The sequence below is a fragment of the Olsenella sp. KH3B4 genome (assembly GCA_900111695.1).
Lineage (GTDB): Bacteria > Actinomycetota > Coriobacteriia > Coriobacteriales > Atopobiaceae > Tractidigestivibacter.
Map to the genome: position 1 here is coordinate 57,672 of FOHD01000003.1, position 57,146 is coordinate 114,817.

Genomic DNA, 57,146 nt, shown 5'->3' on the forward strand with positions numbered 1-57,146 from the left:
TCAACAGCGTTGTCTCTCCCCTGATGAGTGAGCTGCCTGCAATCCTCGCCACTTGGATTGAGCATGACATTGCGGTGATCTGCGATGGGACGGGCGAGCCCACCAACGTTGAGGAACTGCCCGACGGCTTGGCCGAGCTTCTCGAGCAGTATCCGCTGGTTCCCAAGATTGCCCTGAGCAATCGCGACAACCCCGTGGTCAAGAAGTATCTTGATGCCAAGGTTGCCGAGATTGCGGAAAGCATTGAGAGCCGCATGGTCAAGAAGGACGGTAAGGATTCCGACGGTTTCTCTTCCCGTCTCCTTGCTACCATGTCTGCGGATGCCTTCATTGACATCCTCGCCAGCGACGATGATCACAAGGCCATCTCGCGCCACCTGACCGAGATGTCTGCCTTCGTGCGTGGTGGCCTGGAGGCCGCGCTCAAGAAGTAAGTCGAGAATTCACGGAGAGCGAGAGGAGATAACACTATGGTAAGCCAGCTCCTCTCGCTCTCTGTGACCATGCTGGTGGCGGCGCTTGCCCCCTTTGTGGCAAGCCTTGTCCCCGGCAGAGCCATCCCGGAGGTTGTCTTTCTCGTCTTTGCTGGTGCGCTTCTCGGCCCCTATGGGATTGATGTTATCAGGACAAGCGGAGGCGCCCTCTCGCTTGTCTCGGAGCTGGGCATGGCCTTCCTCTTTCTGCTTGCCGGCTACGAGATACAACCCTCCGAGCTGGTTGGCCCCATGGGGCGTCATGCCTCCATCTGCTGGGGTGCCTCGCTGGCAGCCGCAATCGCGCTCGTGAGCCTCACGGGCTTCAGTCGCTTCACTGGCATGGCAGGCATTGCCTTCGCCATCATGCTCACCACCACGGCGTACGGCACCCTTGCGCCCATCATGCGCAGCCGCGGCCTTACCAACACGAGCGTGGGACGCGCGGTCACGGCCTATGGCGCCACGGGCGAGGTGCTGCCCGTCATCGCGGTGGCACTCATGCTCTCTACGAGGTCGCTTCTCGTCACGGTTGTTGTGCTTGTGGTCTTCCTTCTGGTCTGTGTGCGCATCGCGCGTCTCTCCACGTCTACGGCCCGCATTGGCGCACGTTTCCGCGACTTTGTGAAGTCGAGCGCCGGTGCCTCTACGCAAACGCCGCTTCGCCTGGTGGTGCTCCTTCTTGTGTTTCTGCTCTTTCTCGCCGAGATGGCGGGCTTCGACTCGGTGCTTGGCGCCTTTGCCGCCGGCTTCGTGCTGCGGGTTTTCTTCCCCGAAGGCAGCACGGATCTGGAGGCACGCCTGGAGGCCATTGGCAACGGCTTTCTCATCCCTGCGTTCTTTGTGATATCGGGGGCGGGCATCGATCTTTCGGCTGCCGTTGCCGACCCTGGCCTGCTCTTCCTCTTCATTGGGCTCCTGGTGGCCGTGCGCGGGGTCTCCGTGGCCATCTCGCTGCGCGTGAACCCCGAGACCCGCACGATGCAGCCGCAGGAGCGCTTTGTGACGACGGCCTACTGCGTGATGGCGCTACCGCTGGTGGTTGCCATTACGCAGATTGTGGTGGACGCGGGTGCCATGACCAGCCAGGACGCGTCGGTCCTCGTGACGGCGGGTGCCATCACGGTGCTTGTGGTGCCCGTCCTCACCTCGCTTGTGCGCGTGACTGCGCCCGCGCACCCCGTTCACGCCCTGAGCAGCATCGTCTCGGGCGAGGAGAGCGCAAACGAGGCCCTCGAGCGGCAGCGGCGTGCCATGCAGAACTCGCGCAGGCGCTTCGAGGCGGCTCGCGCCCGTCGCAGGCGCGAGCAGGGAAGGGGCCTCTCATCTGCCGAGTACATCGCCCGCCATGGCGGAGACGAGCCCAGCGACGACCCGTCCGGCCGCCCTGACGTCTGATGGTGCCGGTTGACCCGTGCCAATTACATATGATTGATACGGGCTTCGCAGCTCGTGGGTGATTGCGCTGCCTGCAATCGTATGATGGGCGCAGTATACGTGGCTCTGGGGAGGAAGCTCATATGTCTGATGCAGCGGCGAGTACGGCACGTGACCTCATCTTTCTTACACCCATCTTCCATGGGAAGATCTGGGGCGGCCGTGAGCTGGAGAAGCGCTTTGGTTACAACATTCCGGACGGCCCCATCGGCGAGTGCTGGGGTATCTCGGCTCACCCCAACGGCGACTGTGTAGTGGACGGCGGCGAGTTTGACGGCTTGCACCTCTCGGAGCTCTGGGACGCACGCCACGAGCTCTTTGCTGGTGCCAAGGGCGACCGCTTCCCGCTGCTCATCAAGATCCTTGACGCGCGCGAGAACCTCTCGGTGCAGGTGCACCCGGATGACGCGTATGCCGCCGAGCACGAGAACGGCTCGCTGGGCAAGCGCGAGTGCTGGTACGTGATCGACTGCGAGCCAGGCACGCGCATCATCGTGGGGCAGCGCGCCAAGAGCCGAGAAGAGCTTGCGGCCATGATCTCCGAGGGTCGTTGGAGCGACATGCTTAACTACGTGCCCATCCATCCCGGCGACTTCTTCCGCATCGAGCCGGGGACCATGCACGCCATCATGGGCGGCACGCTCATCCTCGAGACCCAGCAGTCGTCCGACGTCACCTATCGCGTGTACGACTACGACCGCGTTCAGTCTGACGGTACCAAGCGCCCGCTTCATGTGAAGCAGTCGCTCGACGTGGTGGACTATGAGCAGGTTCCGCCCACAAGTGGCAAGGTCACCGCACCCGAGGAAGACGGTGTGACCGAGCTTATGGCCTGCCCCAACTTTGATGTTGAGCGCGTGCGCGTCTCTGGCGAGAAGACGCTTGCGCAGCCGTGGCCGTTCATGTGCCTCTCGGTGATCGAGGGCTCGGGCAGCGTTCGCGATGGCGCCGGCGTCGAGCACGCCGTGAGCGCGGGAAGTCACTTCCTAGCGCCCTCCGGCTCTGGCGACATCCGCCTGACGGGCGAGATGACGCTCATTACCTCGCATCTTCCCGAGCGCGCATAGGGTCTGGGCCGCTGGTCCGTGGTGCCGCCCCTGGTGGTGTCGCCCCTGGTGGTGTCGCCCCTGGTGCAGCTGCCGCTGGTCCGTGGTGCCGCCCCTGGTGGAGCTGCCCCCCGGTGGTGCTGCTGAGAATGAATTCGACATAATCTCGCGTCAAAACACTGCTATGTGTCCAATTCCTTCTCGTTTGCCCTCTGAGGGAGAATGACACCACCTCGGAGTAACAGAAGAGCGCCCGGAGGCCAAAGTCTCCGGGCGCCGTTGCCATTCCACCGCCTAGCTGGGCGTGGTTCTCACTATGATGCAGGCCTCGGCTGCTATGCCGCGGGCTTCGCCCCGCCAGGGATCTCGCCGCCGCAGTGCGGGCAGCGGGTGGCACCGGCCTTGACCTCCTCGAGGCAGTGCGGGCAGATGGGCGCCGCGGCCTCCTCTTCCTTCTCCTGCTTCCCGGCGAGCTTCTTCGCCTCCTCGGAGAGCTTGTTCATGCTCTTGACCAGGCAGAAGATGATAAACGCAATGATGATGAAGTTGATGACGGCCGAGATGAACGCGCCAAAGTCGAGCTGGGCGGCGCCAACGTTGATCACGAGGCCAATCTGCTCGCCGCCGCCCGTGAGGCCCGAGATGAGCGGCTGGATGATGTCACCAACCAGGGAGTTGACGATGGCCGTGAACGCGCCGCCGATAATCACGCCGACTGCCATGTCCATCACGTTACCGCGCAAGATGAACGCCCGGAACTCGCTGAAGAAAGCCTTCATGGTGATCCCCTCTCCTGTATTGATGAGCCTGGGGCCGCTGTCTGGCCCTTGTGCGAACTGGCACTGTCGTCAGCGACCTTGAAAGACTTTACCACGCAAGGAAGCGTCGAACCAACGTCTGACCGCGATCAATCGGACCAAAAGGCTGGCGCTACAGCCCAAGTTCCTCCGAGTCGAGCATTACGGTGAACGGCCCGTCGTTTATGAGGCCCACGCGCATGTGGGCGCCAAATTCGCCGCGGCCCACACGCCCTGGCCCCAGGTCCTTCTCGGCAAGCTCGCAGAAGAGTTCGTAGAGACGGTTGGCAAGCTCTGCCGGGGCGGCATTCGTAAACGACGGCCGGTTGCCGTGACGCGCGTCGGCGTAGAGCGTGAACTGGCTCACCACAAGAAGCGATCCGCCCACGTCCACAAGCGAGAGGTTGGTGCGACCGTTCTCGTCGGCGCAGATGCGAAGCTTGCGTACCTTCTCCCACATGCGCCTGGTGACGTTCTCGTCATCATTGGGGCCAACGCCGAGAAGCACGAGGTAACCTTCACCGCATGAGCCAACCTCGCTCCCGTCCACCTCGACCGACGCTCGCTCGACTCGCTGAATCAGTGCGCGCATGCTACCTGTCCAGCCCGTAGATTGCAGAGAACTTCTCGACAAGGTAGTCGGTGTAGTAGCGTGGCTCGAAGTTCTCTCCGCACGCCATGCGGATGAGTTGCGCGGAGTCCTTGGCACGGCCCCAGTGCCAGATGTTGGCGCGCAGCCACTCGCGGATGGGCGCAAGGTCTCCGGAGGCGCAGCAGCCGTCAAAGTCCACGCCCTGGCGCACCATCGCCGCCTTGAACTGCGCTCCAAAGGCACTGCCCAGCGCGTAGGTGGGGAAGTAGGCAAAGTCGCCGTCGGACCAGTGGGTGTCCTGGAGGGTTCCCTCGGTGTCGCTGGGCACCTCCACGCCCAGGTAGGAACGGTAGCGGTCTGCCCAGAGGCCGGGTACGTCCGCAGCCTTCGCCTCGCCCGAGAAGAGCAGCTGCTCAATCTCGTAGCGCACCAGGATGTGCAGGGGGTAGGTGAGCTCGTCGGCGTCGCAGCGGATGAGGCCCGGCTCCGCGCAGTTCTCGGCCATGTAGAGCTGGTGAGGCGTCATGCGGCCGAGCTGTCCGGGGAAGTGCTTGGCGAGAAGGCGCGCGAGTTGCTCGGAGAACGCCTCGCTCCTGCCCACGTAGTTCTCGAAGAAGCGCGACTGCGACTCGTGCATGCCGGAGCTGGTGCCGCCCTTGAGCGAGGTGAAGCGGTAGGCGGGGTCGACGTTCTGCTCGTACATGGCATGCCCGCCCTCGTGGAGCATGCTGAAGACGTTGGAGAGCACGTTGTCCGGGTACACGTGGCTCGCGATGGCCACGAAGCCCGTCGACGGGCCGCCCGTGTAGGGGTGCTCAGTCGAGCCGAGCCACAGGGCGTCGGTGTCCACGCCCTCGAGGCGCACCAGGTCGCGGGCAAGATCCCACTGGCGGCGCTCGTCGAAGGTGCCGTCAACCACGCGGTGGCTGGGCTTTCTCGGCGCGGCCATGCACTTGGCCAGAAGCGGGACCACGCAGGTCTTTACCTGCTTGAAGAAGGGGTCGTAGAAGACGCGGCTCGTGCCGTGCTCGTACTGGTCGAGCCAGACGTCGTAGGGGTCTGCGTCCGGGTTCATGGCATGCGCCATGCTCACGCGGGTGGCCACGAGGCGATCGAGGTAGGGCTCGAAGCTGGCCCAGTCGTTCGCGGCCTTGGCGCGACGCCAGACGTCGTTGGCCTCGACGGCAAGACGGCAGAAGGCCGCGCGCTCGTCTGCAGGCACGCCTACCAGAGAGTTGCGGTCGCGCTTCAAGATCTTGACCTGTGCCGCGCGTGTCTCGCCGATGATGCCGGCGTTAGACTCCAGCCGGTCGAGCAGAGGGCCAACCTCCGGCGCGCAGAGCAGGCGCGTTGCCTCCTCGTCGAGGACGGCGGATGCCTCCGCGCGCTCCTCCGTGGCCTTGGGAGGGTCGATGGAGGGGCCGAGGGTCGCTATCTCGTCCAATGCGTAGCGAAGGGCGAAGCGACGGCTCTCCAGCCGGTCGAGTTCTGCCATGTCCTGCTTGGGATTGGGGAGCGCCGCGTTGATCGCGGAGGGCGCGTTGTTTGCCATGATGCCTCCAGACCGCCCCAGTGGGGCGCAAAGAGCCGACTGCACGAACTTCGAGTGTATCCCATGGCTGTGGCCACCCCGTGCGCGTGCCGGTAGCCGTTGCGTGTGCGCCGCCGATTGCGGCAGGCACCGCTCCTTCTGCGTCATGAGTCGTGCACGGTCCAAACCGTCGTGGGATGATGTGCACAGTCGCTCCCCGGTGCCGTACGCCTCGGGGGCGCATCCGACAGAGAGCCAACCGAGAGGGGAAGACATGCAAGCCGTCCTTGGCATTGACATCGGAGGAACCAGCATCAAGGCGGGGCTCTTCTCGCCCGAGGGCGACCTGCTCGAGGAGCGCAAGATCCCCACGCCCGCCCTTGTGGATGCGGAGGCGTTCGCCACGGTGACCGACGGCCTGACGCACCTCCTTGCCGCCCATGACAATACTCCCGAGGACGTCATTGCGTGTGGCTTGGACATTCCCGGCCCCGTGGCAGACGACGGCAAGGTTGGCTTCCTGCCCAACATCCAGCTCGATCCCGACGGCCTTGTTGCCGCGATCAATGCCGCGTTCCCCAATGCCGCCATCGCCTTCGTGAACGACGCGAATGCGGCCGCGCTGGGCGAGCTCTGGGCCGGCGTGGCCCATGGCGTCTCGAGCTTTGTGCTTATCGCACTTGGCACGGGCGTGGGTGCCGGCGTCGTGGTAAACGGCCGCCTGGTGGCCGGTGCGTTTGGCGCTGGTGGCGAGATTGGCCACATCACCGTTAACCCCAACGAGACCGAGACCTGTGGGTGCGGTCGCCACGGCTGCCTCGAGCAGTACGCCTCGGCTAAGGGCATCGTGAGGCTCTACCTCAATGAGTGCGAGCGCCGCGGTGTGACGCCCGTGCACGTCGAGCACGCCACCGACACGCTCTCGGTCTTCCGTGCCCTCGCCAAGGGCGACGAGTGCGCAAAGATTGCCGTGGACCAGATGTGCGAGTACCTGGCTCAGGCCATGTCGCAGGTCTCCTGTGTGGTGGACCCCGCTATGTACCTCATTGGCGGTGGCGTTGCGGGCTCGTTTGCGACCTTCGCGCCAGAGCTGCGTCGTCGCTTCCAGGCCCATGCGCTTCCTACCTGCAAGGATGTTGCCATCGAGGCAGCGTCGCTGGGCAACCAGGCAGCCATGTACGGCTGCGCGTATGAGGCGCTTGAGCTCCGCAAGCGCTCCCAGGCCGGCAAGTAGAGCAACAATCCCAGGTGCTCTCCCATACGCGCCCGTGCAGTGGGTTTCCCACCGTGCGGGCGCGTTTTTCTCTCGTCAATACCGTTGCCCCTCCCCAAGCTACCGCTAAGCAGGATTTCGAAGAGCTATTTTCGTTTTTCTTCGTTTTGTCTCGCATTTTTACGATTACGTGGTAAAGTTGTGCACAGTCTTGGGAGGAGATGTGGAGAACGGCAATCTCTTCCGCGGGAGTGGCCCTACGGGACCACAGGGATATGGCGCCGTGTGCGCCACAGGAGAGGGGAGTGAAGGTATGGCCGAAGACACGACGTACGACCTCATTGCCGCTACCGGTTGTCCAACGGGCATCGCCCACACCTACATGGCTAAGGAGGCCCTCGAGAAGGCCGCCGCAGCCAAGGGCCTCACCATCAAGGTCGAGACCCACGGGCAGGTCGGCATCGAGAACGAGGTGACCCCTGCGCAGATCAAGGCTGCAAAGGCCGTCATCGTCGCTGCCGACAAGGACGTCCAGGCCGAGCGCTTCGCGGGCAAGCCCATGGTGAGCGTCGGCGTGACCGCAGCGATCAAGGACGCCGAGGGCCTCATCGACAAGGCTCTGGCGGCCAAGGCCCAGGGCGAGCTCAGCGAGGAGGTCGCAAACGCCTCGAGCGACAACAGCTCCTCCGACGAGAAGGAGTCCGTGGGCCACATCATCTACAAGCACCTGATGAACGGCGTCAGCCACATGCTCGTCTTCGTGGTTGCCGGTGGCGTCCTCACGGCCGTCTCGTTCCTCTGGGGCATCACGTCGTTCGATTCCACCGCGGCGGACTACAACTCGTTCGCGGCAATGCTCAAGATCATCGGCGGCATCGCCATGAACCTCATGGTCCCGGTGCTCGCTGCCTACATCGCCGAGTCCATCGGCAAGCGCCCGGCACTGGTCCCCGGCTTCGTTGCCGGTATGATCGCCATCACCGGCCTGCCCGTCTCCCCTGAGACCGGCCTCATCGACGCCGGTGGCGCTGGCGTGGGCTTTGGCTTCCTCGGCGGCATCGTCGGCGGCTTTGTTGCCGGCTACGTGATCGTCGGCCTGGAGAAGCTGCTCTCTGGCATGCCCAAGAACCTGGACGGTCTTAAGGCCATCTTCCTGTACCCGCTGCTCTCCACCTTCATCACGGGCCTCATCATGCTCGGCATCTCTGGCCCCATGGCCGCAATCAACACCGGCATGATGAGCTTCCTCGAGGGCCTCGAGGCCTCTGGCCCCATCGTCCTCGGCCTGGCCATCGGCTGCATGTGCGCGTTCGACATGGGCGGCCCAGTCAACAAGGCTGCCTACGTTACCGGCACCGCGCTTCTCACCGAGGCGCTTCAGGCTGGCATCGGCACCCCAACCTACAACTTTGGCACCAACTTCATGGCTGCCGTCTCCGCCGCGTGCATCGTCCCGCCGCTGATCACCGCCTTCGCCGTCATCGTGGGCAAGAAGTACTTCTCCAAGGAGGATCACGACGCCGGTATCGTCAACATTGTCCTGGGCTGCACCCACATCACCGAGGGCGCCATCCCGTTCATGACCAAGAACATCTGGCCTGTCATGCCCATCATGATGTGCGGCTCCTCGATCGCGGCAATCCTCACCATCCTCTTTGGCGTCCACGACCCCGCGCCTCACGGCGGCTTCCTGGTCCTGCCCGTCGTTGATGGTTGGTATCTGTGGCTCATTGCAATCTTTGCTGGCGTCCTTGTTGGCGGTATTCTTTACGTCATCTTCAAGCGCAACGAATACCATAAGAACGGTGACAAGGTCGTGGAGTAAGGAGAGCGCATGAGCGAGTTCGTTCCAGCATCCCATGTCTACGTGGACAACCCCGCAAGCACCGTGGACGAGGTTCTGAGGTTCCTCTCCCAGACGGCCGTCTCCTACGGGGTGGCCAGCAACGCCGACAAGGTCTTCGAGGCCTTCAAGGCCCGCGAGGCCGAGGGAACAACTGGGATGATGGGTGGATTCGCCATCCCGCACGCCAAGACCGCAGAGGTCGACACGCCTACCGTCATCGTGGTGAAGTTCGCAGGGGAGGTCGAGTGGGCGACCATGGACTCCAAGCCCGTGCGCTGCGCCATCGCCCTTCTCATCCCCGATGACGGGACCCAGACGGAGCAGCTACGCCTGCTCTCGAAGGTGGCGGTCCTGCTCATGGACGCAGACTTCCGCGAGAAGGTGCTTGCCTCCGCAGACCCGCAGGAAATTGCCGGTCTCATCAACAACGGCCTCGAGAGCTAGACGGCCGGGCATCCGGTCTGAGGTTCGTGCTGGGGACCCGTCGCCTGCGCGTCGGGTCCCCTTTCTAGTACGGCGTTATCAATCGCGTGACACGCGTCGAGAACGATCAAGGGAAGCTCAATGATTTACACACTTACCACCAACCCCGCCATCGACATGAACATCACCTCGGACACGATCTCGACCGAGCATGTCAACAGGACGCGCGACGCGGTCTACACGCCAAACGGCAAGGGCCTGAACGTCTCGTTCACGCTCAAGCACTACGGCATCGACTCCAAGATCCTGGGCTTCTTCGGTGGCTTCTCGGGCGACTACATCGTCCGCGAGGCCGACAAGATCTGCCCCGTGAAGCCGGTCCAGATCGATGGCATCACGCGCGTGAACGTCTTCCTCACCACGCCAGAGGGGGAGTACAAGTTCCCCAACGCCGGTGCCGAGGTCAACCGCGCAAAGCAGGAGGAGATGCTCTCCCTCATCCGTGGCCTGGACGACCTCGAGTGCCTCGTGGTCTCCGGCAGCCTGCCCACGGGCATCGACGCCTCGTACTACGACGAGCTCATCGAGGTGGTGCGCGAGAAGGGCGCGGAGTTCGTCCTGGACATCTCGCACAAGCACCTGCGCGAGCTCGTTGAGAAGGAGCCCCTGCTCATCAAGCCAAACGACGAGGAGGTTGCCGCCATCTTCGGCGTGGACGTGAAGAGCGAGAGGGACATCGTCTCCGCGCTCCATGCCATCCACGACGCCGGTGCCAAGAACATCCTCCTCACGCTGGGCGGCGAGGGCGCGTACTTCTTCAACGGCGAGCACGTCTGGCATGCGAACGCCGCCAAGGTCGACGTCCTCTCGACGGCATGCGCCGGGGACGCCACGCTCGCGAGCTTCCTCTCGGTGTGGCTGCCCAACCGCGACCAGGTAGAGCCGGCGCTCACACGAGCCATGGCAACGGGCGCCAACGTCGCCATGAGCGCGGGTCTCGGCGACTTTGCCCTTGTCGACCAGCTAGCCAGGTCTATCAGCGTTGATTTGGTGGAGTAGAGGCCATGAATTCGACCAAGAGCCCGCGGATGCTCGCCGCAGAGCGGCAGAGGTACATCCTCGATACGATTCACGAAAGCGGAACCGTCTCCGTTGTCCAGATCTGCGAGCACTGCGGGGTCTCCTCCGTTACCGCGCGCACCAATCTTGACACCATGGAGCGTGAGGGGCAGCTCAAACGTACGCACGGCGGGGCAGTGCCCGTGACGCAGCTCGTGATTCCGGCGGTCCCGCAGCGCGTGCACAAGAACGCCCAGGCAAAGCAGGCAATTGGTCGCAGGGCGGCGGAGCTCGTGGGCGACGGGGAGACTATCCTCGTTGGCTCCGGCAGCACGACGCTTGCGTTTCTCCACTGCCTTACCGAGAAGCGCGGCATCACGATCATCACCAACGACATCAATGGCCTCATCTACATCGAGCAGTTCCTCCCGCAGGCAACGCCTGCGTGTACGGGCGGCATCTTGGGCCGAGAGTATCGCCACTTTGCCGGCCCCATGGTCGCCTCGTCTCTCTCTGACATCTACCTTGACAAGGTCTTTCTTGGTGCGGATGGCTTCGAGCCAGACTTTGGGTTCCTCGCCGAGTTCGAGCGTACGGCTACCACCAAGGTCGAGTTCATGCGCCATGCGAGAAAGGCCATCATCCTCATGGACGCCTCCAAGGTGGGGGCCGCACGCTCCTTTGTGCGCTTTGCCGGCCCAACCGACGTGGATGCGGTCATCATGGACAAGGACCCCGGCGGCATTGTAGCCAGCGCGTCGGCAGGCCGGGACGGAAAGAGCCGCGTGGTGATCGCGTAGCGCGGGGCGCTGGTTCCCGGGGCGCTTGACGTCCCCAAGAAAGGGTAGGAACGAGAATGGCCCATTCGAGGAGAGACGTTCGGCGCGATGTCGGGAGGAGGTCGGCGACGCCAGGAGCGCACCTGACGCGCAAGAAGGTCTTCTTTGCGCTTGCCGTTGCGTTCATGGTTGCCGTGATGGTCGTGGGGTTCATTCTCGAGAACAGCGTAAGCCCCGTTGTCACGAGGCTCTTTGGCACGCTTGTGGACAAGCCATCGGAAGAGACCGTTGCCACGACCAATGATGCGGCGCGCCAACTGGCGAACGAGGTCGAGGCCCAGGGTGCCGTCCTTCTCGCCAACGACGGGACGTTGCCGTTCTCGGATGACGTCACCAAGGTCAATGTCTTTGGCTGGGCGTCCGTCGACTGGCTGGGCGGGGGCTCGGGCTCTGGCTGCGTGACCTCGGTGGAGACGGACCTTATCTCGGCGCTCAATGATGCTGGCATTGAGACAAACACCGAGCTCACAGCCATGTACCAGGACTTTCATGCAGCCGGGAAGCGCCCCAAGACCCTCTCGAGCAAGCCTGACGAGTCAAGTGTGCTCTACGAGCCCTCGATAACGGACCGCACGTGCTATACGGACGAGCTTCTGAGGGACGCGCAGGCGTTCTCGGACACCGCCATCGTGGTTCTGCAGCGCTACGCAGGCGAGAGCAACGACATGCCGCTCGCGCAGTACAAGGTGGCCGAGAAGAACGGCCCCGTGGAAACGGACGCGAGCAGGACCTCGCTTGACCTCTCGACCGAGGAGGAGGCACTTCTCGCCTATGTGGGCGCCACGTACCAGAACGTCGTCGTGGTGGTGAACTCGACGAATGCTATGGCCCTGGGTGCCCTCGATTCCACGCCTGGCATCGATGCCGTGCTGCTCGTGGGCTATACGGGCCAGTACGGCGCCGAGGTTCTGCCGCAGATCCTCAGGGGGGAGATAAATCCCTCCGGGCGCACGGCGGACACCTACGCGTACGACTTCTCGACGGCACCCGCCTACGCCAGCGCCAGCGAGCACGTGGGTGCGTATTCCTCGGCAGATGGCCTCTATCCTGCCGACGGCACTCAGAACGGCAACTTCTCCCTGCCCGAGGGCTATGACCAGGTTTCCTACGTTGACTACTCCGAGGGCATCTACGTGGGCTACAAGTGGTACGAGACGGCGGATGCGGAGGGCTTCTGGTCCGAAGTTGTCAATGAACACGGCGCGGGTTACCAGGGCGTGGTTCAGTATCCGTTTGGCTTTGGGCTCTCCTATACCACGTTTGACTGGGAGGTGGTTGACGCGCCGGCGCAGGGCTCCGAGCTGGGCGATGGCGCCTCGATCACGGTTCACGTTACCAATACGGGCGGCATTGCCGGGCGCGACGTAGTCGAGCTCTACTACAGCGCTCCCTACACGGCAGGCGGCATCGAGAAGAGCTCCGTGGTGCTGGGAGACTATGCCAAGACCAGCCTGCTTGCGCCGGGGGAGTCCGAGGACGTCACGCTTAGCGTGGATGCCCGTGCCATGGCAAGCTATGACTGCTACGACGCAAATGGCAACGGCTTTGAGGGGTGGGAGCTCGACCCTGGAACCTACACGCTCACGCTACGGCACGATGCCCACACCGTGGACGACGCCGAGGGAGCGACGATTTCCCTTGAGCTCTCTGGGGGTCGGGAGTATCCCACGGACGAGAAGACCGGGGCAGAGGTTACCAATCGCTTCACCGGCGCGGATGCCGTTGATGGCGTGAGCGCCGACGGGCAGGGTACTGGGCAGAACATCACGTACCTCTCGCGCGCGGACTTTGCGGGAACCTTCCCTGCCGTTGCATCGACGCGAGCCATGCCCGCGGGTGTCGCCGCGCTCAACCTGTACACGGACGAGGAGCGCGAGGCCGATGACGCCAGGGAGGCCGCCATGCCTGCCACGGGGGCGAGAAACGGCCTTGCTATCGAGACAAACGGTGTCATCACGGGTCTGGGGCGCAAGCTGGGGACCGACTACAACGACCTGCAATGGGATAGCCTCCTCGACCAGCTTACGGTTGCCGAGATGGAGCAGCTGGTCACCAACGCCTATTCCGGCGCCTCGGCGCTCGCCTCCGTGGGGAGGGGCTCCGAGACCCGTGAGCTGGACGGGCCGGCGCAGATCGAGAGCTTCGTGCCCACCAATCCCGGCACGGGCTTTCCCTGTGCTGTTGTCCTCGCGCAGACGTGGAACCGCGACCTGGCGCGGCAGGTGGGGCTCACCTGCGGCGAGCAAGCAGCACAGCGGGGGCTTTCTGGCTGGTATGCGCCATGCGCGAACCTCCATCGCACTCCCTTTGGTGGCCGCAACTACGAGTACTACTCCGAGGACCCCCTGCTTGTGGGGCAGACCTGCGGCAACGTGGTGGCGGGCGCGCGCGACGCCGGCGTGTACTGCTACGTCAAGCACCTGGCGCTCAACGACGGCGAGGCGTACGTCTACCGCGACGGCGTTTACACCTGGCTCTCCGAGCAGACCCTCCGCGAGGTCTACCTCGAGCCCTTCCGCGTCGTGGTGGAGGACTATGGTGGCACGGCGCTCATGAGCTCCTACAACCGCGTCGGCGCGGTGTGGGCGGGCGGCAGCGAGGCCCTGCTCACCGACGTTCTGCGTGGGGAGTGGGGGTTTACCGGCGTCGTGGTGACGGACTTTTCCGACCACCCCGCCTACATGAACGGCGACCAGATGCTGCGGCACGGCGGAGACCTCTGGATGCAGATGTCCGGCGGGTCTCTCACGTCAAACGCAAGCTCTGCCAGCTACGTGAGCGAGCTGCGCCGCGCGACGAAGGACTTCCTCTACGCGTACCTCGATGCCCGCGTGGCAAACGAAAGCTACGTGGACGCAACGGGCGACGTCTCTGCGGCGCGGCCGAGGAACTCGACCATTACGACGCCTGGTTTGACCCTGCTCGTTGTGCTCCGCGTGGTCTCGGTGGCACTGGTGGGCCTTGCGACCTGGCGACTTGTGGCGGGCTTCAGGCTGCGGCGCACCAAGAGGGCGTGAGCGGGCGAGAGCAACGCCCGCATGGGCGGCGATTCTGCTGCAGGGGAGCCCCGCGTGTCTCGTCGCCCCGAAATTGGGCGAAATTATTGCGCGATTTTCTTAGCCGAGAAGGTCTCAACTGGGCAAATACAAGTGATGCCAGGAAAAACGCGCAATAACTGAGAAGGACGAGTAACCTGTGCTGCAGACAAGAAGCGGCCCGGACGACAATGCCGTCCGGGCCGCCCGTCAATCTGTACGTGCGACTACGCCTTGTTGGTGGAGCCCAGGTTGTCCATATGGGAGGTAACGACCTTGTAGATCTCCTCCATGCCCGGCTTCGAGGGCTTCTTGGGGTCGAAGTTGTTGGGGTTCTCGGCCATGTAGCCCATGAAGCCACGGGTGAACGCCTGGCGCAGCTCGGTGGCGTAGTTCACCTTGCAGATGCCGTTCTGGATGGCCTCGGCAACCTGGTCGTCAGGCACGCCCGAGGTGCCGTGAAGAACCAGCGGCACGTCGACGCGGTTGCGAATCTCCTTGAGGATGCCCTGCTCGATGTGCGGCGTGCCCTTGTAGACGCCGTGCGCCGTGCCCACGCCAACGGCGAGCGAGCTGCACTTGGTGCGGTTGACAAACTCCTCGGCCTCATCGGGGTCGGTGTAGGGGTTCTCGCCCTTGACTGCCGGGCCGTCGTCCTCCTTGCCGCCAACCTTGCCGAGCTCCGCCTCAACAGGGATGCCCATAGCGATGGCGACCTTGGTCACGCTCTCGGTGAGAGCCATGTTGTCCTCGAAGGGAACGTGGGAGCCGTCGATCATGACGGAGGTGTAGCCGGCACGCAGGGCCTGCATGCAGCGGTCGAAGCCGTCGCCATGGTCGAGGTGCAGCGCCACGGGGACGCTTGCGGCGTCGGCAGCCACGCGAACCATGGCGGCAAAGTAGTCGAGGTTGGCGTACTTGATGGTGCCCGGCGTGGTCTGCATGATGACGGGGGAGTGCTTGTCCTCGGCGGCCTTGATGACGGCCATCACAAACTCGAGGTTCTCCACGTTGAACGCACCCACGGCATAGTGGCCAGCCTGGGCGTCGAGCAGCATTTCCTTGGTTGTGACAAGCATCGCGCTCTCCCTTCACGTTCCCACGGGCTGTGCCGTGGGGCTTCCTTATCTGCAACGCGATTGTATCGTGCCTGCTTGCAGACGTGGTCTTGGGCAAATGGCGGTACTGGTCAGCAACGAAAAGCGAGCGTAAGCGCCCGACGCACCTCGCTGTCCCTACGGGCTTCTCAGAGCTTTCCAAAACGCAGAAAAGAAAGAAATATGCTTGTGATATCTTGCTTTTAGACAAAGAGAAGGAAACACATTTTGCACACATGCGTAGTGGGATTGATTTGCCGGGCAGTGGGATTGATTTGCCGGGCAACTTAATCCCGCGGGCGAGGAGGAGCACATGACCGAGTTCGCCGAGGAGAGGCGCGCGGCAATTCTCTCCATGCTCGAGAGGAACTCGTCCGTCCAGGTGGCAGAGGTGGCCGATGCCCTGGGCGTGTCACGCGTCACCGCACGAGCAGACCTTGACGCCCTTGCACGCGACGGCAAGCTGCGTCGCACGCACGGCGGGGCGGTATCGCTCTCGCGCACGCTCACGGTCTCGATCCAGGACCTGCGCGTCAACGTGAACGTGGAGGCCAAGCGAGCCATCGCCCGCGTGGCCGCGACGTTTGTGCAGCCGGGGCAGTCCGTGCTCGTCGACACGGGGACAACCGGCCTCGAGCTCGTGCGCGCCCTGGGGGAGCGCGGCGAGGTGACCATCGTGACCGCCGACCTCACCATCGCCGACTACGTAGACCGGTCCATGCCCTCGGCCGAAGTGGTGCTTTTGGGCGGGGCGCTGCGCAAGGGCCACCGTTACACCTCGGGGGCTGTGGCGGTGCAGGCCCTCTCCATGCTCCGGCCCGACGTCGCCTTCGTGTGTCCCACGGCCTTCGCCCCCGGCCGCGGCTTCATGACCGGCTACGAGGGCATGGCCGAGCTCAAGCGGGCCTTTCTCGCCTGCGCGGGCATGACCTGCGTACTCATGGATGCAAGCAAGGTGGGCGCCCGCGGACTCTTCTTCTTTGGCGATGTGGGCGACGCTGACGTCATAGTGATGGAGAAAGACCCCGAGGGAGCCGTCGCCGGCTGCCTCGAGGACGTGCCCACCCGGCTGCTTCTGGCGGGGGAGTAGGGCGAGAAGAACGTACCTTCCGCGCCGCCTACGCCACGCGCTCCACGCGGGTGGCGTCCATGAGCCCGCGGGCGACCTCCATGTCAAAGTGTCCGGTCGACGCGGACATGCAGTTGGCGCTTGCGCAGGCCATCGCGTAGCGCAGCTGCTCGGCGGGCTCCAGGCCGCGCGCCATGGCAACGGCAAAGGCGCCAACCATGGTGTCGCCGGCGCCCACGGGGTTCACGACCTCGATCTTGGGCGCGATGCCGCGGAAGGTCCCGGCGTTGCATGCCATCACGGCTCCGTCGCCGCCGAGCGAGACCACCACCTGCGCAATGCCGCGTTCGTGAAGCTCGCGCGCCGCCTCGAAGACCTCGTCAACCGAGGAGACCGTGCGTCCTAGGATCTGACCCATCTCGTCCGTATTGGGTTTCACCATGCTGGGACACGCGTCGATGCTCGCCTTGAGCGTGGCGCCGGAGGTGTCGAGGATGCACGGCTTTCCCTGCGAGCGGACCAGCTTGATGAGACGCACGTACGTGTCTGCGGGCAGGCCCTTGGGGAAGCTGCCGCTCATGGTTACCACGTCGGCGCACGAGACAAGCGAAGAGAGACGTTCCTCGAGGGCGGCAAGCTCCGTGGCTGTCACCTCTCGGCCGGGCTCCAGGAACTCGGTGGAGAGCCCATCGGGCTCGAGCACGTTCACGCAGCAACGCGTCTCGGTTGCCACCTCGACAAAATCGTGGGGAATGCCATCGCGGTCAAGCAACTCGCAGAGGAGTCGCCCGTTGTTGCCACCAACAAAGCCAGTCGCGAGGACCTCCTCGCCGCACGTGGCAACAGAGCGCGACGCGTTGAGGCCCTTGCCGCCCGCGTTGTCGATGCACTCCGCCACGCGCATGACGGTGCCGCGCTCGAGGTTGGAAGCGATGCGATATGCCTTATCGATGGAGGTATTAAGCGTAACGGTGAGAATCATGGTGTTCCTCTCTGCAACCCTGGGGTGCAATATAGATACCAGTTCCTGAAAATAACAAACCGGACCTATGAGTTTTGTCCTTTGGTAACAACCACTGGATATACCAGAAATCTAACGTATCTATGCGAGAAAAACTCCGTCAGGGTATGCTGGTATCGATAAATTGGTACCACTACCTGCGATAACACGCCGTGACCGTAATGAATTCAACCGCAAGCGGCATTCAAGAAATAATAACCAAGTTTTCTCTGGACTAAATGCGGAGGTCTTGTAAAGTAGCCGTAGTTGAAATGTGGTAGTAACCAGTAACCGAGAAGCACGACGGGCGTAACAAAGAGGTTCCTTGTTGGAACCAAAAGTCTTCTAGCCTAGAGAGCGTTACGAAGACCCCGTCAGAGGAGGACTTGCATGGTCGGATTTGTGCTCACTGGTCACGGAGACTTTTCCGTTGGTCTCGACAGTTCCGTCAAGATGATTGCGGGCTCGCAGGAGGAGTTCGACGTAGTGCCGTTCCACGAGGACGAGGCAGGCGAGTTCCCCCAGAAGCTGGCGGACGCCATTGCCGCCTCCGCCGAGAGGAACGACGGTGTGATTGTCTTCTGCGACCTCATGGGTGGCACGCCGTTCAACCAGGCCATGATGAACACGCAGCTTGTTCCTGGCGTCGAGGTCATCGCGGGCACCAACCTGCCCATGCTCCTCGAGGTCCTCACCACCCGCACGCCCGAGTCCACCACGCAGGAGCTCATCGACTGCGCGGTTGAGGCCGGCAAGCAGGGCGTCGTCCACATGGTCCTCACCGTTGACGACGAGCCCGACTCCGACGACCTGGGCCTGTAATGGACTTCTGGCAGAACGTGCTTGCAGCCTGCGCGGCGCTGCTCATTCTCATCGCCATCATGGGCGTTGTCTATGCGATCTACAGCGCGGTAAAGGCAAACAAGCAGAAGGCCTACTTCGCCGAGCTCCATGCCAACCTCAAGGTTGGGCAGCGCGTCGCCTTTGCGGGTGGTCTCTTTGGCAAGGTAGTCCGTGTGGGCGAGGAGACCTGTGACGTCGAGGTCAAGTCCGGTGCGGTCGTGGAGGTCTCGAGGTACGCAATCCAGGAGATCTCAAAGAAGTAGGTCGTGTCATCGCAAGCCAGTTGGCCCGTCCGTAGTTTGAAGGAAAACTCTCGCCTGCAGATATGCGAGCGAGTACGAGAAAGGGGAAGCAAGCATGGCTGAGCCCAACATTCTTCTTACCAGGATCGACAACCGCCTGATTCACGGCCAGGTCGCCACCCAGTGGACAAGCACCATCGGCGCAAACCTGATCCTCGTCGCCAACGATGAGGTTGCCGGCAACAAGATGCGCCAGAAGCTCATGGACATGGCCGCGCCTCAGGGCGTTGCTACCAGGTACTTCTCCATCCAGAAGACCATTGACGTTATCCACAAGGCCGCTGCTCGCCAGCACATCTTCCTCATTGTCGAGAACCCCGAGGACGCACTTCGCCTCGTCAAGGGCGGCGTGCCTATCAAGAAGCTCAACATCGGCAACATGCACATGTCCGAGGGCAAGCGTCAGGTTGCAACCTCCGTCGCCGTGAACGACGAGGACGTTGCCGCCTTCCGCGCGCTCCAGGACGCGGGCGTGGAGCTCTCGATTCAGCGCGTGCCCAGCACGCCGGTCGAGCCTACGGCAAAGCTCTTCGAGTAGCCATCTAGCGCTTTTCGCAACAACTTAGTTTGGTCGTGCGCACCCGTGAGGGACGGGTGCTAGCGATAGCTCTATCTCTATCCGTGGCACGTGGTACTAGGAACCATAGGAAAGGAGGAACAAGGATGGAATACTCAGCTCTCCAGGTGATCTTGGTCTTCATCGTCACGTTCATCGCGGCTATCGACCAGTTCAGCTTCCTCGAGTCTCTGTATCAGCCGATCGTCACCGGTATGGTGATCGGCCTCATCCTTGGCGACGTGCAGACCGGCCTCATCGTTGGTGGCACGTACCAGCTCATGACGATTGGCAACATGCCAATCGGAGGTGCCCAGCCGCCCAACGCGGTTGTCGGCGGCATCATGGCGGCCATTCTGGCAATCACCCTCAAGCTTGACCCGAACGCTGCTGTCGCTACTGCTATTCCGTTCTCCCTGCTTGGCCAGTACGGCGTCACCCTGATCTTCACGATCATGTCGCCGCTCATGTCCAAGTGCGACCAGTACGCCGCCGAGGCTAACCCCAAGGGCATCGAGCACATCAACTACCTCTCGATGTGCCTGCTCGGCCTCATCTTTGGCGTCGTTGTCACCCTGTTCTTCATCGGCGGCCAGGCCGTCGGCTCCGCCGTCGTTGCCGCCATCCCCAAGTGGCTGAGCAATGGCCTCTCCGCTGCCGGTGGCATGATGCGCTTCGTCGGCTTCGCAATCCTGCTCAAGTTCATGATGAACCGCGACATGTGGGGCTTCTACTTCATGGGCTTTGGCCTCGCGATTATCGTCTCCGGCATCTCCAGCCTGGCGACTCCTGCCCTGCTGATCCTGGCCCTCATCGGCTTTGGCTTCGCCTACTGGGACTACCAGCAGAACACCGAGCTCAAGGGTTCCGTTGCCGTTGCTGCTGACACCGACGGAGGTGAGGAAGATGGCATCTAACGAGACGACTGCTCAGACCGTCAACCGTTTTGAGGGTGTGACTCACTACCAGGACCTCACGCCCGCCCCTGATCTGGACCAGAAGACGCTTAACAAGATGGCGTGGCGTTCCTGCTTCCTGCAGGCGTCCTTCAACTACGAGCGCATGCAGTCCGCAGGCTGGCTCTACTCCATCCTTCCCGGTCTCGAGAAGATTCACGCGGATAACAAGGAAGATCTCGCGCTCTCGATGACCCACAACATGGAGTTCTTCAACATCCACCCGTTCCTTGTCACCTTCGCCATGGGCATCATCCTGTCCATGGAGCAGAAGAAGGTTGACATCCCCACCATCCGCGCCGTCCGCGTCTCCCTCATGGGCCCGCTTGGTGGCATCGGCGACGCCATCTTCTGGATGACGCTTGTGCCTATCCTGGCCGGCATCACCTCGAACATGGCTATCGCAGGGAACGTCTTTGGCCCCATCCTGTTCCTGATCGTCTTCAACATCATCCAGTTCGCGCTTCGCTTTGGTCTCATGAACTGGTCGTACAAGATGGGCATGAACGCGCTTGACTCCCTCATGGAGCACATGAAGGCGTTCACCCGTGCGGCCTCCATCCTCGGCGTCTTCGTCGTTGGCTGCCTCACCGTCACCATGGGTGGCACGCAGATCAACCTTACGATCCCCAACGGCACCACGCAGGCCTACGTCGCGCACACCGCGACCGTCCCCACCGAGGACGTGAGCAAGTTCGAGGTCATCTCCAAGGACTCCGACGGCACCACGCTCTCCGGCATGGTTGACGCCGCGGGCAACCCGCTGGCCACCACCGACGCAGACGGCAACGCTGTGACCGCTGGCGCCACCGATCTCGGCAACGGCATGAGCGAGGTCACCTACATGGAGACCGTAACCTCGCCCGTCAACGTCGACATCGCCAAGATCCTCGACAGCATCTGCCCCAAGCTTGTCCCGCTCGCGCTGGTCATGCTCCTGTACTACCTGTTCTCTAAGAAGAACTTCACCCCCATCAAGGGCATTGTTCTCGTGCTCATCATCGGTATTGTTGGTGCCGGCTTCGGCATTTGGCCGAGCATCTGGGGCTAAGCCCTACAATGGTCGCGTACCCGGGGCGGCCCGCCGCCCCGGATGCCGGCCCGCCGGCGCAAACGCGCTACAGGCTTTAGTGCAACAGGCGGCGCGGGTACGCTTACGCGTGCTCGCGCCTTTTTCAGGACGGTGACGACATGACTCCCATCTCGCGAAAGCAGCCGCTCTACGACCAGCTCGTCGACCTTCTCCACGAGAAGATCGAGAACGAGATGGGCCCCGGAGACATGCTCCCGTCCGAACGCGAGCTTTGCGAGACGTACGGCCTCTCGCGCACGACCGTGCGGCTGGCCCTTGCAGAGCTCGAGCGCCAGGGGCTCGTGACCAGGCAGCACGGCCGCGGCACCTTCGTGTCCGAGTCCGTGCGCGAGGCGACGAACCTCATGGGCACGTACAGCTTCACCGAGCAGATGAAGAGCATGGGGAGGGTCCCCACAACAGTGGTGCTCGAGTTCGATACCAGGGAGGCACCAAAGCACATAGCTGCCTGTCTGGGACTGCGTATAGGCGACCCCGTTATACGCATGAAGCGCCTGCGCGCCGCCGATGGCATCCCCATGATGGTCGAGCGCACCTACCTGCCGGCGTCCGAGTTTCTCGGCCTCTCCCGGAGGGACGTGGAGGCACAGCCGCTCTACGACATCATGGAGAAGGTCTACCACGCGACTATCCGCGTGGCGGAGGAGGAGTTCTGCGCAAGCGTTGCCCGCAAGGACGACGCGGAGCTTCTCGGCATCGGCGAGGCTGCCCCCGTGCTCAAGCTCTACCGCACCACCTTCAACGTGAAGAACACGGCCATCGAGTACACCAAGAGCGTTGCTCGAGCCGACCAGTTCAGATACAAGGTCTCACACTATCGGGGCTAGGGAAGGCCCCCGAGAGGAGAAGAACATGTTCGAGAAGGACGAGGCGACGCTCACGTCGATGGGTGCCCAGATCACCACCAAGGAGATCATGCAGCAGCCGGACCTGTGGGAGGGCACGCTTAAGATCTACGAGGACAACCTCGGGGCCATCGAGGACTATCTCGCCAAGGCACGTGCGCTTGGTGGCGCCCGCCGCACCCGCGTGATCTTCTGCGGTGCCGGAACCTCGGCGTACGTGAGCGACACGCTCGTGCCGTACCTGCGCCGCGTTGGTGACAACGAGGCCTTCGAGTTTGCGCCCGTGGCCACGACCGACGTGGTATGCGCCCCCCTCGACTACGTGCGTCCCGAGGACCCTACGGTCATGGTGTCCTTTGCCCGCAGCGGTAACAGCCCCGAGAGCATGGCCGCCTACGAGCGCGTGGGGCAGGTCGCCAAGGACCTTCTCTACCTCAACGTGACCTGCGCTCCCGAGGGCAGGCTCGCCCAGGAGTCCAAGGACGACGAGCGCGCTCTCACGCTACTCATCCCGGGCGCGAACGACAAGGGCTTTGCCATGACGGGCAGCTACTCCTGCATGCTGCTCCTCTCGGCGCTGATCTTTGACCAGGCCTCCATCGAGGACAAACGTGCCTGGGTCGCCCGTGCCGCCAAGATGGGCCGCGATGTGGTTGCCCGCGAGCCCCAGATCAAGGCGTGGGTAGACCGCGACTTCGACCGCGTGACCTACCTGGGCTCCGCCTCGCTCTCCGGCCTTGCCCGCGAGGGGCAGCTCAAGATCCTGGAGCTCTGCGCCGGCCGCATCGCGACCTCGTTCGATTCCTCGATGGGCTATCGCCACGGACCCAAGTCCTTTGTCAACGAGAAGACCCTCGTGTTCGACTTCGTGAGCAACGATCCCTACACCCGCCAGTACGACCTCGACATCCTGAACGAGATCAAGGGCGACGAGATCGCGCTTGCCACCGTGGGCATCCAGCAGAGCACTGGCAGCGACTTTGAGGGCGAGAAATTCTCGTTTGACGGCGACCTGCTCCTCCCCGAGGTCTACCTCGCGCTCCCGTACGTGATGTTCGCGCAGACCGTCGCGATTAACGCCTCCGTCAAGGTTGGCAACACCCCCGACACCCCGTCGCCCACCGGTACCGTGAACCGCGTGGTCAAGGGCGTAACCATTCACCCGTTTAGCCTGTAGTCCTGCTTCGGTGTGGGGAGCCTGGGGTATACCTTGGTTAACTTGTCCCCGCACCGAGGGCTTTGCCCTGGAAGGAGAGATCATGGCAACGTATGCGGTTCATGCCGCTCACTTCGTTCTCCCCGGTAGGCTCACCGGAGAGGGCTACCTCACCATCGTGGACGGCCGCTTCGGCTCCTTCTCGACCGAGAAGCCGGACTGCGAGATCGTGGACTACGCAGGAGCCTACGTTGGTGCCGGCCTTGTTGACACCCACATCCACGGCTTCCACAACCACGCGACCACCGACATCGACCCCGCTGGCATCAACGACGCCTCCGTGGCGCTCGCGCAGCGCGGTACCACGGCGTGGCTGCCCACCACGTTCACGGATTCCGTCGAGAACATCGGCAACCAGTGCGAGACCATCGCGGATGCCGTGGACGCGCGCGACGAGGGCTTTGTTGGCGCTCGCATCCCCGGCATCTTCCTCGAGGGACCCTTCTTCACCGAGAAGCACAAGGGCGCCCAGAACCCCAAGTACCTCGTGCCCCCCTCGTACGACGTCTTCGAGGAGTGGCAGCGCCGGGCGCGCGGCCTAATCTGCAAGAGCGCGCTTGCTCCCGAGTACCCCGAGGCGCTCGAGTACATCTCGCGCCTCTCCGCCGAGGGCGTGGTGACCGCACTTGGCCACACCGATGCCACGTACGAGCAGAGCATCGCTGCCGTCGATGCCGGCGCCACCGTCTTTGTGCACACCTACAACGGCATGCGCGGCCTGCACCAGCGTGAGCCGGGCGTTCTCGGCTGCGCGATGACCACGGACGAGACCTATGCGGAGCTCATCTGCGACGGCCACCACGTGCAGCCCGCCGCGTGCGCGGCGCTCGTGCGAGCCAAGGGCTGGGAGCACGTCGTTCTCATCACCGACTGCCTTGCCTGCGGCGGCATGCCCGAGGGCAACTACATGAGTGGCGGCCTGCCCGTCGTCATGAAGGACGACCTGTGCTACCTGGCCGACATGAGCAGCATCGCCGGCTCGGTGCTCACGCTGGCAAAGGGCGTGAAGAACATGGTCGACTGGGGCATCGTGACGCCCGAGCAGGCCATCCGCATGGGCAGCGAGGTCGCTGCGCGCTCGGCGGGCGTGGACGACGTCTGCGGCAGCATGCTGCCCGGGCGCAACGCCGACTTTAACGTTTACGCGGCGGACATGTCGCTTGTGGCGACGTACGTTGGTGGCCAGCTGGTGCCCGTGGCGTAGAGTTCGCCCGCGGCGGCGATCGGGGCGGGGCGGCGAGGTTTTCTCGTCCCCCGCCGTCGTCGCGCTGAAGCGGTGGTGGCGCGTTCCCTCTGCGGCGCCGTCCTCCCCGCGGTCCCGTCCCCCCTCGCGCGGCACCGTCCTCCGCGACGGCGGGCTTGATGTGGGCACGTGCCGTCCCCCGAGCTGGGCCGCCTGGGAAAACTGCGGCTTAATTGCAGCCCGCCAGGAGGGGCCGAGGCCGCTACCTGCGGTTCTTCTCGGCAGCATCCCCGGCCAACTGCAATTAAGCCGCAGTTTTTGAGGAAAGGGGCGCCCGCGCAACGGAGGCGAGGGGCGCCCGCGCTTCGAGTCGGTCCCGCCCGTGGCCTCCAGCCCGCACAACCCTCTCGCTGCGGAAAACAGCCAAGGACGCACCTACTATCACATCACCACAGCGGGTGGCCACGGCTCTGTGTGGGCACGAAAGGCATTAACATTTGACGGAGACCAGGCTTCCCCGGGTACAGTGGTGAGAGGCACTGGCGAGAAGACAGTTGATGCCAGTGCCGAGATGGGAGACGCGGGCGTTACCGCCCTGTAGCGCAGGCGGTGCAGAGAAGGCAGGGGAGACATGCCGAGAGACACCAAGCTCATCCTTTGCGACATCGATGGGACGATTCTGCCCAAGGGCAATCCCCAGGTCTCCCAGCGCACGATACGGGCCTTCCACGCAGCGCTTGACGCCGGCATTGCCATTGGTCCCGCAAGTGGTCGCGGAATCGACTGGATTCCGCCCTTCTTTGGCGGGGACACCGCCTGCTGCGCCACCTGCCTGGCCACCAATGGCCAGCAGGTCTACCTCGGTGGCAAGCTGGTTCATGAGGAGCGCCAGCCGCACAATGCGCTCGTGCGTCTGGCGGCAATGCTCGCGGGCGTACCCCATTCCGGGATGCTCTGCTTTGACGGAGGAACGCCGCTCCTGGTTGCCGGAAGCCGAGAAGACCTTAGGCGCCCCTTTCCCGCCTACGCCGAGAAGTGCGTGCCAGTCGATGCCGTACCGGATGTGGTGGTCAAGGCCAACGTGTTCGTGGACACGGACGAGGCAGGCACGCGAGATCTTATCGCCCGGGCGGCGCGCGAGGTTCCCGAGCTGGACCTCGACTACGCGCACGCAGGCTTCTCCAACGTGATGCCCTACGGTTACAACAAGGGTTCCGGAGCGCGCATGCTGTGCGAGCTTCTCGGCATTGACACGGACGAGGTCGTGGTCTTTGGCGACGCCGGCAACGACCTGCCGCTCTTCTCGGCGGTTCCCAACTCCGTGGCGGTTGCCAACGCCCAGCCCGAGGCGGCAGCGGCAGCCCGCTGGCACATTGGCCGCTGCGAGGACGATGCCGTTGCCGCTGCGATCGAAGCCCTTGCCGTCGGCGAGTGGCCCTTCTCGGCGTAGAGTCGCCTAAAGAGCCGTTGATAGAGTCGCCCAACGCGCTGTTGAGAAGGATTTCTACATTTTTTGCCTGCTTAGGGCAAATTCTGTCCAAATTCTTCTCAACAGAGACGGCGCGCTGTGCCGGGGACCCGTTGGGAAACGGCACGAGCTGTCCCATCCCACTTCGCTTCTGTTAGAAATTCACGGGGCAGAGAAACTCTGACATTCCCTGTGGGAATTCGGCTTCTTCGCTGTTGCGGGTGGGTGACGAATGTGCGCCCACTCGGTCGGTGGCCATGCTACACGGCTACCATGGCCCCAACGTCACAGGAGGCACCATGGTTGCTGTCATTCTCGTCCTGGTAGTCATTCTCGCGCTGGTCATTGTCTGCGTTGCCCGTGCGGCGACGCTCAAGCCCACGCTGCCGGCTGGCTCGCCCATCGATGCAGGCGGCTATCACGCCGGCGACGAGGAGGTCGAGCGCTTCCGCACGCTGCTGCGCATTCCCACCGTTTCGCGCGATGATCCGGCCAAGCTCGATCGCGAGCCCTTCGACCGCTGGGTGCCTACGCTCCAACGCCTCTACCCGCGCACGTTCCAGACGTTCGAACTCACGCGCATCGACGAGTACGGCATCCTCATGCGCTGGCCCGGGTGCGACTCGTCGCTGGCGCCCGTGGTGATGATGGCCCACCACGACGTGGTGCCCACCGATGGCCAGGACTGGACGTACCCGCCGTTCGCCGCCGAGGTCCACGACGGCCAGATCTGGGCGCGCGGGACGCTCGACAACAAGCTCTGCTTCTGCGGCTGCATGGAGGCGTTCGAGCACCTGCTGGCAGAGGGCTACATTCCGCCGCGCGACATCTGGTTCTTCTCCTCCTGCTGCGAGGAGACATCCGGTCCCACGGCCGACAATGCCGTGGCCTGGCTGCGCGAGCACAACGTGCATCCCTGCATGGTCCTCGACGAGGGCGGTGCCGTGGCAACGGGTGTGCCCCTTGGCGTGACCTCGCCCATGGCCATGGTGGGCGTCTCCGAGAAGGGCCACGTGGACGTCACCGTAACGGCGCACGGGGCGGGCGGGCACGCGTCAGCCCCCTCGAAGAACGATGCCACGCGCCTTCTCGCCCGCGCAACCGAGCGCATCTGCGCAAATCCTGGAAAGCCACAGGTGGCAGATGCCGTCACGGCGATGCTCCAGGAGCTTGCGGCCCGCGGCAGCTTTGCCTATCGAATCATCTTTGCAAACATGTGGCTCTTCCGGCCGCTGGTGGGGCGCATCCTGGCGGCAGGCGCCGAGACCGGCCCCATGGTCCGCTCGACCTACGCGCTCACGCAGCTCGAGGGGTCACCGGCGAGAAACGTCCTTCCTCCCGTTGCCACGGCCAACCTCAACGTTCGCGTGGCGCCCTTCGAAGACGTGAACGCAGCGCTCGCTCGAGCCCGTGCGCAGGCGGCCGAGGAGTGCCGGGCGTCCGGCGCCGCCGCAGATGCCGTGAGCGTCGAGGTTGCCGAGAACAGCCTGGTAAACGAGCCCTCGCCCTTCTCGCCGCACGATGACGCGCAGTTCGACTACATCCGTCGCTGCGTTGCCGGCGTCTATCCCGAGGCAGGCGTCTGCCCCTACGTGCAGACGAGCTGCTCGGATTCGCGCTCGTTCACCAAGATCTGCGACCACGTATACCGCTTTGCCGCCTTTGTCTACACGCCGGTGGCGCGCGGTCTTATCCACGGTGCCAACGAGCGTATCCCGGTTGAGGACTACAAGCGTGGCGTGGAGTTCTACGTGGCGTTTGTTCGGGGGCTCGATCAGCTAGACGCATAAAGGATGCAACCATATCCCGCTGCGCTGGCAGCCCCGGCGCGTGGCGAGGACGAGAGGAGCCAAGATGGCCGAGAAGGAGCAGGGGGCCACGCCCAGGGAGAGGATTCCCTTCGACTGGAAGCGCTGTGCGATTGCCTCCCTTCCCTTCATGGGGATGATTTCGTTCTGGCAGGTTTTCGACGGTCTGGTTCCCAAGATGCTCACCCAAACCTTTGGCCTCTCCAACTGGCTCACCGGTGTGGTGATGGCGCTCGACAACGTGTTTGGCCTCTTCCTGCTGCCCTGGTTTGGCATCCTCTCCGACCGCTGCCGTTCGCGCCTGGGGAGAAGGACCCCCTTCATTCTGGCCGGCTCTGCCGTGGCAACGGTATCCGTGCCGCTCATCGCCGTGGCAAACAACCTGGGAAGCCTGCCTCTGCTCATTGCGATGATCTTTGTGACGTTGGTTGCCATCTGCTCGTACCGCACCGCGACGCTGGCGATTGTCGCAGACATCACGCCGCGGCCGCTGAGAACCAAAGGCGACTCCGTCGATAAGATCGTGGGTTACGCGGGTACGGGCGTCATGCTGGTGGCCATCTCGGTTCTAGTCCCCTCGGTCGCAAATCCCGACTACGTGCCGGTGTTCCTGCTGCAGGGCATCGTGATTGCAGTGGCAGCCGTGGTCTACCGCGTGCTTCTCAATGAGCCCAAGGCAGTGTCTAAGATGCACGAGGAGAGTCTTGCCATGGGCATCAAGGAAGATGCCATCGACACAGACGACGCTGACGAGAAGGGCAAGGAGCGCGTGACCGATCCAGAGCTGCTTCGCTCGATTGCGCTGCTCCTTGGTGCCGTTTTCTTCTACTACATGTCCTACAACGCCATGACCACGAACATCTCTCGCTATGCGTCCGACTTCTTCTCGATGCTCGGCGGTTCCTACGCAATCATCAACATTGTTACCATTGCGGGCGGGCTTATCTCGTACGTGCCCATCGCCAACCTCTCACTTAGGGTGGGCAGGAAGCGTGTGGCCCTTGTGGCTGGCCTGGTGATGACCGTCTGTCCGGCCATCATGTGGCTCTTCCCGGCGTTCACGCCCTTCTACTACGTGCTGTTCCTGTTCATGGGCGCATCGCTTGGCGCCGTTGACCTGTGCGTGTACCCCATGATCCTCGAGGGTTGCAGCTCTAGGAGCGTTGGCCGCTACTCGGGCTACTACTACACGGTGAGCATGGCGGCACAGGTTGTGACGCCCATACTCTCGGGTCTGGTCATGGACGTGGCCGAGTCGCAGCTCTTCCTCTACATCACCGTGATGGGGGCGGCTATGTGCGCGTTTATCGCCCTGGCCAAGCACGGCGACTCGATTCTCGCGGCCGAGATCCTGCGTCGCGAGGCCAACGCGGGGGAGTAGGGGGTAAGTCAGAGTATGCTGCAGTGATTATTCGATGGGGCTCCAGCGCCAATCTGGCGGTGGAGCCCCAATTCGCAGAAGGCATTGCTGCTGGTTTGAACTCTATGGTACGGAAATCAATCCCTCTTGAGTCGCTAGTTCAATTACGCTCTCTGCAATACCGAAACTAAAACGTATTTGTTCGCAGGCAGCCAGATGTTGCCCCACTCCGTAGATTTATTGTCTTCGAGATAGCAGACCTGATCGATATTGAGTACTGGCGCGGACTCATCGCACTCCAGCAATTCGCCGCGAAGTTTTCCGGCAATCCTTGCACCGTATCGGACTTTTGCGTATCCAAGCTTTTTGCCCGATGCTTCTTCGATAGCGCTAAACAGGGTCCTCTTGGAGTAGTCAAACATGTCAATGCCGGGACAAGTGAGCATGTTAATGCGACTCTCCATGTACAGCAGCGGACCCTCTTCTGTTGAGCGAACGCGTCTAAGATAGAAAATGGGGGAGTTGAGCGGTACACCCAGCCGCTGTGAACATACTTTATCTGCTGTGACAACCTCAGCCCCAACGACCTCGGTGGTGAAGTTAATGCCCTGCATGCTTAATGATTCGGCGAAGGAGAGAAGGCTGTTTCCTGTAAGGTGCTCGACGTTGGGCTTGATGACAAAGCTGCCTTTCCCTTTTACTTTTGTTATAAGCCCCTCATTTACCAGAAGCTGAATGCCCTTTTGGACCGTACCCCGGCTAATTCCAAACTGAAGCATAAGCTGATGCTCGGATGGGAGCCTCGTTCCCTCGGGCCATTCTTGCGAATAAACCTTATCCCGGATGTAGTCTGCAAGCTGAACGTGCAGTGAAGGGGCTGTATCTGGGGATTGGTCCATGGCTATCACTCGTTCTGCTTGGATGTCCAATGCTCTTTTCGCACGACTGCAGCTGCTATAGAACAACGGGCGAAAATCATTAAAACATCTCTGATATTGCCCATATTATAAGCGCCGCTCCCCCTACAAAGAGAAGCAGGATAGTGAGACCATTTATCCCCAGAAAAGTCGCATGAAGAGAATTGTACAGACCGCGCTTCCATGTCTCCCCGGGAAGCGTATTGGTTCGCACAACGATAACGCATGCACGGATGGCATAGACGATTACGGCTATCCCAATTGCGATACGTCCAATTCCCAAAACGAGGTTCTGCTGAGCGACAGAGCGAATGTCTATGTTGAGAACACTAGGGAATACGTACGCGAGTAAAGCAATGATGAGAATCGAAAGAAACAGGTAGCTAGAACCTTTCTGGAGGTTTTTTCTCGACGCCTCGGGGCTTTGCTTGGTGCGTTTCGCGCTCATTTTTCCTCCGCTTGTTGATTATGAAATCATGTACAGGTTTAGCTGAATACGTAGTAGATATAATTGTCCATAAAATAATAGTCAAGTATAGGAGGATTTGGCAGATGGTAAAAATAGCGCCCTCATTGATGAACATGAGCCTGCTCCAAGTTGAGCACGATTTGCACATACTGGATTCAATAACAGATTTGTATCACGTTGACATCATTGATGGCCACTATGTACCAAATATGTGCCTGACGCCCCACTTTATCGCTCAGATACGTCCAGTTACTTCTAAGCCCATCGAGGCACACCTGTACGTAGATGGAATCGACAAGGCGTTTATTGATACATGTATAGATGCTGGCGCATCTCTGTTGACCCTTCCGGCGGATGGGGTAGGACGCTCAATTCACAGGTTCTGCGACTACATCCACGAACGAGGCGCAAAAGTGGGGGCATTCATTAATCCTGCTGATCCCGTCAACGTCATTTCGTCCTATGCCACAGAGCTTGATTCTCTTCTTGTGTTGTCCGTTGACCCAGGATTTACCGGACAGAAGTTCATTGAGGGAACCTATGACAGGATTGTCGAGGCTAAAGTCCTGCGTGCTGAGGTTGGAGCTCATTACGAGATAGCAATTGACGGAGGATGCAATGCGACAAACTATCGCTTGTTGATAGAAGCTGGATGTGATGTCTTGAATCTCGGGCGCGGTCTTTTTGACAATGGCGATTCGCTTGAAGAATCGGCGCGGTGTACCTATGAAGAGATTCAGACTGCTGCGCGTGAGGCAACTAAGATGTCTTTCTGAACAATTGACCATAAAAGTGAAGTCAACTAATCCGTCCGCCTTTAATACTCTACCGCTTGCCTTATTCAAAACATGACTACAAAATAATGGTCAAGAATACGTCTTGTAGCAATGAGATTGCTTGGATTCATCTGAGGGAGGTGTAGGAATGGTTGGAATCGTTGTGGCATCTCACGGATCTTTGGCATCTGGAATGCTCGATGCACTCGAGCTTCTTAGCGGAGAGCACGAGGCAATACAGGCGATTGGGCTTCAGCGTGGAGATTCCCCTGATACGTTTGTTTCCAATGTCGAAGACGCAATCAATGCCGTCGATGAAGGCGATGGTGTTTTGGTGTTGGTTGACTTGTTCGGCGGGACTCCCTCAAATGCTGTTGCCCAGTTGCTCGAGCGCGATGATTTGAATGCCGTAGCCGGGGTTAACTTGCCGATGCTACTCTCGGTGGTATTTGCTCGTGACGAGATGAATCTCAGCGCGCTCACTGAGGAAGCGGTCCGTGCGAGCTGTGACAGCGTGGTCGATATTCGACATAAGTTGTTCGACACGAGCGACGACGAAGAAGATTTTTGATGTGATTGGGGCTACTATGCATGCAGCTGGCATGGACAACGTTCTTCTAACACGTGTTGATGACAGACTCGTACACGGTCAAGTCATGACGTCGTGGCAGAAGGCCACTGGCGCTAACAAATTCATGGTGGTCGACGATGAGGTCGCAGCCAACGATCTCATGAAGACAGTGCTCAAGGGCGTTGTGCCTAGCAACGTGAAGCTTGGTGTGTTTACAGTCCAGAAGGCCGTGGACAGGTTGGTCAAAGGGTTTAAGCCTACTGACAAGGTAATCATGCTGGTTAAGACCCCGCTCACAATCCTCAGGCTTTCTGATGCGGGCATTGACTTTGATTCCCTTAATATTGGCGGCATGGGTATCAGCGGAAGCCGTAAGACCTTCTACCAGAATATTGCTTGCTCTGACGAAGAGGTTGACGCCATGCGCAAGCTTATCGATAGGGGTTGCAAGATCACCATTCAGATTGTTGCCGACGACCCCAAGAAAGATGTCGCGGAACTTCTGAAGTAGGTCCCAATAGGTCTCTCTCGTCGAGAAGGTAGGTGCGTGTTTCTATGCAAATTACCCTGTTGCAGGCATTTCTTGTTGGTGTCGTGTATTACATGGGCTTCGTCGGAACTCCGTGGCTCATCGGTTGTCTGGGTAGTCTTTCAACCATTCAGAAGCCCCTGGTGGCAGGCGTGCTTGTTGGTTTTATCCTCGGAGATCCGGTGCAGGGCTGCATTATCGGTGCTGCAGTACAGATGCCCTTCATCGCCTACATCTTTGCAGGCGGTGCTCAGCCCAATGATCCTGGTCTTGCAGGTACGCTCGGCGTTGCACTCGCACTTGCGGCCAACCTCGAGCCGGAGGCAGCGGTTGCGATTTCCGTCCCGATTGCTCTTGTAGGCACGATTGTAAACGTCATTCGCATGACGCTGGACGTTACGTTCGTTCACATGATTGACCGGGCTTGTGAGAAGGGCGATATGAAGCAGGCTGTCTTCCTGCACATCGTCCCACCGCAGATTCTTTGCTTTATCCTCTGCGTTGTGCCTGTTACCCTCGGCTGCTACTTCGGTGTTGACGCCGTTAATGGCATCATTGAAGTCATGCAGGGCCGTCCTCTGTACACCCTTGAGGTTATCGGCGGAATCCTTCCGGCGCTCGGCATTGCCATGAACCTTCGTACGCTTGACCGTCCCGGTACGCTCATCTGGTTTGTCTTCGGCTTCATTCTCAGCGCGTATCTTGGACTTGGCGCTATGCCAATCGCAATTATCGGCTTCGTTATCGCGTTCTTCTACGTTCAGCTCGAGACGAAGGCCGAAGAAGGGCGTGGAGCAGTGGTGCCCCAGATTGCGGCCACCTCGGCATCGACTTCTAGCGTTGCATCCGATGACTCTGACGATGACTTTGAATAGGGGATGACATTCATGGCTGAAGATATGAAGAACGTCGTGACTACTCCCAATGCCGAAGGGCATCACCTCGATAAGCGTGACGTTACTCGTGCATGGTTTAAGTGGGTTTGCCTGTCCAACACGAATTACAACTACGAGCGCCTGATGGCGTCTGCACTCTTGGCATCCTTCTCGCACATCCCCGACAAGCTCTATCCTGGGGATGACCAGAAGCGCGTTGAGTTCATGAAGCGCCAGATGGAGTTCTATAACACCGAGCCCCACTTTGGCTGCATTATCAACGGCCTTGCGCTCTCGATGGAAGAGGAGATGGCCAACGGCTCGGCCGTGACGCCCGAAGCTATCACCGCCGTCAAGACCGGTCTTATGGGACCATTTGCTGGCATTGGTGACACCCTTTGGCAGGGTACGCTCACACCTATTCTGCTTGCTGTGGCAATGCCCCTTGCTACGCAGGGTAATCTGCTCGGGCCCCTGCTCTATATCGTTCTGATGTATGCAATCATGCTCTTCATCTCGCACTTCATGTTCTTCACTGGTTACAATTCGGGCAAGGAAGGCATCGAAAGTATGATGGCTTCCGGGTCTGTCAAACGCCTGATTGCTACTGCATCTACCATGGGTGCCATCGTTCTGGGGTGTCTTGCAAATAGTTACGTTACCTGTACGTCGTATTTGCAGATTCCGGTTGGCGAGGGCTACATTGACCTCCAGGCTACGCTCGATTCCATCCTTAAGGGTGGGGTGCCTCTCGCAATTACCCTTTTGACCTGGTACCTCCTTAAGAAGAAGAACATGAACTCTACGGTTGTTCTTCTTATTTTGGTTGCGATTGGTATCGTGCTTGGTGCTACCGGTCTCTTTGGCGGCGCTGCATAGTATTTCGCACCCGGTTTTGGAAACCTCTCAAAGCCGGGTGCCATTTTCTCAGAGACAGAAGAGCCCTGCTCAATAACCATTAGGACGGACATAACTCTATGGACAGAATTGTTCTCAAGCGCCCGTTTTTCGTCGTCAACCCCAAGTCCTACCTGTATGGCGAGAAGCTCCGTAGGCTCGCGCGCAAGACTGACGAGCTGTGCGAGCGCTACGGCTTCCAGTCGCTGTTCACGGCACAGCTCATTGACCTCGCGTGGGTCGCGGACAACTGCCCGCACCTCATCCCGTGTGCGCAGGCGATGGAGAGCCTCAGGCCGGGCCGCGGCATGGGGCACATCCTGCCCGAGGCCCTCGCGGCGGCGGGCGTGCGCGCAACGTTCCTCAACCATGCAGAGAACCCCATGACGGTGGGAGAGCTCGCCAAGACCATCGTGCGCGCTCGCGAGGTGGGCATCCTCACCTGCGTCTGCGCCGACTCCGTCGAGGAGGCTAGGGCAATCGCCGAGCTCCACCCCGACATCATGACCTGCGAGCTCAACAGCCTCATCGGCACCGGTCACATCGCCGGCGAGGACTACATTCGCGCGTCTACGGAGGCCGTCAAGTCCGTCTCACCCGGGACGATGGTCCTCCAGGCGGCAGGCATCTCTACCGGCCAGGATGTCTATGACGCCATCTACTATGGCGGAGACGCTACTGGTGGCACCTCCGGCATCGTCTGTGCGGAGGACCCCGAGGCGAAGCTCGAGGAGATGTTCGCGGCGCTTGACCGCGTCCGCGCCGACATCCAGGGGGAGGCTTAGTCATGACTGTCTACAAGGGGCTCGTGAAGGTCGAGACGCTCGCCGGGAAGCCGACCTATGTCGACGTCACCAAAGAAGTTGCGGACATCGTTGCTCAGAGTGGCATCAAGGAGGGTGTCGTCAACTGCATCTCCTGCCACACAACCTGCGCCGTTTACTCCCAGGAGTTCGACCATGACATGACGCCCGCAGGCGACACCTTCATGCAAGCAGACCTCTCGGATGGCCTGGAGAGGATCTTTCCCGAGCAGCGCGACTGGAAGACGTACCGCTATCCCGGCCTTCGCCACTTCGAGGAGGTCGAGAGCTGGCCGAACGCAGAGGCCTACCTTCCCGGGGGCGACCGCACCCTGCTCTGGAACGGCGACGCGCACCTGCGCTCCGTGCTCGTGGGCAGCAGCCAGACCTTCGAGGTCGCCGACGGCAAGCTCGAGATGAACGGCCTCGCGAGCATCTTCTTCGTCGACTTCGACCGTACCCGCGAGCGTACCCGCAATCTTCGCGTTGTTGTGATGGGGGATTAGCGCGCAGGTGAGATTGGACGAACTCGATTATCGCTGTGGCCTTCTCATGAAAGAGAGAACAAAAGCATGCTGGTAAATCTCACAGATATGTGTGCCATTGCCGAGCAAAATAACATGGCAATTGCGCAGTTTGACACGCCGAGTCTTGAGGCATTGCGTGCGGCGTTGGATGCCGCTGAAGAACTCGGATATCCCGTAATGATTGCTCACGCAGAGGGCCATGAACCTTTTGTTCCCCTTGACGTGATTGGTCCGACTATGGTCGAACTTGCCGAAAGGTCCAGCGCAATGGTATGTGTGCACTTGGACCATTGCGAAAACCTCTCTTATATGAGGCGCGCGCTCGAAATGGGATTCAATGGCGCGATGTTTGATGGCTCCTACCTTCCGTATGAGAAGAATGTTGAGATGTCCCAATACGCGTCGCAGATGTGCGCGGAGTTTAACGCGGGTCTCGAGTGTGAGCTTGGGTCCATGGGGTCACGTGAGGCTGGGGTACGCCCCGAGGGAGGAACCGCCGAGGAGTCGGGGGCAATCTATACCAATCCGGAACAGGCGTCTGACTTCATCTCAAGTACTGGGCTAGACGCGCTTGCTTGTTCCTTTGGCACCGTTCACGGCCTATATAAAGGCGAGCCTCATTTGAATTATGATGTGCTCACTGAGATCAGAAAGAAGAACAAGGTTCCTCTTGTTATGCATGGAGGTTCCGGTGTTTCTGATGAGGATTACGCAAAGTCCATTAATGCAGGTATTCGAAAGATTAACTACTATACATATGGTGTGGTTCGAGCTGGGGAAGCTGTTCGTGGCATCGTTGATTCATCTGCAGGTAAGCCCGTGTATTGGCACGATATGACTATGGCCGCTTATGATGCCCTATACACCGACTTCAAGAAGACCATGAGAGTATTTGCAAATGGAGCAAAGCCAATTGCTTAGTTCCAGTGGCTGAAAACCTCCTCAATTACCACTCAGAACATGAATTGGTGAAAGCCACGGATGGCCGATGGTTACTGGCTGTCCGTGGTTTTCGAAGTTATTGACAGGAGTCCATTCAAAAAGTCATGCATGAAAATAACTCCTAACGGTTGGCGCTCTGAGCCGGCGTCGGGATTTTGTGCCACCATGCTTTGTGACTGGTAACCTCAAGTAACTTTCCAGTACGTATCACTCTGAGTGGCGAAGGGGCGAAGGTTCGGTGGATCTGATAGAGCGCATGAAGTCCCAGGAGGGAAACTTTACCGAGTCCGAGCTTGCCGTCGCCCGCTACATTGCCGGCCACCCCATGGATGTGGTGGGCAACACCGTCTCGAAGGTCTCGGAGCTCTCTGGCCTCTCGGCTGCAGCCATCGTGCGCATGTGCCAGCGCATGGGATATAGCGGCTTCTCAGAGTTCCGCTTTGAGATGGACCGTCAGATTCTCTCCAATGGCACGCAGGAAGAGGGTGGCGCGAGCGAGGGCGGTCTCCTCTCCCGTTTTGTGAACATCAACGCCGTTCAGCTGCGCAAGGTTGCCGAGGCAGTTGACGCATCGCTGCTCAACCATGTTGCTGCCTCGCTCTGCAATGCACCACGCGTTGCCGTATGGGGCGTGGACCGCATGTATGAGAGAGCGCTGCAGCTATCTGCAGGCCTCATGCATGCAGGCATCTTTAATAGCGTGACAAACGACACGACGGTGATGGATGACGTAGCAAGCATCCTAGGCAGGGGCGACGCCTGCGTGGTTATCTCACAGAAGGGTCGCGACTACGATGCCTACGCTCTGCTCATGGATGCTATTCGCGAGAACGGGGGAGAGGTCTTTTTCGTTACGGTAAATGACCGAAGCCAGTTTATCTCGCATGCATCGAACGCAATCGTGCTGCCAAGCATTATGAACGGTGGGCGATCGGACCTCGCAGATGCCCAGCTCACCATTTACATATACCTGGAGATTCTTCTAGACGAGGTTGCCTATCTGCAGAGCAGGGCGGAGGGTGTCAACGCTAAGGCAAGTGTGCCGGACGGGGAGTGAATCCCGTCCGGATCAAGAAGAACGCTAGCCGAGAAGCTCGGAGACAACTGCGGCGACAAGCGTGCGCGGCAGCAGTACGTCGAGACCAGACGCCTCGCGCGCAGCGTCGCGCATCTGTGTGGTGAATCCCATGCAGTCAAGGCAGAGGAAGGCGTCGTTCGATCCGCGCAGCATGGCTGCCGTCTCTCGTACGCCGTCGATGCCCGCGTAGGGGCTTGCCGAGACAACGTCCACCTCGACGCCGTGCTCGCCCCACCAGATCTTGGCCTGTTCCACCTGAGATGGCTCGGGCACCATCACCGCCACGCGCCGCCCGCCCGCAAGGGCGCGGGCGACGGCGTGGAAGAGCGGCTGCGGATAGACGAGAGGGACCTCGTGCCGCATCTCGGGGAAAGAGCCGGTGCACAGCACGATGGCCGCCCGCGCGCCCTCGCGCTCGGCCTGGTCTATTCTCGCCTGGACCAGGGGCAGCACCTTGGTGCCGGAGAACGTGACCTGGGAGCCGTCGCGCATTCGCGATACGAGCACCTCGTCGTTTGGCTCGGGCGCAAGGTCGCGCTCCACCTCGCTCGCCGTGAGGTCGTCGAGCGCACCGTACTGCACAAGCTCGAGCGTCGGCGCGAGGCGCGACTCGAGGTCAGCCGTCATGTCCGTGCGGGGTGCCTGTCCCACGGTGATGCCGGCAATCCTGGTGCGTGCCATGCCTAGCGCGCCTGGCCGGAGGTCTGGAAGCGCTCCATGGTGCCGTAGAGCTCGGTTAGGTGCTTGAACTGCTCGGGGTCGAAGAAGGCGCAGGAACCCTGGCCGTAGACCTTCGCCACCTCCACGGCAAAGCGAGCGGCCTCCTCCACGTCGGTGCCGTGGGTGGCGCCGGTGGCGCAGCCGGCGACCATCTGCTCGGTGGCAATGGCAACACCAACCACGGGCGCACTGGTCGCAGTAGCAGGCTGCAGGATGCTGTTGAGGTGGTAGAGGTCGTTTCCGTACGGGGTGATGTCCTGCTGGGAGAGGGCAAAGACCTGCGGCATCTTGCCAGTGACGCGCGTCATAACGTCCATGAGGTCGTTGGAGACCGAGAGGATGTAGCCCTGCATCACGGTGGGGGAGATGGCGATTCCGTTCACGTTGATGATGCGGTTGCCCTTGGTGGTGTCGATGGAGACCACGGCGTCCATGCGGGGGTCGACCTCCATGCGGTTCATGGTCTCCATGTCGATGGGGGAGTCCATGAAGGGCACGGGCTCGTGGGGAAGCGTGGGCGCGTCCGGGCACACGTGGGTGGCAACGATGACGTCGCCGGCAAGGACGTCGCCCTGCTCGTGCATCTCAACGAGCTTGAGGGCGGCAGTGAGCGCCGCGAGGGCGCCGTCGCCGTCGGACACGGCACCGATGAGCTCGGGACGGGCGCCAAGCCCACCGAGACGGCCGACGATGCCGAGCGTGGGTGCGTCTCCGCCAGAAGACTTGCCGTTGGAACCAGGGATCAGGACCTTCATGCAGTCGGTGCCGCCGCGCTCGCCGGAGACGCGCTCGACGGTAACGTCGCTTGCGCCGTGGGCGCGGAGAAAGTCTGCGACCTCGTTGCCCGAGGCGGATGGCTTGTCGATAAGATCGTAGATGTCGAGCATCTGGCGAAGCAGCATTGGAATTCCTTTCAACGAAATACGTTTCAATCCACGTGCCAAACAATTCGAAGACAACACCGAGAACCGGCGTGTTTAGCGTCTACCTTAGCCCGAGAAGAGCCGTCAATTGTTACAGCACGATGTAACTTGTTTCATGCGAGTGAAATACACGCTCCCAGTCTCTGCTCTCCTGTCGCCAGCATGGCATGCTGCATCCAACGACCCGCAGGAGGTGGGTCAACGCGCGTGTGCCGCGTTGGTTGCCGGGAGGATTGGCCCGGCGTGAGGGAGGAGCTGGCAATGAGCGCTCAGAACAAGACCAGGTTGAACGTGCAAGAGTCCATGGCGTGCCTCTCGAGGCGCGGCTTCCTACGCACGGCGGGAATGCTGGGCCTAGGCGTTGCGGCTGCCGGCCTTGCGGGATGCGGCGGAAGCACCGACAGCTCGTCTGCCTCGGCGGGCACCAGCGGAGCCGCTGGCGGCACCCTCGTGATCTCGCTGCCCTCCTCGCCCAAATACCTTGACCCCATTCTCTACACGGGCACCTACGAGTCCCAGATCATCAACTGCGTGTGCGACACGCTCGTCGACTACAACATGGACCTGTCCCAGATCGTGCCAGTGCTCGCGACCGACTGGACCATCGGCGACGACGGCCTTACCTACACCTTCAACCTGCGCAGCGACGCCAAGTTCCAGAAGGGCCAGTACCAGGACGGCCGTGCCGTCACCGCGGAGGACATCAAGTACTCCCTCGAGCGCTCCGCCAAGCAGTCCTCGATGAACCGCCTGGCGATGCTCGACCACGTTGACGTTGTGAGCGACACGACCGTCAACTGCGTCCTCAACGCCCCCGCCGCCTCGTTCCTCACCGCGCTCACCGACGCCGGCAACGTCATTGTCCCCAAGGAGGAGGTCGAGGGCTGGGGCGACTCCTTCGGCGACCACCTCGTTGGCTCCGGTCCCTTCAAGCTCGAGCAGTTCCTCAAGGACCAGGAGTCCGACCTCTCAAAGAACGACACCTACTGGGGTCCCACGCCCAACCTCGACGGCGTGACCATCAAGGTCGTCACCGACATGACCCAGGCTGCAAATGGTCTCACCACCGGCGAGCTTGACATGGCCACCTCGCTCACCGGCGAGTCCATCCAGACCATCAAGAACAACTCCGACCTGGTCATGCAGCAGACGCCTGCCCTGCACATCGCCTACGTCTACTTCAACCAGGTGAACGGCCCCACCGCCGACCAGCGCGTGCGCAAGGCCATCCTCATGGCGATCAACCGCGATGACCTGGTGAAGGGCGTCTATCCGTACGGCGAGGCCGAGACCGCCTCGCTGCCGCTTCCCAAGGGAAGCTGGGGCTACGATGCCTCCGTCGAGAGCGACGTTCCCGCATACGACCCCGACGCCGCGAAGGCGCTGATGGCAGAGGCGGGATACGCTGACGGTCTCTCGCTCAACCTTTACATTTCCAACACCGAGGCCCGCATCAAGATGGGAACCATCCTCCAGCAGACGCTCAAGGAGACCCTAAACATTGACCTCACGATCAACCCGTCCGACTGGGGCACGTTCAGCGCCACGGCCGCCTCTGGCACTGCCGACATGTACGGCATGAGCTGGACCTGGTACCCCGACCCGTTCTTCTTCCTCAACAAGCTGTTCAGCAGCTCCGAGGTGGGCGCGCTCGGCAACGGCGCTGGTTTTAGCCACCAGGACGTTGACGACCTTCTCGACAAGGCCCTTGCCGTCACCGACCAGGACCAGCGTGCCGACTACTACAAGCAGGCGCTCAAGGCGATTGTCTCCTACGACCCGATGCTGGTTTACGCCTCCGAGTTCGTGAACACCGGCCTCACCACCAAGGTCCAGGGCTACGAGCAGCGCGCCGACGGCAAGATCGTCATCGTGAACGACGAGGTCAACGTCTCGAAGACCGCGTAGCAGCACCATCGTTTCTAGCCAGTCGAGGGGGCACGGGCGAGACCTGCGCCCCCTCGGTACCGAATGGGGCCATCCTGCGTCGCATTCGGACGAGAACACCCAGGGGGTGGTAGCAGGATGGCCAAGACAATCATCAGACGGGCGCTTCAGACCATCCCCGTCCTGCTCGTTGTCGTAACGTTCACGTTCGTCCTCACGCGCATGATTCCGGGCGATCCGGCAGTAACCATGCTCGGCCCCCAGGCCTCGCCAGATGCCATCGAGACCATGCGAGAGAAGATGGGCCTCAACGAGCCCATGCTGCAGCAGTACATGAGCTACGTCCTCGGCGTCCTGCAGGGGGACTTTGGCTATTCCTACTCCTATAACGGCGCGGTGATGCCCATCATCCTGAGCCGCCTCCCGTCCACGCTGATGATCACCATCACCGGACTCGTGCTTGCCATCCTGGTGGGCATTCCCATTGGTGTCGAGTCTGCGGTCAAGCAGAACACCGCCTTCGACTACATTTTCATGGTGCTGGCGCTTGTCGGCGTGTCGATGCCCATCTTCTGGCTTGGTCTGATGCTCGTCCTCACCTTCAGCGTGAACCTGGGATGGCTTCCGGTGATGGGCATGGGCAATATCGCCAAGGGCGCCTGGGACGTGGTGAGCCACATGATCCTGCCGTGCCTCTGCCTGGCAACGATTCCCGCTGCGACCTTCGCCCGCATCACGCGCTCCAGCATGCTCGAGTCCATCAACGCGGACTACGTGAAGGCGCTTCGCTCTCGTGGCATCAAGGAGTCCGTGGTCATCTGGAAGCACGCCTTCAAGAACGCCCTCCCGCCCATCGTCACCGTGCTGGGCATCCAGCTCGCCGGCGCCTTTGCCGGAGCCATCCTCACCGAGACAATCTTCTCCTGGCCTGGTCTGGGAACCCTCATCGTGAACGCGGTCAACGGTCGCGACTATGCCCTCATCCAGGGCGTGGTTCTCTTCTCGGCGGTGGTCTTCGTCTTTGTGAACCTGGTCGTGGACATCGTGTACATGATCATTAACCCCAAGGTGAGCTACGAGGGAGGTGCCCGCTAATGGCAGAGCAGACAAACGCGACTGCGCCGGAGGCCCTGAGCGACGCCGCCAACCTCGAGATGCTCAAGCGCGAGCGGCGAGCGAACAACGTCTGGCACAAGCTCACGCGCAACAAGATGGCTGTCGTGGGGCTCATCATCGTTGCGTTCATGGTCATTCTCGCCGTGTTCGCCCCAATCATCTCGCCCTATGACCCCAATGCGACGGACATGTCCAACATGTTCGCGGCGCCGGGGCAGGCGGGCCACCTCTTTGGCACCGACTCCTATGGCCGCGACCTGCTCTCGCGCATCATCTATGGTGCGAGGATCTCGATCTTCATCGCCATCGGCGGCACCATCGTGGGTGCCATCATCGGCGTGCTTCTGGGCCTTGTCGCCGGCTTCTTTGGTGGTGCGATCGACTCCATCATCATGCGCGTCATGGACGGCATGATGGCCTTCCCGTTCATTCTCCTCGCCCTCATCCTCATGACTATCCTCGGACAGGGGACGCAGAACGTGATCATCGCCATTGGCGTGGCAAACGTCCCCAACTTTGCCCGCGTGGTGCGCGGCCAGGTGCACGTGGTGAAGAACGAGGAGTACTGCAATGCCGAGAGGGTCATAGGCGCCTCTCCCGCGCGCATCCTCTTCAAGCACATCTTTGCCAACGCCATGTCGCCGGTCATCGTGTACTTCACGCTCAACATCGCAAGCGCGATCATCTCCGAGGCGGCCCTCTCGTTCCTCGGCCTTGGCGTGCAGCCTCCCACCGCGTCTTGGGGCGCGATTCTCTCGGAGGGCAAGAGCACGCTCCAGACCGCGCCGCACATCGCCACCATCTCGGGCGTCTTCATCCTGCTCACGGTGCTTGGCTTCAACCTCTTTGGCGACGGCATCCGCGACGTCTTCGACCCCAAGCAGAAGCGGTAGGTGATGACCATGACCGAGCAGAACACGGGGCTTCTCGACGACGCCGGAACAAAGTCGGGCGAGAGGATCCTCGAGGTACGCGACCTCAAGACGTACTTCCACACGGCAGCCGGCGTCGCCAAGGCGGTCGACGGTGTGAGCTTCTCCCTTGACCGCGGCAAGACCCTTGCCATCGTGGGCGAGTCCGGATCTGGCAAGAGCGTGACCGCCTCCTCCGTCATTCGCCTGCTTGCCAAGACCGGCAAGATCGAGGACGGCTCCATCGAGTTCGATGGCATCGACATGGTCCACGTGCCGGAACGCGAGCTGCTCAAGCTTCGAGGCAGCGACATCTCGATGATCTTCCAGGACCCCATGAGCGGCCTCGACCCGGTCTTCAAGGTGGGGACTCAGATGGTCGAGCTTATCCGCGCGCACAGCGACCTGGGAAAGAAGGAGGCCTACGACCGCGCCGTCGAGATGCTGCGCCTCGTTGGCATCCCCGACCCAGAGGCCCGCATGGACGCCTACCCCTACGAGCTCTCGGGCGGCATGTGCCAGCGCGTGATCATCGCCATGGCGGTGAGCTGCCACCCTAAGTTCATCATTGCCGACGAGCCAACGACTGCCCTTGACGTGACGGTGCAGTCTCAGGTCCTCTCACTCTTGCGAGGTCTTCAGGACGAGCTGGGCACTGCTATTCTCCTCATCACCCACAACCTAGGCATTGTGTGGGAGATGGCGGATGACGTTATGGTGATGTATGCAGGGCGCACCTGCGAGTACACCTCCATGAGGGAGCTTTACTCAAACCCGCTCCATCCCTATACCTGGGGCCTTCTCGACTCCATGCCACGGCTCTCCGATACCGCAAAGACCGACCTGAAGACCATACCGGGCGTGCCTCCCGACCTCAGGCTCACCGGTACGTGCTGCAACTTCTGCAACCGCTGCCCCTATGCGACGGAGGAGTGCCACAGGCGCGTGCCAGAACTCAAGGAGGTTGAGCCGGGGCACTTTGTGGCGTGCCTGAGGCAGGACGGCGAGCACAGGCTCGTGAGAGGCGAGGTGAACCACCATGAGTGAGACGCAGGCAGCCGCTGTTGCCGAGAGACCCCAGGTTGCGAGCGGAGAGCCAATTCTCTCCATCAAGCACCTCTCCAAGGACTTCCGCCTGCGCGGGGGCAAGCTCTTCTCCAAGCCGCAGGTGCTCCACGCCCTTTCCGACGTGAGCTTGGACGTCTATCCCGGCGAGACGCTGGGCATCATTGGCGAGTCCGGCTGCGGCAAGTCCACGCTGGGCCGCTGCGTGGTGCAGCTGCACCAGGCCACCTCGGGGCAGATCGTCTACGGCGGGCAGGACATCACCAAGCTTTCCGGGCAGCCGCTCAAGGCTGTCCGCAAGGACATCCAGATGATCTTCCAGGACTCCTACTCCTCGCTTGACCCGCGCTACACGGCGGCCAAGACCATCGAGGAGCCCATGCTCATCTACCGCACCGAGCCCGATGTCTCCAGGCGCGAGCAGCGCGTCCTCGAGGTCATGCGCGAGGTCGGCCTGGACGTGCAGCACCTCCAGCGCTATCCGCACGAGTTCTCCGGCGGTCAGCGGCAGCGCATCAACGTGGCCCGCGCCCTGGTGCTTGACCCCAAGGTCATCGTCTGCGACGAGCCCGTCTCCGCGCTTGACGTCTCCATCCAGGCGCAGGTGCTCAACCTCTTCCGCCACCTGCAGCAGGAGCGAGGCCTCACGTACCTCTTCATCAGCCACGACCTCTCGGTCATCAAGCACATCTCCGACCGCGTTGCCATCATGTACCTGGGGCGCGTTATGGAGCTATGCCCTGCCGACAAGATCTACGCGCACCCGCTGCACCCCTACACCAAGGCGCTTCTCTCCGCCATCCCGCCCGAGAGCCCCTTCGACAAGAAGGAAGAGATCAAGCTCCAGGGCGAGATTCCAAGTCCTGTGGGGGAGCAGGTGGGCTGCCCGCTTGCCGGCCGCTGTCCCTTCTGCATGGAGCGCTGCCGCCACGAGCGCCCCTCGCTCGAGGAGGTCGAGGCCGGTCACCGCGTGACATGCTTCAAGTACCACGACGTCGCGGCCGAGTAGCCGCGCGAGTCTCGCGTATTCAATCCGTTCGTTAGTCCGGGGAAGTGTTTGTCTGCCATGTCAACGGTTACGAAGGAAGAACTTCACAAGAAGGTCCTCGACCACAAGGATGAGCTTGTCTCCCTCTGCCAGGACCTTATCCGCATAAAGAATCAGAGCCCGTTGGACCCGCAGGAGCTGGCGGTCGACTTTGTGAGGGGCTACCTCGCGAGCCACGGCATCGAGTCACAGCGCCTGGTTGCCTATGCGGGTGAGGAATACCCGGTCATCTATGCTCACATTGGCTCTGACGAGGGCTTCCGCGTTGTCCTTAACGGCCACGTGGACGTGGTTCCCGTAGGCAACCTCTCCGGCTGGGACTTTGACCCCTTTGGCGGTGAGGTGTTTGACGGAAAGATCCACGGGCGCGGTTCCTCCGACATGAAGTGCGGCCTTGCGGTACTGCTCTTCTCGATGGCGCTTCTCAACGAGTCTGGCGCCAACCTCAAGGGCGACATCCGCCTCCATGTGGCCACGGACGAGGAAATCGCAGGCACTGGCACCAAGTGGTTCTGCGACCACGGTTATGCGGACGGTGCGGATGCGGTGATGGTGGGCGAGCCCACCGGGCACGACACCATCGAGATTGGCCAGAAGGGCATCCTGCACCTCACGCTCACGGCGCACGGCACGCCCGGCCACGGCTCGACCGGCAACTACAAGGGCGACAATGCCATCACCAAGCTGGCTCGCGTCATTCTCCGCATCGACGAGCTGACCTCCGTGCCCGGGCACTACCTGCCGAGCCAGGCGCGCGCGGTTGCCAATTCGCGCACGATAGCCGAGCGCACCATCGACAACCCCCTGGTGGGCAACGTCATTGACCACTGCTCGGCCAACGTGGGGATCATCGAAGGCGGCGGCAAGATTAACCAGGTGCCCGACCTCGCAAGCTGCAAGGTGGACGTGCGCCTTCCCTATGGCTGCAAGCACGAGGACGTGGTGGCTGCCGTCGACCGCATCATCGAGGAGAGCGGCGTCTCGGGTGTGGAGGCCAGCTACGAGTGGATTGCCGAGGGCAACTACACCGATGACACCTGCCTTCTGGTGAAGAGCCTTAAGAACAACATTGAGAGCGTCTGGGGCGAGGAGTGCCTTCCTGCTTATCAGTGGGCATCAAGTGACGCTGCGCACTATCGCGCGCTTGGCTGTCCCACCATCCAGTTTGGGCCTGCCAACAACGCGGGCATCCATGGCTACAACGAGGACGTGGACGTGGAGGACGTGGTGCATGCAGCCGAGATTTACATGCTCGCCCTCTGCGACATGCTGGGTATCGAGTAGGGGAGGTCTTGCATGGGAGAGTGTGGTTGCGAGTGCGAGTGCGGTTGCGAGTGCTCGACAAATGAGGTTCCGGAGGCAAAGAGCGCGCAGCTCACGTGGCATGTTGGTGACGAGACGATCGACTACGTGGCCACTGCTGGCCACTTGGACATCGTCGACCGCGACAAGGTCCTCGAGGGGCGCATGTTCAATGTCTCCTATGTTGCCACGGCCATTGATGGCAGCGAGGTAGACCCCCATAAGCGTCCGGTGACCTTCTGCTACAACGGCGGTCCCGGCTCTGCCTCGGTGCCCATCAACTTTGGAGGCCTTGGCCCGCGTCGCGTGGTGACCCACGGGATGGACTTTGTGGGCGCTGGCTATGAGGTCGTGGACAACCCCGGCACCCTGCTGCGTGAGTCAGACCTTGTCTTTCCGGATGCCCTGGGCACGGGCTGGTCCTTCGTGGCGGATGGCTACGATACCAAGCGCGTCTATGGCCTCGAGGAGGACGCACGAACCTTCTGCCGTGCCATCTGCCAGTGGCTTGACGAGAACGACCGCTGGGGTTCTCCGCTCTACATCTTTGGCGAGTCGTACGGCACCATGCGTAGTGCCGTTCTCATGCGTTACCTGGGTGAGGCGCACGTGCCCCTGGCGGGCGTCGTGATGCTCTCGGCCTACTACGACTGGACGCAGAACCTGCCCGGCAATGACCTCTACTACGTGGGCATGGTCCCCACCTTTGCCTCGACGGCGCAATACTTTGGTCTGGTTGGCCAGGGCGTCGACGAGGACGAGTGGTTCGACAGGGCCTCTGCTTTCGCCGGCGGCGAGTATGCCCGCGGCATCTTCCAGGGCGACGAGATCGATCCTGCCGAGAAGGATGCCCTGGCCGAGCGCCTGTCCACCTTTATCGGACTTTCCAAGGACTACCTGCTTGCCCGCAACAACCGAGTTGAGCTTGAGGACTTTAGGAAGGACCTCCTCGCCGGTCGCGGCCTTGTGTGCGGCCGCCTTGACCAGCGCTTCACCGAGACCTCGCTGCTTCCCAGCCAGCGCGCCTCGTTCTACTTTGCCTGCGAGGATCCCGCTAACCACGCGCTCGAGAGCTGCTGGTATGCGGCGTTCCGCGACTTTCTGCGCAGCGAGCTGGGCTACGAGGGCCCGGCAGAGTACCGGCTCTCGGTGTGGGGCGAGATCGGGATTGGCTGGAACTGGGTCCACGACGAGCCCGGCTTCGACGAGACAACCGTTGCGGCGCCCAACCTTGCCTACGACATCGCCGTTGCCCTGAGACGCAGCCCCACGACCAAGCTCTGCATCCTGGGCGGCCGCTATGACACGGCAACTCCCTGGTGGAACGTGCGGCACACGATGTCGCAGCTCTACCTGCCGGATGCGCTCAAGCGCCAGATTACCTGGCACCGCTATGGGTGCGGACACATGGCCTACACCGACGAGCCCACGCTCCACGCCATGGCCGCTGACCTGCACGAGTTCTATAGCAAGTAGTTTCTCGCGTCGAGCAGTCCGCCGTCGGCGCATTTTGGAGAACCGCTCGTCGAACCTCTCCTACCCATTATCTGCCCTGTTGGGTAGTAAATGGGTAGGAGGGGAGTCGTCATGAGAGAAGATGAACTGCTGAGAGCAATCGATGAGCTGCTCGAAGGATACGACTACCACAGCCATCCTTCGTTCGAGGATCTTCCCGCGGGTGCGAATGACCTTTCGTTTGAAGCTTTGCGCAAGTCATTCTCGGCCGCGAAGCTTGAGCTGGGGCTTCGTCAGATGAGGGCGCTTGGCCTGAAGGACGGCGAGGGCACTTTCACCAACTTGGGTCTTATGCTGTCCGACCAGTGTCCTTTCTCCTTCCAGCTTGCGTCATTTCAGGGCACCGACGTGCGCATCATCAAGGATCGAAAGATTCTTGAAGGCAGTGTTATCTCGCAGCTAGAGCAGATGATTGACTACCTCGAGTTCAGAAACGAGACCAGCGGCATTATCACGCTTCCATATCGGATCGAGACGAGGAGCTACCCTGATGATGCCCTGCGCGAGGCAGTCCTTAATTTGATTTTGCACCGCGACTATGGCTCTCCTGTCATCAACAAGGCAAGCGTCTTTGACGACCGCATTGAGTTCATGACTGCCGGGGGCCTTGCCCGGGGTGTACGGATGGACGAAGTGACAAACGGTACGTCCGTCTGTCGCAACCCCAGGCTGGCCAACGTGATGTTTCGTCTTGGAATGGTTGAGGCATATGGGATGGGATTGCCGCGCGTCTTTGCGGCATATGCGGGAAGGGCGGTGAAGCCCATCGTCGAGGTCTCTGCCCACGTGTTCAAGCTGACGCTACCAAATCTCAACTACGTTCGCGAGCACGGAGTGCCGGCATGGGCGGAGGAGGGGTCTCTCGTCCCCATGGGCGGAGTACCCAGAACCATGGAGCAGGTGCCCGGGCCCCGTGTGATGCGTCCAGGGGACTCAATTCACATGGTGATGAACATCGTGGAATCCAACGGGAGCATCACGCGCGTGGAGGTCGAGCAGGTCCTGGGCGTCTCAAGGTCCAGCGCCGGTAGGCTCCTTGAGGGGTTGGTGCGGGCCGGCAAGCTCAAGAAGGTGGGCTCCGGGCGTTCCAGCGCGTATGCTGCCGTGGACTGACGAGTGAGCCACATTGCAAGGAGGTCTTCCATGCGCATTGACGAGGTAATTGCTGCTGTAAAGGGATACTGCCTGGGGATTTCTCCATGGACGGGTGAACCAATCGACGAGGTGACCACTCGTGACAAGGTTACCTACGGCGTGACGGATAAGGAGTGCACGGGTATCGTTACCTGCATCTGGCCGACCGTCGATATCATTCGTCAGGCAAAGCACTCTGGCGCGAATCTCATCATTTCGCACGAGGCGCTGTTCTGGAACCACGGTGATCACCAGGACGTGATTGGCGGGACCAGGGCGTATGACGAGAAGAAATCGCTGCTTGACGCATGGGGCGGCACAGTCTGGCGCTGTCATGACTATATCCACTCGGGCGTTCCCATCGACGGTGGTGCCATGGTCGACGGTATCTTCTACGGCTTTGCCAAGAAGATGGGGTGGCAAGACTGCCGAGTGGGGGACGTTGTTCGCTGCCGTGACTTTGAGATTCCACTGACTTCCGGAGTGGAACTTGCGCGGCAGATCGTGAGGAATTTGGGTCTCAACGGCACGAGGGTCACAGGGGATTCCTCTGCGCGAGTGCGGAGGGTTCACATCCCGATGCACATACTTGGCGATCCGGCTTATGACACCCATGAGATCAACTTTGCCGACGGCGAAGGCGTGGACGCCTTGGTGACCATGGAGTTCATCGACTTCACTACCTGCGAGTACATTCGGGATGCGGGGATGCTTGGCGAGGGGAAGTGCGCCATCACCGTTGGTCACTTCAACTTGGAGGAGCCCGGGATGGAGCTCATGGCCGAGTGGCTTCCTAAGGCTCTGGGAACGCCTGAGGTACCCGTTAGCTTTGTTCCCATTGGCGATACGTACCAGTATGTAGCGAAGTAGCGTCTTGTAACCCCCCCTCCGCTTTCGCCGGTGCTATTGTCGCATGCGTCTAACACCCCATACCCACTAGGCACCAGGAGGCACCACGACATGTCCATGTCAGCTACGCTCGCCCTTCAGATTGTTGTCATGTTCATGCTCGTGGGCGTTGGCTTCGTGATGTTTCGCGCGGGCAAGATCACCATGGAGGGCAACCGCACCATCGGCAACATCCTCGTGTACCTCTCGCTGCCCTGCGTCATCGTGAAGGGCCTCATGGTTGAACGGACCGCCGAGAACGCGATTGGACTTGCGATTTCTGCCGTTGCAGGGTTGCTGGCGCTTATCGTATCCGCAATTGTCGCGCGGCTCATCCTGAAGAAGGACGCCATTGGAAACTTTGCCGCGACCTTCTCGAACCCCAGCTTCTTTGGCATTCCGCTGGTGATTTCCATCCTGGGTCAGGGGCCGGTGTTCTACATGACCGGTTTCATCGCATTCATGAACCTTGGCCAGTGGACGTACGGGGTGTCTCTGCTTACGGGCGAGAAGGGGCGCGTCTCTGTGCGCGGGCTGGTCACCTCGCCGTTCTTTGTGGCGATGCTCATCGGCCTTGCACTCTTTGTGTTTCAGCCTCCGCTGCCTGGGGTCGTGACGAGCTGCCTGGACTACGTGTCTGCGCTCAACACCCCGCTGGCCATGTTTGCTACCGGCGTCTACCTTGCGCAATCGCGCCTCTCCGACGCGATTCACCGCGTGGGGCTCTATAAGGTTATCCTTGCGCGCCTTGTTGTCTCGCCTGTGGTTTCCATCTTGCTTCTCGGCCTTCTGCCTGCGGAGTTTCTCGACCTCAAGCTTGCTGTTCTCATTGCCCAGGCGTGCCCTGTTGGTCTGAACGTGGCGGTCTACGCGCAGCTCCACGATGCCGACTACGTCTATGCCGTGGAGACGATCGTGGCATCGGTGCTGTTCTCGTTGGTCTCGATTCCGCTGGTGGTGGGCCTGGCGCAGATGGTGTGGTAGCGGTTGCTGCCTGGCGGCGGATTCATCGAGCTGCGGGAACTGCCCTTGTGGCGTCGGATTGACGCCACAGCGGGGGCTACGTACGGAGTTGCTGCGAGAACTCACCCTGTGGCGCCAGAAAGACGCCACAGCGAGGGTTTCCGCGGCTTTCTCTGCTAAAAGCGGCCTTATGGCGCCGCCCGTCCCCCCGCCGGCACCCCCAGCAATCGTGCAGAGCTTACGCCCGTTTTTCTCCGCCCTCCTCGCCAGCCCGCCATCGTGCTACCATGCCCCCTAGGCAATGACGGAGAGGTTTGGTCGTCGCGTCGCCAGCGGACAAGAGATGGGGCTCACCGGCTGAGAGGTCCCTCCAAGGCTGACGCCCAGAGTTCACTCCACCAGCCGCAACCTCAAAGCGGGTCGCACGGCCTGCAAGTAGGGAAGCCGTAGGCCCCACGGCACGGGGCGCAATGAGTGGGCGCGCGCGAGAGAAAACGCGCACGTCAATCAAGGTGGTACCGCGGAGATATCCGTCCTTGGGCAGCGTTGGCCCGGGACGGTTTTTTATTGGCTTTGGAAAGGATTGCACTATGGCGATGTCCGATGACCTCAAGTCCATTGAGGCTCAGGTTGAGGAGGGGCTCAAGGGCGCCGAGACCATGGAGGCCCTGGATGCCCTGCGCGTCTCGATGCTCGGCCGCAAGGGTAGGCTCACGGCCCTCATGCACACGATGGGCCAGGTCCCGCCCGAGGAGCGCCGCGCCATGGGACAGATGGCAAACACCGTGCGCGCCAAGGTTGAGGCTGGCCTCGCCGCCCGCCGCGAGGAGCTGGCAAACGAGCTCCTGGAGCGTCGCATGGCCGCCGATGCCGTGGACGTCACGCTTCCCGGTCGCACGCTCTCGCCGGGCACGCAGCACCTCATCAACCAGATCCGCGAGGAGATCGAGGACATCTTCTGCGGCCTGGGCTACACCGTCGAGGACGGCCCCTACGTCGAGACCACCTACTACAACTTCACCGCGCTCAACGCGCCGGAGGACCACCCCAGCCGCTCTGCGCGTGACACCTTCTACGTGGTTGACAACGCCCCCGAGGGCAAGGAGACCCACGTCCAAGGCGAGTCGGACATCCTTCTGCGCACCCAGACCTCCGGCGTCCAGGTCCACACCATGGAGTCCCACGAGCCTCCCATCTACATGATCTGCCCCGGCACCGTCTTTCGCCCGGACACCGCAGATGCCAACCACCTGCCGCAGTTCACGCAGGTAGAGGGTCTCGTCGTTGATGAGGGCATCACCTTTGGCGACCTCAAGGGTACGCTCGACTACTTCACCCGCGAGATCTTTGGCAAGGACCGCGCCACGCGCTACCGCCCGCACTTCTTCCCGTTCACGGAGCCCAGCTGCGAGGTCGACGTCTCCTGCGGCGTGTGCCACGGCAAGGGCTGCCGCTTCTGCAAGAACACCGGCTGGCTCGAGATCCTGGGCTGCGGCATGGTTGACCCCAACGTCTTCCGCTACTGCGGCATCGACCCCGAGAAGTACACCGGCTTCGCCTTTGGCATTGGTGTCGAGCGCGTGGCTGCGCTCCGCTACGACCTGCCCGACCTGCGCATGCTCATGACCGGCGACATGCGCTTCCTGAACCAGTTCTAGGCAGGGCCAAAGGAGAGACGCCCCCGGCGCAGCTGCGTCCGGGAGGCGAGAAACAAGAAGCAGGGCGGTGGCCTTCTCCGCCCAGAAGGGAATGCAGATACCATGCGCGTTTCGTATGAGTGGCTCAAGGACATGGTGGACGTGCCCGAGGACCCCAAGGATCTGGTCAGCGAGTACATCCGCACCGGCACCGAGGTGGAGGGCGTCGAGCGCGTTGGCGCCGACCTCGACCACGTCTACACGGCCCAGGTGGTGAGCAAGAAGCCGCACCCGGACTCCGACCACATGTGGCTCTGCCAGGTCTCTGTTGGCGACAAGAACGTCGACGAGAACGGCAACCCCGTGCCGCTGCAGATTGTCTGCGGCGCCCAGAACTTCAACGAGGGCGACCACATCGTGACCGCCATGATCGGGGCCGTGCTCCCCGGCGGCGTGAAGATCAAGAAGTCCAAGCTCCGCGGCGTGGAGTCCTGCGGCATGAACTGCTCCGAGCGCGAGCTTGGCCTGGGCAACGACCACGACGGCATCATCATCCTGCCGCCCGACGCGCCCGTGGGCATGCTCTACACGGACTACCTCGGCAGCTCGGACACGGTGATCGACTGCGAGATCACCCCCAACCGCCCGGACTGCCTCTCGATGGTGGGCATGGCGGTCGAGACCTCGGCCGTTCTCGACGAGGACACCCACATCACGCTTCCCGCCATCAAGGAGGAGAAGGGCCCGGACGCCCACGACCTGGTGGACGTGCAGATCGATGACGCGGAGCTCTGCCCGCGCTACACCGCCCGCGTGGTGCGCAACGTGAAGATCGGCCCCAGCCCCGAGTGGCTCGCGCGCCGCGTGATCGCCGCCGGCTCCAGGCCCATCAACAACGTGGTGGACGTCACCAACTATGTGATGTACCTCACCGGCCAGCCGCTGCATGCCTTTGACCTGGGGAAGCTCCAGAAGCGCGAGGACGGCAAGCGCCACGTGGTGGTGCGCGCCGCCCGCGAGGGCGAGCTTCTCACCACCCTTGACGAGAAGGAGCGCACGCTCACGCCCGACATGTGCGTGATCACCGACGGCGGCGAGACCCCCATTGCGCTTGCCGGCGTCATGGGCGGCCTCAACTCCGAGATCGACGGGAGCACGACCGACGTCCTTCTCGAGAGCGCGACCTTCTCGTCCGGCCACGTCTCCCGCACGAGCCGCAACCTGGACCTCATGAGCGAGGCCTCCATCCGCTATGAGCGCCAGGTCGACGGCGCCGGCTGCGCGGACGTCTCCAACATCGCTGCGGCGCTCTTCGAGGAGTGCTGCTCGGCCGAGGTCTGCCCGGGCATCGTGGACGTCTATCCCGCGCCCGTGCCTGCGCCCGTTGTAACCATGCGCCCCGCCCGCGTGCGCGCGCTTGCCGGCGCGGACATTCCGGACGACTTCATGGTCGCGCGCCTCAAGCGCCTTGGCTGCAAGGTCGAGCCCGCCGAGAACGGCGCCTACACGGTGACCGCGCCCACCAACCGACCCGACCTCACCCGCGAGGTCGACCTCATCGAGGAGGTCGTGCGCCTGTGGGGCGAAGGCGACATCGAGCCCACGCTTCCCGCTGCGCGTAACCACGCCGGTGGCCTGACCGTCGACCAGCAGCGCATTCGCAAGATCGGCCGCACGCTGCGCGCCTGTGGCCTCTCCGAGACCACCACGTACTGCTTTGCCGACGCGAGCGACCTCTCCAAGCTTGGCATGAGCGAGGAGGGACGCGGCATCCCCGTCAAGATCATCAACCCGCTCGTCGCCGACCAGGCCGAGATGCGCCGCTCGATCCTGCCCGGGCTTCTCCGCTCCGTGGCCTACAACCTCGACCACGGCGTTGACGCGGTGGCGCTCTACGAGATCGGCCGCGTCTTCTTTGGCCACGAGAGCAAGAGCCAGCCCGACGAGCCCAGCTTTGTGTGCGGCGTGCTCTCCGGTCACCGCGACGACGAGTGGTGCCAGAAGTTCCAGGACTACGACTTCTTCGACGCCAAGGGCGTTGTCGAGCAGCTCCTCGCAGCGCTTCGCGTGACCAAGGTGCGCTTCAAGGTGGCAGACCCCCAGACTTACGGCTGGCTGCAGCCTGGCCGCGCGGCCGAGGTCTATGGCAACAAGGGCGAGCTCATGGGCTGGGTTGGCAACATCCACCCCAAGGCGCTCAAGGCCTTTGGCGTCGATGCCCCCGTGGTTGCCTTCGAGCTCTCGGTCGAGTCGCTCCTGCGCCTGGCGCACCGCGAGCTTCCCTACGTCGACGTGCCAACGCTCCCCGGCGTGGACGTTGACCTGGCCATCGTGGTTGACGAGTCGGTGACCTGCGAGCAGCTCGAGCAGCGCATCAAGAGCGCCGGTGGAAAGCTCCTCGCCGACGTGCGGCTCTTTGACGTCTACCGCGATCCCGTGCGCGTTGGCCTGGGCAAGAAGTCGATGGCCTTCTCGCTCACCTATCGCTCCGCCGACCACACGCTGACCTCCGAGGAGGTGGACCGCGCCCACAAGAAGCTCGTGGACAAGGTCTGCCGCGCCACCGGCGGAGAGGTCCGCGGCTAGCGGGCTGCCCGCGTGCCGCAAGGACGCACGCTCGTGCCGAGCTGGAACATACATACCGCCCACGTCGAGCGGCTCCTTCGCGAGGAGGGGGCCGCTCGGCTGGGTGTGCGCGACGTGAACGCCTTCCTGTTTGGCAACGTGCTGCCCGACATCTACGTGGGCTACATGGTGCCGGTGCCCGTCGCGCGCCTACGCGACTACCGCGAGACGCACTTTGCCGACGGCGGTGCGATTCCCTCGCCTAACTACGATGCATTCTGGGAGCGCTTTGTCGTTGGAACCGGCGCGGGCCCCCTGCACGACCTGCTCCTTGGCACGTGGGCGCACCTTGTGTGCGACTCGGTGTACAACGCGCGCACGCGCGCGTACATCGCGTCCATCGGTGTGAAGGCCGGCGACGTCACCCGTAAGCGCAAGCAGCGCGACTTTGCGCTCTTTGGGAGAACCTTTGATATTTCGCTTCGTCCGCGCGTGACGCCAGGGCTTATAGCCGCCTGCGCCGCGTACCCGCAGTACCCCGTGGTCGAGGAAGATGTGCGCGAGGCCGTCGCGGTTGCAGGGCATATTGTGGACGAGAACCACAACGGCCTCATTTTCGGCGCCCCCGACTACGACCTGCTCACTCCAGAGTTCTTTGCCGGGGCCTCCGCGGAGGCAAACGAGAGGATCGTTGCCGGACTGCGCAGGCTGACCGCATAGCGCGCCTTCTATCTGCGGCGTTACGCTGTGCGTTGCCAATCTTGCCCCCGATGTTACGCATGGTTCACCGTCCCGCAACCCGTGGGCCCCACCATGGGAGGGGAACGGTCGGGTTCCCCCGAACGCCCGGCCGTCTCTCCCGTCCCTCGGTCTTCGAGTGGCCCCTTCCCGGTGGCCGCGGCCCTAGACCGCGGCCATTCGCATGAGACAAAGGGACAGTCCCTTTGTCTCATCCAAATCCGTACGTGCTTGCGCAACGTTTATCGCGTATGGTTGAGTGGCTAGCGAGGCGCTGGTCGGGTGTCGCCCATGCTGTTGCCTCGCACGTGTCGAGAGGAGCAACGATGAGCTGGTACGAGCCATCCTTTGTCTATCAGGTCTATCCACTGGGACTATGCGGTGCACCGCACGAGAACGATGGCGTTGTGGTCCCGCGTCTGCGCAAGCTCGTCGACGACGGTTGGATTGACCACATGGAGCGCCTCGGGGCAACCTGCCTCATGCTCAACCCCGTCTTCCAGAGCCTCACGCACGGTTACGACACCACGGACTACACGACCGTCGACTGCCGTCTTGGCACCAATGACGACCTGCGCTTTGTTGTGGACGCGTGCCACAAGGCAGGCATTCGCGTGCTTCTCGACGGCGTCTTCAACCACGTGGGGCGCGAGTTCTTCGCCTTCCGCGACGTGCGCGAGAACGGCCAACAGAGTCGCTACGCCGGATGGTTCAACATCGACTGGAACGGAAACAGCGAGTTCAACGATGGCTTTGGCTACGAGACCTGGGCGGGCGTCTCGACGCTCGTGAAGCTCAACCATGGCAACTTCGAGCTCAACGACTACCTGGCAGATGTCATTCGCGGCTGGGTGCGTGACTTTGACATTGACGGCCTGCGCCTGGACGTGGCCTACTGCCTTGACCGCGGCTACCTGGGCTATCTGCGTCAGATTGCCGACGGGATCTCGCAAGAGCGCGGGGAGAAGTTCGTGCTGTTGGGGGAGACCATGTTTGGCGACTACAACCAGTGGATGGGCGACGGGCTGTGCGACTCGGTGACCAACTACGAGGCCTACAAGGGTCTCTGGTCGAGCTTCAATAGCGCGAACATGCACGAGGTTGCCTACGCGCTGGAGCGCCAGAGCGGAAGCCAGCCCTGGGACCTCTACACTGGCAAGCACCTGCTGGACTTTGTCGACAACCACGACGTGCCGCGCATTGCGACAAAGCTGGACGACAAGCGCCAGCTCAAGCCGCTCTATGGGCTGCTCTTTGCCATGT

The 57,146-nt window shown here is 61.8% G+C and carries 52 protein-coding genes (2 of these 52 cut by a window edge); 44 read left to right on the forward strand and 8 right to left on the reverse strand.

Annotated elements, in window-relative coordinates:
• The 3 genes from BMX94_RS03660 to BMX94_RS03670 all read left to right on the forward strand — a co-directional run.
• A protein-coding gene (locus BMX94_RS03660; protein WP_091003704.1) for a TetR/AcrR family transcriptional regulator crosses the window boundary here: on the forward strand, window positions 1–434 show its 3' portion. Its footprint begins 175 nt before the window's first position; only the last 434 of its 609 coding nucleotides appear in the window; the start codon falls outside the window, past its left edge; it ends in the stop codon at window positions 432–434.
• A gap of 36 nt (window positions 435–470) precedes the next feature.
• Window positions 471–1,871, forward strand: a complete 1,401-nt coding sequence (locus BMX94_RS03665; RefSeq protein ID WP_091003708.1) for a cation:proton antiporter — start codon at window positions 471–473, stop codon at window positions 1,869–1,871.
• Window positions 1,872–1,993: 122 nt separating this feature from the next.
• Window positions 1,994–2,977 (forward strand): type I phosphomannose isomerase catalytic subunit, encoded by a 984-nt coding sequence (locus BMX94_RS03670; protein ID WP_091003711.1) that lies wholly within the window; start codon window positions 1,994–1,996, stop codon window positions 2,975–2,977.
• A 314-nt stretch (window positions 2,978–3,291) separates the two neighbouring features.
• On the opposite strand, the gene mscL is transcribed toward BMX94_RS03670, so the two are convergent.
• From mscL to BMX94_RS03685, 3 genes are all read right to left on the reverse strand, one after another.
• The gene (gene mscL / locus BMX94_RS03675) at window positions 3,292–3,735 is read right to left on the reverse strand and encodes a large conductance mechanosensitive channel protein MscL (RefSeq protein WP_091003714.1); all 444 of its coding nucleotides are present in this window, start codon (window positions 3,733–3,735) and stop codon (window positions 3,292–3,294) included.
• 151 nt (window positions 3,736–3,886) lie between these two features.
• Window positions 3,887–4,345 carry a D-aminoacyl-tRNA deacylase gene (gene dtd / locus BMX94_RS03680; RefSeq protein ID WP_091003717.1) on the reverse strand — a complete coding sequence of 153 codons (459 nt, stop codon included), beginning with the start codon at window positions 4,343–4,345 and terminating at the stop codon, window positions 3,887–3,889.
• Window position 4,346: 1 nt separating this feature from the next.
• Complete coding sequence (locus tag BMX94_RS03685) at window positions 4,347–5,897, reverse strand: carboxypeptidase M32 (protein ID WP_091003720.1); 1,551 nt, start codon at window positions 5,895–5,897, stop codon at window positions 4,347–4,349.
• Window positions 5,898–6,150: 253 nt separating this feature from the next.
• Between BMX94_RS03685 and BMX94_RS03690 the strand changes: the two genes are divergently transcribed.
• The 6 genes from BMX94_RS03690 (at window position 6,151) to BMX94_RS03715 (ending at window position 14,273) form a co-directional block, all read left to right on the forward strand.
• Window positions 6,151–7,110, forward strand: a complete 960-nt coding sequence (locus tag BMX94_RS03690; protein WP_091003722.1) for an ROK family protein — start codon at window positions 6,151–6,153, stop codon at window positions 7,108–7,110.
• 292 nt (window positions 7,111–7,402) lie between these two features.
• Entirely contained in the window at window positions 7,403–8,914 is a 1,512-nt protein-coding gene (locus BMX94_RS03695) for a PTS fructose transporter subunit IIC (protein ID WP_091003725.1), read from the forward strand.
• A 9-nt stretch (window positions 8,915–8,923) separates the two neighbouring features.
• Window positions 8,924–9,379 carry a PTS sugar transporter subunit IIA gene (locus BMX94_RS03700; RefSeq protein ID WP_091003728.1) on the forward strand — a complete coding sequence of 152 codons (456 nt, stop codon included), beginning with the start codon at window positions 8,924–8,926 and terminating at the stop codon, window positions 9,377–9,379.
• Window positions 9,380–9,499: 120 nt separating this feature from the next.
• Window positions 9,500–10,417, forward strand: a complete 918-nt coding sequence (locus tag BMX94_RS03705; protein ID WP_091003731.1) for a 1-phosphofructokinase family hexose kinase — start codon at window positions 9,500–9,502, stop codon at window positions 10,415–10,417.
• 5 nt (window positions 10,418–10,422) lie between these two features.
• Window positions 10,423–11,217, forward strand: a complete 795-nt coding sequence (locus BMX94_RS03710) for a DeoR/GlpR family DNA-binding transcription regulator (protein ID WP_091003733.1) — start codon at window positions 10,423–10,425, stop codon at window positions 11,215–11,217.
• A 56-nt stretch (window positions 11,218–11,273) separates the two neighbouring features.
• The gene (locus BMX94_RS03715; protein ID WP_091003736.1) at window positions 11,274–14,273 is read left to right on the forward strand and encodes a glycoside hydrolase family 3 N-terminal domain-containing protein; all 3,000 of its coding nucleotides are present in this window, start codon (window positions 11,274–11,276) and stop codon (window positions 14,271–14,273) included.
• Window positions 14,274–14,518: 245 nt separating this feature from the next.
• Here the strand turns inward: BMX94_RS03715 and BMX94_RS03720 are convergent, their stop codons facing one another.
• On the reverse strand, window positions 14,519–15,370 hold the full coding sequence (locus BMX94_RS03720) for a class II fructose-bisphosphate aldolase (RefSeq protein WP_091003740.1): 852 nt from the start codon (window positions 15,368–15,370) through the stop codon (window positions 14,519–14,521).
• Between the two features lie 331 nt (window positions 15,371–15,701).
• Here BMX94_RS03720 and BMX94_RS03725 point away from each other — a divergent pair, with 331 nt between their 5' ends.
• Window positions 15,702–16,478 carry a DeoR/GlpR family DNA-binding transcription regulator gene (locus BMX94_RS03725; RefSeq protein ID WP_091003743.1) on the forward strand — a complete coding sequence of 259 codons (777 nt, stop codon included), beginning with the start codon at window positions 15,702–15,704 and terminating at the stop codon, window positions 16,476–16,478.
• Between the two features lie 28 nt (window positions 16,479–16,506).
• Here the strand turns inward: BMX94_RS03725 and pfkB are convergent, their stop codons facing one another.
• Complete coding sequence (pfkB, locus tag BMX94_RS03730) at window positions 16,507–17,439, reverse strand: 1-phosphofructokinase (protein ID WP_091003746.1); 933 nt, start codon at window positions 17,437–17,439, stop codon at window positions 16,507–16,509.
• 408 nt (window positions 17,440–17,847) lie between these two features.
• Here pfkB and BMX94_RS03735 point away from each other — a divergent pair, with 408 nt between their 5' ends.
• The 11 genes from BMX94_RS03735 to BMX94_RS03785 all read left to right on the forward strand — a co-directional run bounded on the left by BMX94_RS03735 (window position 17,848) and on the right by BMX94_RS03785 (window position 29,108).
• The gene (locus BMX94_RS03735) at window positions 17,848–18,279 is read left to right on the forward strand and encodes a PTS sugar transporter subunit IIA (RefSeq protein ID WP_091003748.1); all 432 of its coding nucleotides are present in this window, start codon (window positions 17,848–17,850) and stop codon (window positions 18,277–18,279) included.
• The gene (gene yajC / locus BMX94_RS03740; protein ID WP_091003751.1) at window positions 18,279–18,563 is read left to right on the forward strand and encodes a preprotein translocase subunit YajC; all 285 of its coding nucleotides are present in this window, start codon (window positions 18,279–18,281) and stop codon (window positions 18,561–18,563) included. The genes BMX94_RS03735 and yajC overlap by 1 nt, the downstream gene beginning before the upstream one ends.
• Window positions 18,564–18,657: 94 nt before the next feature.
• Window positions 18,658–19,140, forward strand: a complete 483-nt coding sequence (gene agaB / locus BMX94_RS03745) for a PTS galactosamine transporter subunit IIB (RefSeq protein ID WP_091003754.1) — start codon at window positions 18,658–18,660, stop codon at window positions 19,138–19,140.
• 125 nt (window positions 19,141–19,265) lie between these two features.
• On the forward strand, window positions 19,266–20,075 hold the full coding sequence (locus BMX94_RS03750; protein WP_059053339.1) for a PTS mannose/fructose/sorbose/N-acetylgalactosamine transporter subunit IIC: 810 nt from the start codon (window positions 19,266–19,268) through the stop codon (window positions 20,073–20,075).
• The gene (locus BMX94_RS03755) at window positions 20,065–21,165 is read left to right on the forward strand and encodes a PTS system mannose/fructose/sorbose family transporter subunit IID (RefSeq protein ID WP_091003757.1); all 1,101 of its coding nucleotides are present in this window, start codon (window positions 20,065–20,067) and stop codon (window positions 21,163–21,165) included. Before BMX94_RS03750 ends, BMX94_RS03755 begins: the two co-directional genes overlap by 11 nt.
• 140 nt (window positions 21,166–21,305) lie before the next feature.
• Complete coding sequence (locus tag BMX94_RS03760) at window positions 21,306–22,034, forward strand: GntR family transcriptional regulator (RefSeq protein WP_091003761.1); 729 nt, start codon at window positions 21,306–21,308, stop codon at window positions 22,032–22,034.
• A 25-nt stretch (window positions 22,035–22,059) separates the two neighbouring features.
• Window positions 22,060–23,229, forward strand: coding sequence for an AgaS family sugar isomerase (locus BMX94_RS03765; protein WP_091003764.1), 1,170 nt, complete (start codon window positions 22,060–22,062; stop codon window positions 23,227–23,229).
• 82 nt (window positions 23,230–23,311) lie between these two features.
• Window positions 23,312–24,472, forward strand: coding sequence for an N-acetylglucosamine-6-phosphate deacetylase (nagA, locus tag BMX94_RS03770; protein WP_091003768.1), 1,161 nt, complete (start codon window positions 23,312–23,314; stop codon window positions 24,470–24,472).
• Between the two features lie 610 nt (window positions 24,473–25,082).
• Entirely contained in the window at window positions 25,083–25,901 is an 819-nt protein-coding gene (locus tag BMX94_RS03775) for an HAD family hydrolase (protein WP_091003771.1), read from the forward strand.
• A gap of 317 nt (window positions 25,902–26,218) precedes the next feature.
• Window positions 26,219–27,709, forward strand: a complete 1,491-nt coding sequence (locus BMX94_RS03780; RefSeq protein WP_091003775.1) for a M20/M25/M40 family metallo-hydrolase — start codon at window positions 26,219–26,221, stop codon at window positions 27,707–27,709.
• 64 nt (window positions 27,710–27,773) lie between these two features.
• Window positions 27,774–29,108, forward strand: coding sequence for an MFS transporter (locus tag BMX94_RS03785; protein ID WP_091003779.1), 1,335 nt, complete (start codon window positions 27,774–27,776; stop codon window positions 29,106–29,108).
• A gap of 143 nt (window positions 29,109–29,251) precedes the next feature.
• Here the strand turns inward: BMX94_RS03785 and BMX94_RS03790 are convergent, their stop codons facing one another.
• On the reverse strand, window positions 29,252–29,986 hold the full coding sequence (locus BMX94_RS03790) for a GntR family transcriptional regulator (protein WP_091004177.1): 735 nt from the start codon (window positions 29,984–29,986) through the stop codon (window positions 29,252–29,254).
• 570 nt (window positions 29,987–30,556) lie between these two features.
• Between BMX94_RS03790 and BMX94_RS03800 the strand changes: the two genes are divergently transcribed.
• The 9 genes from BMX94_RS03800 to BMX94_RS03840 all read left to right on the forward strand — a co-directional run bounded on the left by BMX94_RS03800 (window position 30,557) and on the right by BMX94_RS03840 (window position 37,450).
• A complete protein-coding gene (locus BMX94_RS03800; protein ID WP_177171317.1) occupies window positions 30,557–31,249 on the forward strand; it encodes a beta/alpha barrel domain-containing protein in 693 nt (230 codons plus the stop codon).
• A gap of 148 nt (window positions 31,250–31,397) precedes the next feature.
• Window positions 31,398–31,820: a PTS sugar transporter subunit IIA gene (locus BMX94_RS03805; RefSeq protein ID WP_091003787.1), complete on the forward strand. Its 423-nt coding sequence runs from the start codon at window positions 31,398–31,400 to the stop codon at window positions 31,818–31,820.
• 1 nt (window position 31,821) lies between these two features.
• The gene (locus tag BMX94_RS03810) at window positions 31,822–32,331 is read left to right on the forward strand and encodes a PTS sugar transporter subunit IIB (RefSeq protein ID WP_286160006.1); all 510 of its coding nucleotides are present in this window, start codon (window positions 31,822–31,824) and stop codon (window positions 32,329–32,331) included.
• Window positions 32,332–32,375: 44 nt separating this feature from the next.
• A complete protein-coding gene (locus tag BMX94_RS03815; protein ID WP_091003790.1) occupies window positions 32,376–33,224 on the forward strand; it encodes a PTS mannose/fructose/sorbose/N-acetylgalactosamine transporter subunit IIC in 849 nt (282 codons plus the stop codon).
• Window positions 33,225–33,236: 12 nt separating this feature from the next.
• Window positions 33,237–34,103 carry a PTS system mannose/fructose/sorbose family transporter subunit IID gene (locus BMX94_RS03820; RefSeq protein WP_091003795.1) on the forward strand — a complete coding sequence of 289 codons (867 nt, stop codon included), beginning with the start codon at window positions 33,237–33,239 and terminating at the stop codon, window positions 34,101–34,103.
• A gap of 98 nt (window positions 34,104–34,201) precedes the next feature.
• Window positions 34,202–34,906, forward strand: coding sequence for a triose-phosphate isomerase (locus BMX94_RS03825; RefSeq protein WP_091003799.1), 705 nt, complete (start codon window positions 34,202–34,204; stop codon window positions 34,904–34,906).
• Window positions 34,907–34,908: 2 nt separating this feature from the next.
• A complete protein-coding gene (locus tag BMX94_RS03830) occupies window positions 34,909–35,430 on the forward strand; it encodes a YjbQ family protein (RefSeq protein WP_091003802.1) in 522 nt (173 codons plus the stop codon).
• Between the two features lie 66 nt (window positions 35,431–35,496).
• Window positions 35,497–36,372 carry a class II fructose-bisphosphate aldolase gene (locus BMX94_RS03835; RefSeq protein ID WP_091003805.1) on the forward strand — a complete coding sequence of 292 codons (876 nt, stop codon included), beginning with the start codon at window positions 35,497–35,499 and terminating at the stop codon, window positions 36,370–36,372.
• A 259-nt stretch (window positions 36,373–36,631) separates the two neighbouring features.
• Window positions 36,632–37,450: a MurR/RpiR family transcriptional regulator gene (locus BMX94_RS03840; protein WP_091003808.1), complete on the forward strand. Its 819-nt coding sequence runs from the start codon at window positions 36,632–36,634 to the stop codon at window positions 37,448–37,450.
• A 24-nt stretch (window positions 37,451–37,474) separates the two neighbouring features.
• Here the strand turns inward: BMX94_RS03840 and BMX94_RS03845 are convergent, their stop codons facing one another.
• Window positions 37,475–38,152, reverse strand: a complete 678-nt coding sequence (locus BMX94_RS03845) for an AroM family protein (RefSeq protein WP_091003811.1) — start codon at window positions 38,150–38,152, stop codon at window positions 37,475–37,477.
• Window positions 38,153–38,154: 2 nt separating this feature from the next.
• Complete coding sequence (locus tag BMX94_RS03850) at window positions 38,155–39,093, reverse strand: DUF1177 domain-containing protein (RefSeq protein WP_091003814.1); 939 nt, start codon at window positions 39,091–39,093, stop codon at window positions 38,155–38,157.
• 282 nt (window positions 39,094–39,375) lie between these two features.
• Here BMX94_RS03850 and BMX94_RS03855 point away from each other — a divergent pair, with 282 nt between their 5' ends.
• The 14 genes from BMX94_RS03855 to BMX94_RS03920 all read left to right on the forward strand — a co-directional run.
• Entirely contained in the window at window positions 39,376–41,022 is a 1,647-nt protein-coding gene (locus BMX94_RS03855) for an ABC transporter substrate-binding protein (protein ID WP_218138454.1), read from the forward strand.
• Between the two features lie 117 nt (window positions 41,023–41,139).
• A complete protein-coding gene (locus BMX94_RS03860) occupies window positions 41,140–42,096 on the forward strand; it encodes an ABC transporter permease (protein WP_091003818.1) in 957 nt (318 codons plus the stop codon).
• Window positions 42,096–43,010, forward strand: coding sequence for an ABC transporter permease (locus BMX94_RS03865; protein ID WP_091003820.1), 915 nt, complete (start codon window positions 42,096–42,098; stop codon window positions 43,008–43,010). The genes BMX94_RS03860 and BMX94_RS03865 overlap by 1 nt, the downstream gene beginning before the upstream one ends.
• Before the next feature lie 9 nt (window positions 43,011–43,019).
• A complete protein-coding gene (locus BMX94_RS03870; RefSeq protein ID WP_091004187.1) occupies window positions 43,020–44,075 on the forward strand; it encodes an ABC transporter ATP-binding protein in 1,056 nt (351 codons plus the stop codon).
• The gene (locus BMX94_RS03875; RefSeq protein ID WP_091003823.1) at window positions 44,068–45,102 is read left to right on the forward strand and encodes an ABC transporter ATP-binding protein; all 1,035 of its coding nucleotides are present in this window, start codon (window positions 44,068–44,070) and stop codon (window positions 45,100–45,102) included. Before BMX94_RS03870 ends, BMX94_RS03875 begins: the two co-directional genes overlap by 8 nt.
• Before the next feature lie 57 nt (window positions 45,103–45,159).
• Entirely contained in the window at window positions 45,160–46,425 is a 1,266-nt protein-coding gene (locus tag BMX94_RS03880) for a M20 family metallopeptidase (protein WP_091003825.1), read from the forward strand.
• Between the two features lie 12 nt (window positions 46,426–46,437).
• Window positions 46,438–47,919 carry a S10 family peptidase gene (locus BMX94_RS03885; RefSeq protein WP_091003828.1) on the forward strand — a complete coding sequence of 494 codons (1,482 nt, stop codon included), beginning with the start codon at window positions 46,438–46,440 and terminating at the stop codon, window positions 47,917–47,919.
• A 111-nt stretch (window positions 47,920–48,030) separates the two neighbouring features.
• A complete protein-coding gene (locus tag BMX94_RS03890; protein WP_177171318.1) occupies window positions 48,031–49,071 on the forward strand; it encodes an ATP-binding protein in 1,041 nt (346 codons plus the stop codon).
• Window positions 49,072–49,101: 30 nt separating this feature from the next.
• Window positions 49,102–49,962, forward strand: coding sequence for a Nif3-like dinuclear metal center hexameric protein (locus BMX94_RS03895; protein ID WP_091003833.1), 861 nt, complete (start codon window positions 49,102–49,104; stop codon window positions 49,960–49,962).
• A gap of 90 nt (window positions 49,963–50,052) precedes the next feature.
• Window positions 50,053–50,964, forward strand: a complete 912-nt coding sequence (locus BMX94_RS03900) for an AEC family transporter (RefSeq protein ID WP_091003835.1) — start codon at window positions 50,053–50,055, stop codon at window positions 50,962–50,964.
• 569 nt (window positions 50,965–51,533) lie between these two features.
• The gene (pheS, locus tag BMX94_RS03905) at window positions 51,534–52,601 is read left to right on the forward strand and encodes a phenylalanine--tRNA ligase subunit alpha (RefSeq protein ID WP_091003838.1); all 1,068 of its coding nucleotides are present in this window, start codon (window positions 51,534–51,536) and stop codon (window positions 52,599–52,601) included.
• A gap of 102 nt (window positions 52,602–52,703) precedes the next feature.
• Window positions 52,704–55,166, forward strand: a complete 2,463-nt coding sequence (gene pheT / locus BMX94_RS03910; protein WP_091003841.1) for a phenylalanine--tRNA ligase subunit beta — start codon at window positions 52,704–52,706, stop codon at window positions 55,164–55,166.
• A 33-nt stretch (window positions 55,167–55,199) separates the two neighbouring features.
• A complete protein-coding gene (locus tag BMX94_RS03915; protein ID WP_091003844.1) occupies window positions 55,200–55,865 on the forward strand; it encodes a hypothetical protein in 666 nt (221 codons plus the stop codon).
• A 344-nt stretch (window positions 55,866–56,209) separates the two neighbouring features.
• Window positions 56,210–57,146, forward strand: partial view of an alpha-amylase family glycosyl hydrolase gene (locus BMX94_RS03920; RefSeq protein WP_091003847.1) — the 5' portion only. Its footprint extends 392 nt past the window's final position; 937 of the gene's 1,329 nt are visible here — the first part of the coding sequence; its start codon is at window positions 56,210–56,212; its stop codon lies beyond the right edge, outside the window.

What these genes read in the sequence shown, in the direction of transcription:
- pheT (WP_091003841.1), top strand. Translation starts at nt 52,704, where the DNA reads ATGCGCGTTTCGTATGAGTGGCTCAAGGACATGGTGGACGTGCCCGAG.
- BMX94_RS03750 (WP_059053339.1), top strand. Translation starts at nt 19,266, where the DNA reads ATGGAATACTCAGCTCTCCAGGTGATCTTGGTCTTCATCGTCACGTTC.
- BMX94_RS03800 (WP_177171317.1), top strand. Translation starts at nt 30,557, where the DNA reads ATGGTAAAAATAGCGCCCTCATTGATGAACATGAGCCTGCTCCAAGTT.
- BMX94_RS03820 (WP_091003795.1), top strand. Translation starts at nt 33,237, where the DNA reads ATGGCTGAAGATATGAAGAACGTCGTGACTACTCCCAATGCCGAAGGG.
- BMX94_RS03880 (WP_091003825.1), top strand. Translation starts at nt 45,160, where the DNA reads ATGTCAACGGTTACGAAGGAAGAACTTCACAAGAAGGTCCTCGACCAC.
- BMX94_RS03885 (WP_091003828.1), top strand. Translation starts at nt 46,438, where the DNA reads ATGGGAGAGTGTGGTTGCGAGTGCGAGTGCGGTTGCGAGTGCTCGACA.
- BMX94_RS03710 (WP_091003733.1), top strand. Translation starts at nt 10,423, where the DNA reads ATGAATTCGACCAAGAGCCCGCGGATGCTCGCCGCAGAGCGGCAGAGG.
- BMX94_RS03815 (WP_091003790.1), top strand. Translation starts at nt 32,376, where the DNA reads ATGCAAATTACCCTGTTGCAGGCATTTCTTGTTGGTGTCGTGTATTAC.
- BMX94_RS03760 (WP_091003761.1), top strand. Translation starts at nt 21,306, where the DNA reads ATGACTCCCATCTCGCGAAAGCAGCCGCTCTACGACCAGCTCGTCGAC.
- BMX94_RS03685 (WP_091003720.1), bottom strand. Translation starts at nt 5,897, where the DNA reads ATGGCAAACAACGCGCCCTCCGCGATCAACGCGGCGCTCCCCAATCCC.
- BMX94_RS03665 (WP_091003708.1), top strand. Translation starts at nt 471, where the DNA reads ATGGTAAGCCAGCTCCTCTCGCTCTCTGTGACCATGCTGGTGGCGGCG.
- BMX94_RS03855 (WP_218138454.1), top strand. Translation starts at nt 39,376, where the DNA reads ATGAGCGCTCAGAACAAGACCAGGTTGAACGTGCAAGAGTCCATGGCG.
- BMX94_RS03865 (WP_091003820.1), top strand. Translation starts at nt 42,096, where the DNA reads ATGGCAGAGCAGACAAACGCGACTGCGCCGGAGGCCCTGAGCGACGCC.
- BMX94_RS03780 (WP_091003775.1), top strand. Translation starts at nt 26,219, where the DNA reads ATGGTTGCTGTCATTCTCGTCCTGGTAGTCATTCTCGCGCTGGTCATT.
- BMX94_RS03870 (WP_091004187.1), top strand. Translation starts at nt 43,020, where the DNA reads ATGACCGAGCAGAACACGGGGCTTCTCGACGACGCCGGAACAAAGTCG.
- BMX94_RS03890 (WP_177171318.1), top strand. Translation starts at nt 48,031, where the DNA reads ATGAGAGAAGATGAACTGCTGAGAGCAATCGATGAGCTGCTCGAAGGA.
- BMX94_RS03720 (WP_091003740.1), bottom strand. Translation starts at nt 15,370, where the DNA reads ATGCTTGTCACAACCAAGGAAATGCTGCTCGACGCCCAGGCTGGCCAC.
- BMX94_RS03705 (WP_091003731.1), top strand. Translation starts at nt 9,500, where the DNA reads ATGATTTACACACTTACCACCAACCCCGCCATCGACATGAACATCACC.
- BMX94_RS03825 (WP_091003799.1), top strand. Translation starts at nt 34,202, where the DNA reads ATGGACAGAATTGTTCTCAAGCGCCCGTTTTTCGTCGTCAACCCCAAG.
- BMX94_RS03900 (WP_091003835.1), top strand. Translation starts at nt 50,053, where the DNA reads ATGTCCATGTCAGCTACGCTCGCCCTTCAGATTGTTGTCATGTTCATG.
- BMX94_RS03725 (WP_091003743.1), top strand. Translation starts at nt 15,702, where the DNA reads ATGACCGAGTTCGCCGAGGAGAGGCGCGCGGCAATTCTCTCCATGCTC.
- BMX94_RS03715 (WP_091003736.1), top strand. Translation starts at nt 11,274, where the DNA reads ATGGCCCATTCGAGGAGAGACGTTCGGCGCGATGTCGGGAGGAGGTCG.
- BMX94_RS03790 (WP_091004177.1), bottom strand. Translation starts at nt 29,986, where the DNA reads ATGGACCAATCCCCAGATACAGCCCCTTCACTGCACGTTCAGCTTGCA.
- BMX94_RS03835 (WP_091003805.1), top strand. Translation starts at nt 35,497, where the DNA reads ATGCTGGTAAATCTCACAGATATGTGTGCCATTGCCGAGCAAAATAAC.
- BMX94_RS03695 (WP_091003725.1), top strand. Translation starts at nt 7,403, where the DNA reads ATGGCCGAAGACACGACGTACGACCTCATTGCCGCTACCGGTTGTCCA.
- BMX94_RS03765 (WP_091003764.1), top strand. Translation starts at nt 22,060, where the DNA reads ATGTTCGAGAAGGACGAGGCGACGCTCACGTCGATGGGTGCCCAGATC.
- yajC (WP_091003751.1), top strand. Translation starts at nt 18,279, where the DNA reads ATGGACTTCTGGCAGAACGTGCTTGCAGCCTGCGCGGCGCTGCTCATT.
- pfkB (WP_091003746.1), bottom strand. Translation starts at nt 17,439, where the DNA reads ATGATTCTCACCGTTACGCTTAATACCTCCATCGATAAGGCATATCGC.
- nagA (WP_091003768.1), top strand. Translation starts at nt 23,312, where the DNA reads ATGGCAACGTATGCGGTTCATGCCGCTCACTTCGTTCTCCCCGGTAGG.
- BMX94_RS03775 (WP_091003771.1), top strand. Translation starts at nt 25,083, where the DNA reads ATGCCGAGAGACACCAAGCTCATCCTTTGCGACATCGATGGGACGATT.
- BMX94_RS03845 (WP_091003811.1), bottom strand. Translation starts at nt 38,152, where the DNA reads ATGGCACGCACCAGGATTGCCGGCATCACCGTGGGACAGGCACCCCGC.
- BMX94_RS03690 (WP_091003722.1), top strand. Translation starts at nt 6,151, where the DNA reads ATGCAAGCCGTCCTTGGCATTGACATCGGAGGAACCAGCATCAAGGCG.
- BMX94_RS03735 (WP_091003748.1), top strand. Translation starts at nt 17,848, where the DNA reads ATGGTCGGATTTGTGCTCACTGGTCACGGAGACTTTTCCGTTGGTCTC.
- BMX94_RS03830 (WP_091003802.1), top strand. Translation starts at nt 34,909, where the DNA reads ATGACTGTCTACAAGGGGCTCGTGAAGGTCGAGACGCTCGCCGGGAAG.
- BMX94_RS03850 (WP_091003814.1), bottom strand. Translation starts at nt 39,093, where the DNA reads ATGCTGCTTCGCCAGATGCTCGACATCTACGATCTTATCGACAAGCCA.
- BMX94_RS03805 (WP_091003787.1), top strand. Translation starts at nt 31,398, where the DNA reads ATGGTTGGAATCGTTGTGGCATCTCACGGATCTTTGGCATCTGGAATG.
- dtd (WP_091003717.1), bottom strand. Translation starts at nt 4,345, where the DNA reads ATGCGCGCACTGATTCAGCGAGTCGAGCGAGCGTCGGTCGAGGTGGAC.
- BMX94_RS03670 (WP_091003711.1), top strand. Translation starts at nt 1,994, where the DNA reads ATGTCTGATGCAGCGGCGAGTACGGCACGTGACCTCATCTTTCTTACA.
- BMX94_RS03755 (WP_091003757.1), top strand. Translation starts at nt 20,065, where the DNA reads ATGGCATCTAACGAGACGACTGCTCAGACCGTCAACCGTTTTGAGGGT.
- BMX94_RS03860 (WP_091003818.1), top strand. Translation starts at nt 41,140, where the DNA reads ATGGCCAAGACAATCATCAGACGGGCGCTTCAGACCATCCCCGTCCTG.
- BMX94_RS03700 (WP_091003728.1), top strand. Translation starts at nt 8,924, where the DNA reads ATGAGCGAGTTCGTTCCAGCATCCCATGTCTACGTGGACAACCCCGCA.
- agaB (WP_091003754.1), top strand. Translation starts at nt 18,658, where the DNA reads ATGGCTGAGCCCAACATTCTTCTTACCAGGATCGACAACCGCCTGATT.
- mscL (WP_091003714.1), bottom strand. Translation starts at nt 3,735, where the DNA reads ATGAAGGCTTTCTTCAGCGAGTTCCGGGCGTTCATCTTGCGCGGTAAC.
- BMX94_RS03895 (WP_091003833.1), top strand. Translation starts at nt 49,102, where the DNA reads ATGCGCATTGACGAGGTAATTGCTGCTGTAAAGGGATACTGCCTGGGG.
- BMX94_RS03875 (WP_091003823.1), top strand. Translation starts at nt 44,068, where the DNA reads ATGAGTGAGACGCAGGCAGCCGCTGTTGCCGAGAGACCCCAGGTTGCG.
- BMX94_RS03785 (WP_091003779.1), top strand. Translation starts at nt 27,774, where the DNA reads ATGGCCGAGAAGGAGCAGGGGGCCACGCCCAGGGAGAGGATTCCCTTC.
- pheS (WP_091003838.1), top strand. Translation starts at nt 51,534, where the DNA reads ATGGCGATGTCCGATGACCTCAAGTCCATTGAGGCTCAGGTTGAGGAG.